Here is a 48,207-nt window from a genome sequence, read left to right as displayed (position 1 = left end):
ATTCCCATCCTATGTCGAGGACATTCTGGGGCCCTTCCTGTTTGACTATGGCTATGGGCCCTTCCGCTGGTGTTGCCTGAGCCGCAATCCCGAGGATCTGGATAAGACCGACGCGGCCGCCGCGGATTATATTCAGGCCCACAATCGCCGCTATCAGGATCACGACAACTACATTTGGCTGCGGGATGCCAAGAAGAACAAAATGGTAGTTGGAACCCAGTGCCGCATCCTGTACTCGGACGCTATGGGCCGCATGAACATCGCGCTGAAGTTCAACGAGATGGTTCGCAACGGTGAGATCGGCCCTGTGATGCTGGGCCGTGACCACCACGACACCGGCGGAACGGATTCCCCCTTCCGCGAGACTTCCAACATCAAGGACGGCTCCAACATCATGGCCGATATGGCCACCCAGTGTTACGCGGGCAACGCCGCCCGCGGAATGAGCCTTGTCGCGCTGCACAACGGCGGCGGCGTGGGCGTTAGCAAATCAATCAACGGCGGCTTCGGTATGGTGCTGGATGGCAGCGAGAATGTGGACGCGATCCTGCGTATGTCCATGCCTTGGGACGTGATGGTGGGCGTAGCCCGTCGGTCTTGGGCGCGGAATGAGCATGCGGTCTCCACCGCAGCCGAATACAATAAGATGTATGAGGGGCAAGACCATATCACCCTGCCCTACATGGCGGAAAACGACGAACAGCTGATTGACAAGGCGCTGAAAAGCGCGGAGAGCAAGTAACCATCACGAACAAATCCACCCAAAAGGGGCCCTGCATCAGGGTCCCTTTTTCTTTTAATCGCGATGAAAATAAAAAGAACGGTAAGTTAAACAAAAATCTAATTTAAATTGAAACAAGACTGCATTAATTGTATAATAATACAAATTCCAGTGGAGGGGACGGGACCTCCGTCCCGATTCAAAGAGCATGGCTTTGAGAGGAGACCGGAATGAGTAAAATTGTATACAAACTGTTTGGGGCCCCTCAGATCACCGTAGATGGACGAAGCGTTTTTTTTCCCTATGCAAAAATCAACGCGCTGCTTTATTATTTGGCGGTCAACAAAATGGCCAGTCGCGATGAGCTGGGGGGACTGCTGTGGCCCGAAGAGGATGGCGCGGTGGCGCGGAAAAACATCCGAAATGCGATCTACCAAGCAAAAAAATCGCTGGGGGAGGATATCATCATTTCTCCCCAAAAATCAATTCTGCTCATGAACGAGGCGCTGGACATCGAATCTGACACGGACCTGTTTTCCCGGGCACCGCAGGAGAATCTGGAGTGTTATCAGGGCGATTTTCTGCAGGGCTTTTTCCTGAAGGAGGCGGATGCCTTCGAGTTTTGGGTCACGAAAGTGCGCAACGGGTTTCAGGAGAAGTTCGCTGCGGAATGCTGCCTGAAAATTGAGAGGCGCCTTCAGGAGTGCAACTATGACGGCGTGGAAAATCTGATCCGCCGCCTCATTGAACTGGACGAGTTCGATGAGCGGAACTTTCGCCTGCTGATGCGCCTTTATCAGGACACGGGGCGAAGCGGAAAGGCGGTGGAGACCTATTACGATCTGTCTAAGCTGTTGCACCGGGAGCTTGGCATCGATCCCGATAAAAAGACCAAGGAAATTTACGAGCGTGCGTTGGAGCAGATTGACTTCGGCGGGGAAAAGAGACGCGCCCGGGATACGGCCTCGATTTATGGCCGTTATCAGGAACTGGCCGCAATGGAAAAGACGCTGAAGGAGTTTCATCAAAAGCGCGGGGGAACCACTCTTTTAATCACCGGCGAGACGGGCATAGGAAAATCCACCCTGAAGCGCAGGCTTCTGGAAAAGGCCGCGTCGGATTTTGTGATTCTGGAGGTGAGTTGCTTTCAGGTGGAGAAAGACTGGCCTCTGCGGATTTGGAGCGCGGTGGTGCGGACCATTTCCCGGTTGATTCAGCAAAACAGACTGATCCCTCCAAATCTGTGGAAAGAACTGATGTCAGGCGTTTTTCCGGATTTCAACCAAAATCTGCCTGGCAGTGATTATGTGCGAACGCCGGAGAGGTGGTCCATGGCGTCCATGGTGCAGATTCTGCGGGAGGGACTGGAGAAAATCTCTTCGGAAAAGCAGGTTCTATTAGCCATCGAAGACATCCAGTGGATGGACGATGAGAGCTTGGCCCTGCTGACTGCGCTTTTGCTGGAAACAGACCCCCTGCGGGTGATGCTGGTGGCAACCTGCGGTCGGGAGCGCAACCGGGCGCTGGAGGATGCGCTGACCGCACTGCGCCAGAGCGGCCACCTGACCACTGTTTCACTGGAGCGGCTGGATATTGAGCAATGCCACTGTTTTATTGAAGAGGCACTGCCAAAAAAGGAACTGAAAGGCGAGATGCTGGAGCAAGTCTACAATGAGACGGAGGGAAACCCATTTTTCCTCAACGAGTGCGTAGGATTGCTGCAAAAGGGCCATGAACTGAGTACCATGACGCCGACCGCGCTGGAGACGGTACGGAGTCGTCTGCTCTATCTTCAGCCGGATGAGCGCACGCTGGTGGAGCTGCTATCCTTTTTCTACGACGCCACTCCGCTCCGGTTTCTCGCGCGGCTGATGGAGCGGGAGGATGAGCGGATGCTCACCCTGCTGGAAACACTGGAGGACCGGGACATCCTGCGGGAGAAAGAACAGGAAGGGGAAACCGCGGTGCTGTTTTCTCACGTCAAGCTGCGGCAATACATCTATCTGTCTCAGCCCAGCTCCCGGAAAAAGTTAATTCACCGAAAAATCGGTCAGTTGCTGGAAGCGTGTGTAAATGTAAAAAAGCGGGACACCAGACTCAACGCAAAGCTGGTCTATCACTTTTCCGCCGCCGGCGGCCGGCTCAAGGCACTGCAATATCAGATGGATACGCTAAAAGGCTGCCTGAATTTCAACCACGAGATGTTCCCCATCCTGAACAATCTGGAAATGGGGCAGGAGCCTCACGTCTACATGTCCCGGGACCAGATCGGGGAGTTATTCGGTAATTTGGAGACGGGGTTGATAGAGGCGCTGAATCCTCCTAGCGACTCCGACGAGCTGAACCTGCTGGAGACGGAATTTTACTATTTGAAGGGACGCTACCTTATCCGCGAGGGCGAATACGCGGGTGGCGTTGATAGCATTACGCATGTCATTGAAAAGGCCCGGCAGATTGGAAATTTAGACTATGAGCTGGAGGGCTGCAAGCAGCTGATCATCTACCATCTGCAGGTCTACAATCTGGAAGAAATGGCCGAATATATTAAGCTGTCGCTGGATTTGGCGGTGAGGTGCAACTATCATAAAGAAATCGGGATTATTCTCCGACTGAAGGGCTTGTACAACCTGATGGTGGGAAATTACTATCTGGCGGAAAAGCTGTTGACCGAGTCCATCAGTGCCCTCACCATCACGGAAACGGTGGCCAAGCGCTACGCCACCAATGTTGCCGCCGCGTATTGTTACATCGGAGAGATTCGCCAGGCGGAGGAGGACTATACCGGAGCGCTGGCGCTGTTTCAAAAGGCGATCTCCCTGTGTACGGGGCAGAACGTATCCTCCAGTCTTTCTTATTTTTATATCAACGCGGGGAAAACCGCGTACTTTATGGAGTCTTTTTCTGCGGCAAAGTCGTATTTTGAGCAGGCTTACGCCCTGTATGGGCAATTCGATTCCTTCTGGCGCCGCCCGGTTTTGGACGCCTATATGGCGCTTGTGCTGATGCAGGAAGGACAGTATGAGAATGCAAAATGGTGTCTGCGTTCCGCCCAGAACAGCGCCGGAAAGATCAAAGACCCCAGCGAGCTTGGGACCGTTTTGTTTGTCGAGGCGCTCATCCGCCGGATGGCGGACCGGAACGAGGAAATCGGCGTGGTTTTTGCGCAGGATCTGAAAGAGAGCGCTGTGCAGTATTACGCGCTGGCGCTGAAAAATCTAAGCAAATACTGCAACCGCTATGAGCGCAAAACTCTGCTCCGACAGTTTGCCTCGGAGGGGAAACTTGAACGGAATGCCTGATCCGTTGACCGCCAAAACACGGAAAAAATCAAAGCACGGTTCGTTGCTTAGAAAAGACGTTTTGGAAACGCAGAGGCGGCTGTCCGCGGACAGCCGCCTCTGCGTGTTCTGGCCTCATCGAGATGTGTTTTAACACGGAGAAACCCTGCCGCCACAATGACCGCAATCGAACATCACCCCAGGCAGCATCGAAGCTGATGGAGCAAATCTTTTGCTGCCCCCTGTCCACGCAATAGATGGGAAGTTGGCGCTCCGCAGCGTGGGCCTCTGTGGGGTAGGAGACCGCGTAGCCGCCAAGGGACACCGCCAGTGCCGCTGCCAACAGAGCGGCGGCTTTTTTTTTCCAAATAATAATTTTCATAAAATCCCTCCTCAGATAAAAAAAGTATATGAGTGTAAGCCCTGGAAATTGCGCCCAGCCACTGGAAAAGCGGAAAAAGCGTTTTAAGGACAAGGATTATAGGCTTTTAGCAAATAAAGGGACAGGATAAAATTTCCTGAAAAAATGGGTTTGTTTAGAATTGACAAAGCGGAAAAATTCTGTTACAATTTGGTTACAAAATAATTTCAAAGGAGCATATTGATGGCTGAAAGTATGGAGAAGACCTCGGGCCTGACCTATAAGGGGCACCCGCTCCGCCGAGTGGATAATCTGATTTACTACGGCACGATGGCTGAGAAATATATCATTATGATGCAGGTAATGGACAGCAAAAAGGTTCAGGACATGAATGTGGCCACCAAGGTTTCCGTCCAATTACAGTTAACGGACCCGGACCTGAAATCCCGGGATCGCGTGGTGAAGAAAAGTGAAAGAGAGAGCCTGTACGAGGCAATGGACATCTCCGCCGTCTGGCTGGAGCGCGCGTTGGCCGGCAAGCTGTAAGGCAGACCGCTCTCCCACTTCCCGACAAACGAAAATTCGAAAGGAAGCGTACACTTATGAAACACCGTGCAGGCAAAGCGGCAGGGATGTTTGCTCTTTCCGCCGCAATGACGATGCTCCTGGCCGCCACGGCCTCCGTTTCCGCCGCCGATCAAATTGCAATCGGCGTCGGCTGTACCACCGGCTCCAGCCTGCGGCTTCGGGCCGAGGCATCCACATCCTCTTCCGTTGTCACCCAATTGGACAAAAGTGTTGCCGTCTCCATTCTGGGCAAGCAGGACGGGTGGTACTATGTGGGCATTGACGGTAAATCCGGCTATGTTTCCGCCGAATATGTCGTTGAGGATCAAGACGGCGTTTTCACCGCGCCCGGCTGTGTAAACGGCGATGGGGTGAATGTCCGCGCCTCCGCCAATCCTGATGCAGAGGCCGTTGCCACGGTAAATAAGGATACTGCCGTCACGGTGGACGGTTTTGCCGATGGCTGGTACGCCGTGACCTGCCAGTATGGGACCACCGGCTATATCCGCAGTGATTTTGTGGATTTGACCTCAGACGATGGCACTTCCGCCAGTGGTGCGGCCGATATTGCAAAGCAGTATCTGGGCACTCGATATGTCTATGGCGGCTCGTCTCCGAAGGGGTTTGACTGTTCGGGTTTCACCATGTATGTGTTTAAGCAGATGGGCGTGAGTCTGCCCCACAGTGCCACCAGCCAGTGGCAAAGTGGGAAGGGCCAGAAGCTCTACTCCGCATCGGAGTTGCAGTCCGGCGATCTGGTGTTTTTCTGTGATCCCAGTCGCTCCAAGGGCAAGGCGTGTTCCCACGCAGGCATTTATACGGGCGGCGGACAGTTTATTCACGCCTCCTCCGCCAACAGCGGCGGCGTGGTTGTCAGTACGCTGACCAGCGGGTATTACAATACCTACTTTGTGGGCGGTATGCGCGTCTGAGCGTGGTTTACATAAGAGAATGAAATTTACGGCGGACGGCTTTGCTGTTTATAGGGCGTCGTTGCAGCCGCTTGGGCAATATTTTTCGGTAAATTGCGCAATGTTGCGCAATTTGGTGTTTTCTTTTTGCGAGAACTATGATATACTGTTCACAGAAGGATGCTTTACAGAAGAATTCCGCGTTCGTGGGGGCAAGCGTGCGGTGCGGAAAGGGTTCCGTCATCATGGATCATATGTGGGGAGGTATTTAAATATGAGCTATCCGCAGACCGGCAAAGAAGTGTTTATCAGCTTTTCCATTTCCAACACCATGTTTTCCGGCATTGGAAAAGGGACCATCACCAGAGAGGAAGTCTCCGTTGATTACTTAAAAGAACTGTTTGAGAAATACGGCGTGATTGTCTCGGCCAAACCAGAGCAGCGCAGGCTGCTGGAAGAGGTTAACGAGAGCTACGATCTCCAGCTGGAAATTCCGGAAAATTTGCGCATCATCCACCTTTCGGAGAAAAACCGTCGTCTTGTGGTGATCTCCGTTCAGGGGCTGAAGCGGGAAAACGGCTCTCTCTTGCCCGAATATACCGAGAAAGAATTTCAGGAGGCCACCTTCAGCTTTGTGAAGTATTACGTGCAGAGCCGCCACTATGACGAGCTTCTGGCGGAGAACGCGAAGCTGAAACGGGATCTGGAGATGGAAGTTGCATGGCGCACCAGAGAGAGCGACATCTAAACCCTTAAAAAAATCCCTATGGCTGAATTTTAAAAAGAATGCGCCCCGCTATAAGCGGGCGGCGGGGCGCGCACAGCGTGGGATAGATTTTCGCAAGCGTATGCGGCGAGCCTTTTATAAGCTGAAAAGAGCAGGCCGCATAAGCGGCCCGCTCTTTTGCGAATCCGGTGATTTACCGTGGCTCCCTTGGTCCCGGGCGAAATTCTTCGCCCTGTTTTGTCATGACCAGCGCCCCAGCAGACAGCTCCGTCAGTCGAAGAGCAAACTCTTCCGCGCCGTTTTGAGGAAATGCGGCATGTAACGTGACGGTTTCGCCGTAGTCCGCGTGTTCAATCGCGGCGCCTGCGGTCCCCAACTCGAGCTTGACTCGCTCCAGCAGAGGATAGGGACAGGGGATATCCCACAGCGTCCAAAGGCTTACACGGCTGACACCGCCGTCGTCCAGCGCGTCCTTGGCGCCCTTGGAGTAGGCGCGGGTCAATCCTCCGGCTCCAAGCAGCACACCGCCGAAATACCGCGTCACCACGCAGCAAAAATCGGTAATGCCCTCCCGCTGAAACACGTTCAGCATTGGCTGCCCCGCTGTGCCCTGCGGTTCGCCATCGTCAGAGTAGCGCACAATCCCGCCTCCACGGATGGAATAGCACCAGCAGTTGTGGCGGGCGTCGTAATGCTGCTTTTTCGTTTCCTCAATGCGGGCGCGGGCTTCGTCCTCGCTTTCTGTTCGCCAGAGGTGGCTGATAAACCGGGATCGCTTTTCCGTAAATTCGCTTAACCCGTCCGCAAAGGGGACCAGATACTCGTCCATACCGTTCCTCCTGTTTGGGCGCCACCACAATTTTTCGAGATGCCATTTCGGCGTTTTGTTCCGGCGTTATTCGCCGTCCGTGTCCGCCGCCTCCTGCACATAGGGGGCCAACTGCCCTAAAACCCGTGGGGCGCACACGGCGGTCACGTCGATGGTGTCGTTATATTCTACCAGCTCCACCTTCGCCTCCCGATACAGCATGTCAAGCATTCCACCCTTGTCGTAGGGCAGGTGAATGACCACCCGTCGGGCACCTTTGTCCAGTCTCAGGTCGATAAGGTGCAATAGCTCTTCAACGCCCGCCCCGGTTTTGGCGGAAATGGTGACCATGTCCTCTCCCCGGGGCAGAATTTCCCCTCCGGAGAGATCGCTTTTGTTAAATACTTCAATTTGGGGCAAATCGCTGGCGCCTAGCTCCCCGACCAGCTCCTCCACAACCTGGGCCTGCTGCTGCCATTCTGGATTGGACACATCGATGACGTGAAGCAGAAGGTCCGCATATTCCAGCTCCTCCAGCGTGGCTTTAAACGCCTCCACAAGCTGATGTGGCAGCTTCCGGATGAAGCCCACGGTGTCGCTGAGAATTACGTCCTGGGTGTCGCTGATGGTCAAAAGGCGGCTGGTGGTGTCCAGCGTGTCAAACAGGCGGTTGTTGGCGGGAATCGCCGCACCGGTAAGCCGGTTTAAAAGTGTGGACTTGCCCGCGTTGGTATAGCCCACGATGGCCACCACGGGGATCTCGTTTTTCCTACGCTGCTGGCGCTGGGTGCTCCGCACCCGGCGTACGTCTTCTAGATCCGCACGAAGCTTGTCGATTTTCTTGTGAATCAAGCGCCGATCTGTTTCAAGCTGGGTTTCGCCGGGGCCCTTGGAGCCGATGGCTCCCTTTCCGCTGGTGCCGCCCTGACGCTCTAAGTGGGTCCACATGCCCGTCAGACGGGGCAGAAGGTACTGATATTCCGCCAACTCCACCTGAAGGCGGCCCTCCTTGGTTTTGGCCCGCTGGGCAAAAATATCCAGAATCAATCCGCAACGGTCCAGCACCTGAATGCCCAATAGTTCGGTCAGCACTCGCTGCTGGGAAGGGGAGAGGTCATTATCAAAAATGACCATGGTAGCCCCCACGTTTTCACAATAGAGCTGCACCTCCGCCACTTTCCCTTCGCCGATAAAGGTCCGAGGGTCGGGCTTTTCACGGTTTTGGAGGATAATTCCCTCCGTTACGCCGCCGGCGGTATCCACCAGAGCGGACAGCTCCTCCATGGTGGTTTCATCGGCGGTTTCCTCTTTGCGCAGTACCGGGGAGTTTAGCCCCACCAGCACCACTTTATCTCTAATTTCGTTTGTTTGTTGCATAAATCTCCTTTTTCCGCCTGTGGCGGTTATGCCTGATAGGCCTCCACGACCTCGCCGACATACGCACGGTGCCAGTCGCCCTCCGGATAGAGGGGCATAATCGCATCGGCGTCGATGACAAACTCGGGCAATATGTCCTGAGCGTACAGCTTATGGCACACGAAAACCAGTTCCGCCTCGTCGAAAAACGGGGCGTCGCCCGCACCGTAGCAGAGCGTGAGGCCGCAGGCCGCAATTTTGTCTGTATCACGACCGCTTTTGGTGCCGCAAAGAGTCAGCGCGTCCTTGCGGTCCTCGGGCAAGACGGACACGGTGAAATAGTCGTGGTTCTCCATAAATTGAAAGGTATGACGGGAAGGACGCACGTACACCGTGCAGACGGGCTTTCTCCAAAGGGTGCCCAAGCCGCCCCAGCCGATGGTCATGGTGTTGCAGGCGGTTTTGTCTCCCGCTGTCAGAAGAGGGGTTCGCCCGGGGAACAGGCGCATGGCCTCCATGGAAAGTTCCCTGGGACTCACAGATTTTAAGCGCATGACAATCTTCTCCTTTATCGTATTAATTGTGATTATATTATATCCGCTTTGTCTGAACCTGTAAAGCGGATAAAGGCGCAAAAGCCCCGTATCCTCACGGATACGGGACTTTGTGAACGTGTCGTCGGTCTTAGTTGTGCAGGCCGAACTTCTTGTTGAACTTGGCCACGCGTCCACCGGTATCAACCAGCTTCTGCTTGCCCGTAAAGAAGGGGTGACACTTAGAGCAGACTTCCACCTTGATATTCTTCTTGGTAGAACCTGTCTCAATCACATTACCGCAGGCGCAAGAAATAGTAGTCTGCTGATAATCGGGATGGATTCCTTCCTTCATTGCTCTCGTTCACCTCTTTCGATCCAATCGCTAATGCCCCTTACAAAGGCACAAGTAAGTCTAACACAGTTTTTGGAGGATTGCAAGGTTTTTTTGAAGAAGATTTCGGAATAATCGACATATCCGACGGAAATTGCTCTGGGATAAAAATCAGATGGTTTAAAAAGTGAGAGAAGAGAGGGAAAGCACGGAGGGACGCGAGAAGACACAAAAGAACCCCGGCAAAGCTTTGAGGACAGCCGCCGACCAGACCGCGGAACTTCACGAGAAATTAGCAGGAGCAGACAGGGCCTTTGCAGTCATTGAACGCCGATTGAATCTATAATAAAGCAGACAAACACGTCAGGCGGTGCGAGGAAGAAAGGCGCGTCTGCTTAACAAAAGGGAATGGGAGGAAAGCGAGATGAACAAGGAACTGAAAGAATATCTATGGGACGGCGAGATGATCCGCTGGAGTGGACGGTCCGCGCCGGTTCCTCTGCTGAGTCAGCAGGAAAGAGGAAAGATTCTTGTCAGGTGGGCAATCACACTGGTGTGTATTTCCGTAATTTTGGGAATTTACAGCACGGGAAGTGGCGCGCTCAGCGGGAAATTTGCCGCGCTGGTGACGCTGGCGGCCACGCTGGTGATTGCTGCGCCGTGGTTGGAACGGTGGAGCGTGATGGGGATGAAGTATTATGTCACGGACCGCAGAGCCATTCTGCTTACCCGGGACAAGAGTGTATATTATATGAAACTAGACGAGGTGGACGACGTGAAGCGAGTTCGCATTCAGCCGGAGGCAGACGCACTGGTGATGGGTAGCGCCATTTTTGAGGACGCGGACCGCCGGCCCCGTTTCAGGGCGTGCAATCCCAAGACGGACTTCCAGAGCGCGGAGGGACAGGACCGAGCCGAAGGTTTGGTTTTTTATGGGCTGAGGGACGCTGAATTTGTGGAGACGCTGCTTCGCCAGCCCGCTTTGGACCAGAGGTCCGCAGTGATTTAAGGGCATCTGAGAAAGGGCGCGGGACGAATTTTTTCGTCCCACGCTCTTTTTTGCAATTTACGGGAAACAATTGTGGATAACGCGCAAAAATAATCCGGTGCTCCGTTATTTTAAAATCGCCTGAATCGCCGCAAGACACAGGGTCACCTCATCGGCGGTGTTTTCGGGCCCGAAAGAAAAACGGACCGTGCCCTGTGGAAAGGTACCGAGAGTCTGGTGGGCGCGCGGTGCGCAGTGCAGTCCCACCCGGGTCATAATTCCGGCCTCCTGCTCAAGCGCGTAGGCCACGGCCGCGTTGTCGACCGGGGAGAAATCCACGCTGACCACGCCAAGCCGCCGGAAAAACCAAGCCGGATCGGAAATTCCCGCCACCTTTGCGCCGGGAATTTTGGAAAGTCCCTCTAAAAACTGGGCTGTCAGTTTCATTTCTTTTTCAAGGACTGCTTCCGGACCATTTTCAAGGGCCAGCAGCGCCTGCCGCAGCCCGAGGATGGCGGGAATGGGAAGGGTGCCGCTTTCAAACTTGTCGGGAAGAAATTCCGGCTGTTCCTCGGAGTCCGAACGGGAGCCGGTGCCGCCCTCAATTACCGGACGCATGACTTTTGCAAGAAGCGGCAGAACGAGAAAGCCGCCCACGCCCTGCGGGCCTCGCAGCCCTTTGTGTCCCGGAAAAGCCAGAAAGTCGATGCACATGTCTTTCATATGGATGGGGAGAACGCCTGCGGTTTGGGCTGCGTCCACCGCGAACCACACGCCCCGCTCTCTGCACATCGCGCCAAGTTCGCCTATGGGTAAGACGGTGCCGCAGACGTTGGAGGCATGGGTGCACAGCACCGCCCGTGTGTTTTTTTGAAAGAGTGCGCGGACCGACTCTGGCTCCAGCGTCCCGTCCGGGGCGCATGGGGCGGCGCTGACCTCTACGCCCGTCTGGGCCAGCGTGTGTAGCGGGCGCATCACCGCGTTGTGCTCCACGGAGGAGACAATCACATGGTCGCCGGGAACCAGCAGGCCCTTTAAAAACTGATTTACTGAGGCGGTCACTCCGCCGGTAAAGCAGACGCAGGCATCCTTGGGGGCGGAGAACAGGCGCTTCAACCGCTCCCGTGTGTCCAGCACCTGCCCCAGCAGTTCATAGGAACGCTCATAACCGCCCCGACTGATGTTAAAGGCTCCGCTGTCAATTAGTTCTGCCATTGCCCGGCCCACGCCTGGGGCCTTGGGAAACGAGGTGGCCGCATTGTCAAAATAAATTGTGTCCATAGCGTTCCTCCGTACGTGTTTTTATAATCATCTTAATATGAATTTCAAAACCGTTCAATCGGTGGATAAAATCATAGATAAACACATATCCAAAATAACGATTGGAGATTGAAGCAGCCGCAGGTTACTTCTGAAATTCAATCATCTAAATTGGTCATCCGGCCACCAAAAAAATAATGCTGCCGATATAGCCTTTCTTCAGGATGACGTTAACCTCGCAAGCGGTTTCGTTTTAACTGCGCAGACTTTTGAAATTCCCGCGCGCTGAGTTATCTAATTTTTCAGACGGCGAGAATTTGCAGCGTTTCAAAAATTTACCGCCAAAATTTCGGCATATTCTTATTTTTTCGAGTCAAACTACTCTTGCGATACCCAGAAACCCACAAACACGAATTCAATAAATTCGGAATTGAGAAAAGGAGAAACAATTATGGCTAGCAAGAATACGAACAAGATCAACGTGCCCGAGGCCCGCGCGGCCATGGATAAGTTCAAGATGGAGGCTGCTTCCGAGGTTGGCGTCAACCTGAAGGAAGGCTATAACGGCGATCTCACTTCCCGCGAGGCCGGTTCTGTCGGCGGCCAGATGGTCAAGAAGATGATCGAGTCCTACGAGAAGTCCCTGTAACTTCTCCTAAGACAAACACGCGGCTCCCGGTTTTATCTGCCGGGAGCCGCATTTTATTTATAGAAGTGCCCCGCCGGTCCGAAAAGCCGGATCGGCGGGGCATCTTTAAAGAATCAACCGCGAAACTCAGGCCGTCTTTGCGACGGTGAGCGTAGAGGCGAAGCGATAGATAATTGCTGCGGACTGGCCGCGAGTGGCAGTGGCAAAGGGACGGATCGTGTTGTCGTTAAATCCGTTAATCAGGCTGTTGCCGTTGGCCCAGACCAGCGCCTTGGTGGCATAGGAGGAAACCTGCTGGGCATCGGTGAAGGCACCCAAACTGCCGCCGACGCTGACGCTGTAACCCAGAGCCTCCGCATAGCGGAACATAAACGCCGCAAACTGCTGACGGCTCACGGAATCACCGGAGACAAAGGTCGTCTCCGTCTTGCCGTTGACAATGCTGTTCTCGTTGGCCCAAGCCACGGCCTTGCCCAAATCGGTGGCAAAGTCCACATCGGTGAAGGCAGGGTTCGCCTTGGCGGAAGGTCTTCCAGCAAGGTTCCACAGGGCCAACACCACGTCGCCACGGGTCATAGTGACGTTGGGGCTGAAGGCGGTTTCGGAGGTGCCGGGAATCAGGCCCTTCTCAATGGAGAAGAGAACCGCGTCATAGTAATAGGCATTGGATGCCACGTCGGTAAAGGGCATGACCGCGCCTGTGACAGTGATACGACCCTGCTCCTTGGAATACTCTGCGGGAACAGTGCCCTTCAAAGTGCGGGTGATGTAGTTAATCAGGATTTCATTGTCCAGCATAGCGGGAACGCGGAGTGTCTTGCACTTCTGGAACATATTCAGGCCGTCGCCCGCGCTCTCCAGCATATAGTTGTGTGAGGCCAGCTTATAGGTCTTGGTGGTCACGATGTCTACGCCGCCGACCTTCACGTCCTTGACCCGCCGTGCGCCCGTGACGGAGACAAACATCTTGTTGTCGTCGGTTTTCACGGTGGAGGGAATGCGGGTGTCAATGGTGTAAGTCAGGCCGGAAACCTGAAGGAAGCCGCCATTTTCATCAGGGGCGGTGCGGGAAGCCATTTCCAGAGCATCCAAAATCTGCTGACCGGTGGCCTCCACCATCCGCAGCTCGTTGCCGAAAGGATGCACGGCGATGATCTGCCCATAGGTGATGTCGCCTGCCTTGATGTCGGCGCGGATGCCGCCGCCGTTGACAATGGCCACGTCTGCGCCCGCCGCGTCGCGGTAAGCGTCAGCAACCAGATCGCCCAGATTGGTTTCCTGATTGCGGATGGCGCGCGTCTTGCCGTCGGCCTCCAGCGTGGTCAGGTTCACGGACGTTTTGGCAACTACTTTATTCAGCAGCGCATCGTTTTTGGACTGAATGCCCTTGACAAAGGTGTCAACGGTGGGGTCCTTGGCGGTATAGTCCGTCACCAGCTCGGTGGAAACGGCCCCACTGGACTTAATCACCAGCTTGCCAATGGCGGCAAGCTTCGTGCCGGTGGAGGTCAGCAAAACGGTCTTGCCGTCCTTATCCGAGACCTTCTGAGAGGGGATGGTGCTGTGGGAATGGCCGTCAAGGAAGGCGGTCAGGCCGGAAACGTTGGCAATCACGTCGGCGGAGCGCCAGGGAGCGCTCTGTGCGTCGTCGCCAAGGTGGCCCACGGCGATGACATAGTCGGCGCCTGCGGTCTTGGCAGAGTCAACTGCGGACTGCACAGCGTTGTATAGATCTTTGCCGTTATTGCCGGCGCAGAAGCCGTAAATGTACTTGCCGGCGTTGTTTTGGAAATAGGTAGGGGTGGACTTGGTGATGGACTCGGGCGTGTCGATGCCCACATAGGCCACTTTGGTATCGCCGTAGGTAACCATCTTATACGCATCGAACACAGGCTTATTGGTCCGCAGGTCCATAAAGTTGGCGCAGACATAGCCGCTCTTCATGGCCTTGGCCAGATCCATAAACTGGTCCATACCATAGTCAAACTCGTGGTTGCCGGGGACAGCCACATCGTAGCCAACCTGATTCATGATGTCCACGATGTATTCGCCCTTGGACAGGGTGCCCAGAGCCGCGCCCTGCACCGCGTCGCCCACGTCCACAAGGGTCACATTGTCGGTGGCCTTGCGCATCTCGGCGGCGTAGGCCGCAAAGCCCGCATAACCAATTTTGTCGTCCACACCGCAGTGAACGTCGTTGGTGTACAGCACCACAATGTCGCCCTTGTCCACCGTGGCAGGAGTTTCAGCCGCGAGGCCGAGCGTGGTCAAAGACATGGCTGTAATCACAGCCAGCAACAGGGAAATTGCCTTTCTCATCTTTTACCTCCTTCATTTCAAAAGCGCGGTGTAAACCGTGCTTTATGTTGAGATCAGTATAACCCGCACAGGGGAAAAAAGAAAGAGGGAAAAGCAAAATTGGCGTAAAATTTGCCATATTGGTTAAATAAATGCGCGGAAAAAGAAGTCGAATCCCGCCGTAAAAATATTTTGCGGCAGAGGCTCCGGACATCTGGAAATCCGGAGAAAATTATGCTATGCTGAGGGCGTGTCAAGACAAAACGCAAGGGAGGATTTTGGATGAGAACATTACTTAAAGGCGGCGGCGTGGTGTCCGGACGTGGAGTCCGCCGGGCGGACGTGCTGATCGATGGAGAAAAGATTGTTCAGGTTGGCAGAGGACTATCCGCCACGGGAGAAAATGTGGTGGACGTATCGGGGATGCTTCTGTTTCCGGGATTTATCGACGCGCATACCCATTTTGATCTGGATGTGGCTAATACCACCACCGCTGATGATTTTACCACTGGCAGTCGGGCCGCCATCCGAGGTGGGACTACCACTGTAATCGACTTTGCGTGTCCCAACAAGGGGGAGTCTTTACAATACGGGCTGGATTTGTGGCACAAAAAAGCCGACGGCCGCGCCTTTTGCGACTACGGCTTCCACATGACCATCGACGATTGGAATCCCTCTGTGGAGGCGGAGCTTCCGGCCATGTTTGAGCAGGGAATTTCCTCCTTTAAAATGTATCTCACCTATCCTGCCATGATGATTGGCGACGGCGCGATTTACAGCGCGCTGAAGGCCCTGCGGCGGCTGGGCGGCATCTGCGGCTTCCACTGCGAAAACGCCGGGGTGATTGACGCCATGATTGCCGAGAAAAAAGCAGCCGGAGAACTGTCTCCTGCTTCCCATCCTCAAACCCGCCCCCCGTATCTGGAGGCCGAGGCGGTGAGCCGTCTTTTGCGCATCGCGCAGGCGGCGGACAGCCCCGTGATTATTGTGCATCTCACCAACCGACAGGCGCTAGAGGAGGCGGAAGCCGCCCGGAAGCGGGGGCAGAAGGTCTATGTGGAGACGTGCCCTCAGTATCTGGTGCTGGACGAAAGCGTTTATTTTAATGAGGATTACTCCGCCGCTGCGCGGTATGTCTGCGCGCCCCCCATCCGCGCGAAGGAGGAGCAGACATATTTGTGGCGGGGGCTGAAGCGGGGCCTGATTCAGACCGTCTCCACCGATCACTGTGCGTTCACGTTGGAACAGAAAGATGTGGGCCGGGGGGACTTTACGAAGATTCCCGGCGGTCTTCCAGGTGTGGAGGCCAGAGGAGAACTACTGTATTCCTTTGGCGTGGAGAAGAAGAAAATTGCGCTGCCAACCATGTGTCAGGTGCTCAGCGAGAACCCCGCCAAGCTGTATGGCCTGTATCCCCGCAAGGGCGCCATCCGCGTGGGAAGCGATGCGGACATCGTGGTGTATGACCCCGGCGCAAGCCATGTCATTCGAGGGGAAGACAGTTTGAGCGTCGCGGGCTATTCTCCCTACGATGGGGTTGTCACCTCTGGCGGCATCGCGCAGGTCTATCTGCGAGGCAGACTGATGGCGGAGCTTGGAAGAATTCTAGTGGCGGAGCCTCACGGAAAATATATGGCCCGCGGAAAGAATTCCCTTTAAAGGCCATTTCCGCCCATCGGCGGGTGGCTATAACCCAGAATATCGGACGAAAATGAAAAGATACTCGGCTCTGAATAGAAAGCGCATCTGGAGCCACCCCCGACACCAAAATCATGGATAAAATGAAAATTGGGAGGCGAACGGCGTGAAGGACGAAGTTTTTATGAAGCAGGCAATCGAGCTTTCCCGGCTGGCGGTGGAACACGGAAACGAGCCGTTTGGCGCGGTGCTGGTCAAGGACGGAGAAACTGTTTGCACAAACGAAAACCAGATTTACACGATGCACGACCCGACCTTCCACGGAGAAGCGGGGCTGATCCGGCGGTTTTGTGCAGAAACCGGGATTACGGATTTGACGGACTATACCATGTATTCAAGCTGCGAGCCCTGCTTCATGTGTAGCGGCGCCATGGTGTGGGTGAAGCTTGGACGACTGGTTTTCGGAGCGAGCAACGATGACCTTGAGCATATTTTGGGCAATAACGGCTGCGCGTGCAGCCAGATGGTTTTTGAAAATTCATTTCACGGCCCGCAGGTGACCTCCGGCGTTTTGAGGGAGGAGAGCCTTGCTGTGCTGGAGTCTTATTTTAAAAGCCACGTAAAGGGATAAGTGCCGCTTGTAATTTGACAGGAGCTTGTTGCAATGGCGTCCAATACTCTTTCGGACGATTCCCACAGGGCAACGCGCTCTTTGGGGCAAGTTTACGGGGCAGCAACCTTTACATAAAAAAGAGAGCGGGCGTCCGGTAGATACCGGACGCCCGCCTTTTTGTTTCAAGCTTGATAAACGCATATCCGCAAAGCGGAAAATAACATTCTGTTTACTTGAAGTTTTCGATAATGTCGACCAGCTCCGCGCCGATGCGCTTCTGAGCCTCCTTGGTGCCCGCGCCGATGTGGGGCGCGCACGCCACTGCGGGATGGGACGCAAGCTCCCAATTGGGATTCTTTTCGTCCATCCACACGTCAAGGCCTGCGGCCTTCACCTTGCCGGAGTTCAGCGCATCCAGCAGAGCGGCTTCGTCGATGTTGGAGCCACGGGAAGTGTTGATAATCACCACGCCGTCCTTCATCTTGGCAATGCTCTCCGCGTCCACCAACGGCTTGTCGCCGGCGGGGGCGCTGAGGGCAATCACGTCGGACTGGGAAATCAACTCCTCCATAGAGACAAAGTGCATGGTTTCGCACTCGCAGCCCTCGGGCTTGTTGCGGTGGACGGAGGACAGCACGTTCATGCCCAGAGCCTGAGCCTTTTCGCCGATCATGCGGCCGATGCGGCCATAGCCCACCACGCCCATGGTCTTGCCCTGAAGCTCAAAGCCCTTGGAATAGGCCTTTTTCTCCCACTTCTGCTCCCGCATGGTGTGGCCCGCCACGGAAAGGTTGCGGGCGCAGGCGAACAGCAACGCAATCGCAAGTTCTGCCACGGCGTTGGAGGAGGCGCGGGGCGTGTTCATCACCTTGATGCCCGCCGCCTCGGCGTATTTTACGGCGATGTTGTCCACGCCCACACCGGCGCGGATAATCAGCTTAAGCTGACTGCCCTTGGCAGCGTCAATCTGAGGCTCCTTAATTTTGGTGGCGCTGCGGATCACCACAATGTCAAACTCCCGCAGGGCGGTACCCAACTGATCGGGCTCATAAAACTGCTCCACAACCTCAAAGCCGTCGCCGCGCAGCTGCGCAATGGCGCCTGCGTCCATGCCGTCGGTTACTAAGACTCTCATATTTTCACAGTCCCCTTTTCATCAATTTTCCGGCGCACCCCAGGGGCGCCATTTCGTCGGAAAAGCACATATCCATTGGGGGATGGATATCCGGCTTTGGCAATTAGGCGTTCTCCTGCTCGTACTTCTTCAGGAAGTCCACCAACGCCTCAACGCCTTCCTTGGGCATGGCGTTGTAGATGGAGGCACGCAGACCGCCCACGGACTTGTGGCCCTTCAGGTTGTCAAAGCCTGCGGCCTTGCTGGCGGCAACCACGGCGGCATCCTGCTCCTTGCTGGGGGAGACGAAGGGCACGTTCATGAGAGAACGGTCTGCCTTCTCCACGGGAGCGGTGAACAGCTTGCTCTGGTCCAGATAATCGTACAGCACCTTGGCCTTCTCTTGATTGCGCTGCTCCATGGCCTCCAACCCGCCGTTTTTCAGCAGGTAGTTGAAAACCTTGCCGCAGCAGTAAATTGCCCAGCAGTTGGGGGTGTTGTACAGAGAGTCGTTATCGGCGTGAGTCTTGTAGTTGAGATAGGTGGGAACCTTGGAATCCAGATCGTCGCGGATCAGATCTTCACGAATGATGACCACGGCCATGCCGGCGGGGCCCACGTTCTTCTGCACACCGGCCCAGATCATGCCGTAATCCGCCACATTGCAGGGACGGGAAAGGAACATGGAGGACTGGTCGGACACCAGAACCTTGCCCTTGGTGTTGGGCAGCTTGCTATAAGTCAGGCCGTTGATGGTTTCGTTCTCGCAGATATAAACATAGTCCGCGTTGTCGGGAATGTCCAGATCAGAGCAGTCCGGCACATAGGAGAAATTCTTGTCGGCGGAGGAGGCAACCACCTTCACCTCGCCGAATTTCTTGGCTTCAGAAATCGCCTTTTTGGACCAGGCGCCGGTTTCCACATAGCAGCCCACGCCGCCCTTGAGCAGGTTCATGGCCACCATGGCAAACTGTAGCGTGCCGCCGCCCTGCACAAACAGAATCTTATAGTTGTCGGGAATGCTCATCAGCTTCTTCAGGTCTTCCTTGGCAGCGGCCAGAATCTCTTCAAAAACCTTGGACCGGTGGCTCATCTCCATGACGCACATGCCGCTACCGCGGTAGTTCATCATTTCGGCGGCGATTTCCTCCAGAACCGCTTCCGGCATCATAGCGGGGCCGGCGGAAAAATTATAGGTACGTCCGTACTTCATCATCTGATCCTCCATGTTAATAATAATATCGCGCGTTCAAATCCGGATATGCCGTTTTAAATCTGGCATACATCTGACACACAGTATACGATGTTTCAGAGGAATATTCAACCGTAAAGGGGGAGATTGCGGAAGCTAAAAAACCAAGCTGTTTTTATGGAAAAAGCCCAAAAACGATTACGTATTTGATAGATATGCCCTATGGCCGGCGCGTGAGGCGGGAGACTGCCCGCGGCTCGCCCGGTTCGTCCATAAATCACAAAATAACAGATGCCACGATATTTTTCCACAGGTCCTATTTTCATTCGGCAGATTTTTGATGGAAGCGCCTTGTTAAGATATCTTAACATGTGCTATACTGTAAATAGTTGTTTTTTAATAGAATCGAAACAGGGGATTTTGACAATGAGTGAACATAGAACAAAATTTTATCGGTTTTTATCTGACTTTAATCGACTTAAATGGGGCATCGCGCTCAAGGCGCTGCTCACCGGCGCGGTGGCGGGACTGATTGCGGTGCTGTACCGCCTATTGATTGAGCATGGAACCTCTTTTGCCGTGGCGTGCTATGCCTATTTTCGAGCGCATCCCGTGTTTTTGATTCCGTGGGCGCTGGGGGCCTTGATTGCCGGGCTTTTCGTTGCCTGGCTCGTAAAGCTGGAACCGTCTGCCGCCGGAAGCGGCATTCCCCAGGTGGAGGGGGCGGTGCTGCTGGGGATGGAGCTGAAGTGGCGCTCTATTCTGGCGGTGCGGTTTGTGGCCGGCGGAATTTGCGGACTCTTTGGCCTTTCTCTGGGGCGGGAAGGGCCCTCTATCCAAATCGGTGGGGCGAGCGCCAAGGCGGTGTCCGGCCTTTGGGGCAAGAGCAAGGTGGAGGAGAATTATCTTATTACCGGCGGCGCCGCCGCAGGCCTTGCCGCCGCATTCAACGCGCCCTTGTCCGGCGTGATTTTCGCGCTGGAAGAGGTACATCGCAATTTTTCCCCCACCATTATGCTCACGGCCACTGCCGCGTCATTGGTTGCGGACTTTGTGTCAAAATACTTCTTCGGGCTGACGCCGGAACTCCATTTCGCTCAGATTCCCCAAATGCCGATTTACATGTATTTTTGGATGCTTCCGCTGGGGGCGCTGACAGGGTTTGTGGGCGGCCTTCTCAACCGGGCGCTGCTGGCCGCAGGCCCTCTTTCGGGAAAACTGCTGCCCGCGCGGTGGAGGCCCGCCGCTGTGATGCTGCTGTCCATTCCCTGCGGTCTGTTTCTGCCGCTGACGCTGGGCGGCGGCCGAGATTTGATTGAGTTTGCCCAGACCGCCACCGGGGGCATATCGCTACTGCTTGCTTTGTTGGCGGTGAAGTTTTTATTTACCTGTGCCAGCTTTGGCAGCGGCGTTCCCGGCGGCATTTTCATGCCCATTCTGGCGGTGGGAACCCTGACGGGAAGCATCTTCGGCATCGCCTGCGTGGAGATGGGACTGTTCCCCGCGCAGTACATCCCGGATTTTGCCGTGTGTGCCATGACGGCGGCGCTGGCTGCGGCGGTGAAGGCCCCAATCACAGCCATTTTACTTACGGTGGAGATGACCGGCACGCTGGTGCATATGCTGCCGGTGGCGGCCTGCGCGTTTGCTGCGCTGCTGGTATCCGACCTTATGAAGGTGGAGCCGATTTACGAAGCGCTTTTGAACAGCTCTGTGGAAAAGGAGCGCAAAGCGCCGGAGGCTCCTGAGACTCCTGAGGGAAAGAATTTGATGGAGATTCCCGTGGAGCTGGGAAGCTGCGCAGCGGGGCGGCGGATTGACGAGATCGGCTGGCCTGTGGGTACGCTGATTGTCAGCCTGATAAGAGGCAACGGGGATATTATCCCCCGAGGCGAAACCACCCTGCTTCCGGGAGACTACCTTGTGGTGCTTTATCCGCAGGGGCAGGAAAAGAAGGTCCGTGCCGCGATCACCGATCTTTGCCACGAAAAGTTTTAAAAAGCAGGTCCCGGTGACGACGGGCCCTGACCGTGAGAAAAGCGCCCGCCGTGCAAACCTGCACGGGGGGTGCTTATTTTTCGTCGAAGTCAGGAATCGTCGCACAGCGCCCGCTGCGCGGCAATGGTGTTCAAGGTATCCCCAAGCTGAGTCAACACCGCGGCGCAGAAGGCCAGCTCCTCGTCATTTAGGGACCCGGCCATGTACACCGCCAGAGAGTTGATTGCTGTGGTCAAGGCCAGAGGGTCGGAGCAGTTTTGATTCATAACATCACCCTGATGCAGGGTATGAAAAAAACGCGGCTTCCAGCACCGAAAACACCTTTTTCGGGCCGGAAACCACGCCTTTTACGCATTTGGCTGCTGCTTAAACGTCCATCAGACGTTTTGCCGACTGCACGTTCCGGTGCTCCATCTCCCGCAGCCGGGCCACGGCGGCCTCCTGCTCACCCGGGTGCTCCGCCCGCTCCACGGCCTTGTCGATCATGGCGCATAGCTGTCCGGAGGACGCTTCCTCCAAATCCACAAACAGGTCCTGCCCGATATAGCGCAGGAAGGAGGAAACTTTGGGATCGTACACCACGCCCACAAGGGGAATCCCCTGTCCGGCGGCAAAAATCAGCGCGTGGAGTCGCATGGACACCACCACCTGCATCCGGGAGAGGGCGCCGATGATGGTGTCGGCCCGGCCCGCGTCGTTGAGGAAATAGTGGGGGACCGTAAGGCCCTGCGCGGCCAGCGCGGCGGCCAGAGGGTCCTGATGGGTTTCCACCGCCAAAAACACAGGAGTCAGCCCGTGGCGGTTGTAGGCATATTCGGCGGCGGCGGCAAAAACGTGAGCCTTCTCCTCAAAGCCCTTCCATCGCCGCAGAGCAAAGCAGATATACCGCCCTTCCGTGGGAATCCCCGCCTGCAAAAGCACGCTGTCTGTCCGCTCTGGAGGGGCGCAGCGCAGCGTCAGGGCCGGGTCGGCAGTGAGAAGAATCACAGGATTTGTCACGCCCATGGATGCAAGCTCCGCCTGAGAGTCCGGCTCCCGCAGCGTAATGACGTCTACAGAGGCGTTCAGGACCTTCGCCGCCATTTTCCGGTGGCTGGGGCGGGAGACGGGGCCGATGCCGCAGCCATACATCTGCACCTTGCAGCCCAGATGCTTGGCAGTGGCGATGTTGTGCAGATAAAACCACAGGGACCGGCGGGAAGTCACATCCTGAATCAGGCTGCCTCCGCCGTTGATATAGAGCTTGCCGCGGCGCATGGCGCGGCTCCACGCGGGATAGTTGACCCGCTGCACCGCCGGGACCCGATAGGCGAGGCGGGTTTCTGCAGGGTTTTTGCTCAGTACCAGCACCGGCATGTCCGGGTCGATGGTCCGCATCTCCTGCAAGATGGCCTCCAAAATGGCGTCGTCTCCGGCGTTGCCCCGTCCGTAGGCTCCGCAGATAACCACGCCGTCTCGGCCCGCCTTGGGGCGGTTGTGGCGGCGGATAATCTCTCCGTAAATATGGAGCTGGGTATCCACCGTCTTCTGAATGGAAAACTGGGTGGATGCTTTTTCATACAACCGTTCCCCCATGTCCCGGCGTAAGTCGTCGTTCTCTGCCAGTGAGGCCAGCGCGGCCCCAAGGGCCTCGTCGTCTCCGGGAGTGAATAGATAACCATTTACATCCGTGTCGATGAGGGCAGGAATCCCGCCCACAGCGGTGGCCACGGTGGCAAGGTGAAACCGGGCCCCCTCCGTCAGGGCGTAAGGGAACGTTTCAGACACGGAAGTCAGGGCGTTGACGTCCAAGGCACTGTAAAACCGGTCCATGCCGCCGGAAATCCAACCGGCAAAGCACACTTGCGCCCCAACGCCCAGCTCGTCGGCCAAAGCCTCCAGCTTTTGCCGTTCCTCGCCGTCTCCGGCAATCAGCAGTCGCAGTCGGCCACACTTCGCGTGGGCCTTGGCAAAGCCCCGAACCAGCGTGGAAATGTCCTTCACCGGGTTCAGGCGGGCGGCGATGCCCACCACCACGCTGTCCTCCTCCGCGGCAAGGCCAAGCTCCCGGAGATAGGGCAGCCGATCCCCCTGGGGAGGGGCAGGGGTGAAGTCAATGCCGTTATAGATGGTAAAGAACCGGTCGGGGGGGAAGCCCCGGCGAATCAGCAGGTCCACCATCGCGTCTGACACGCCGATGCGATAGTCCAGCGTCCGCAGCGCCCGGGCGTTGATATTGCCGAAGGTGATACGGCTGAAAGGCCTGCCCATATAGTCAAGCTTATAGTCGCTGTGAACCGTGGAGCAAACAGGAAGGCCGGTGGTTCTGCGGAGCATGGCCCCCATCAGATTGGCTCTGGCTCCATGGCAGTGGATGACCTGATAGCCCCCCTCCCGGATGTACTTCGTCAGACGGTTGCGGATACGCAGAATATGATTTCCCGACATAATCTCCGTGGGAATACCAAGCTCTCGGGCCTCCTCGGCAAAAGGCCCGTCCCGAAAGCAGACAAGCTGGGCCGTGATGGTTTCGTTCAGATGGCGCAGAAGACTCAGCACGTGGGTTTTGGCCCCGCCAGAGTCGCCGCCGCTTATGAGATGGATGACTTTCATAGCGCTCCCTCTTTTGATAAACGCCCGTGGGCGTGAAATCCCTCTTGTACAAACTCGAAAAATATTATACAATAGCCAAAGTCTGAAAGCAAGGAGCAAGAGGCTTACGGAGGCGCATTGATGGAAAATGATTACAAAAACTGTAAAATCAGATTAGCAACCCCAGAGGACGCCGAGGCGCTTTTGCGCATATACGCGCCCTATGTGGAAAAGACGGCCATTACCTTTGAATATGACGTGCCTACCGTCAAGGAGTTTGCCGGGCGCATTGAAGAAATTCGTAAGAGATATCCTTACTTCGTGGCGGAGGAGGACGGCGAGATTTTGGGGTATGCCTACGCCCATGCGCTTCATGAGCGGGCGGCCTTTGGCTGGGCGGTGGAAACCACGGTGTATATCGCAGAGACGGCGAAGCGCCGGGGCCTTGGGAAGCGGCTTTACGACGTACTGGAGCAGGCGCTGGCAACTCAAAATATTTTAAATCTCTACGCCTCCATCGCCTATCCCGCCGGGGAGGACCCGCATTTGACCCGGGACAGCGTGGAATTTCACGAGCGTCTTGGATACAAGCTGGTGGGGCATTTTTCCCAATGCGGCTATAAGTTTGGTCGTTGGTACGACTCGGTGTGGATGGAAAAGCACATTGGCCTCCACACGGCGGGCCAGCCCGCGGTAAAACCCTTTGACCCGGCGGGCGTTTCGTTTCTTTAATTTCCCCACGGCGGGCCATGGATTTTGCAAAATCGGCCCGCCAAAGTCCAGCGATTATTAAAAAATCGGCGCTGAGGCGCGGTCCGGTGCGGACCAGCCCGAGCCAAAAAACTCAATTTACTTGGAGGTTGACAGATGGAACGGTCTAAAAAGAAATTTAACGTAATCGACGTGATTGCGGTCCTTTTGCTTTTGGCGGTGGCAGTGTTTGTGGGAAGCAAGCTGATTCATCGCGGTAGCGGCAGTGCCGGCGGCGAGGCAAAGACAGTCCATGTGACCTACGTGGTCAAGGCCGAGGGAGTGGACAACGCCCTCTATGAAAATTCTCTGGAGCACATCCCCTCCAGACTGATGGCCTCCGGAAAGCTGCTGGACGGGCAGATTGATTCCGTTGAGCAGGAACCATATTATGCACTGGATGAAAACGGGAACTGGGTGGAAGATCCTTATCACAAAAACCTGTACTTCACCGCCAGCATCAACGTACCGGACGCCGCGGTCCAGACCACCAAGGTGGGCGATCAGGAGGTCCGGGTGGGCAAGACGGACTACGTTTTGAAAAGCGAATACATCGAGTTTAGCGAAGTGACCATCGTGGATGTGACGTGGGGAGAGTAAGCTTCGGATACAATCGAGGGCTATGATAGGAGGGCGTTTTTATGCTTCAGGATATCGCGCCCCACAGCTTTCACAATGAATTCAAGGTTCCGCCCCCGCCGCCGGAGAGCGGCGATTTGGCGGTTTTGTTTTACAAGGGATCTGTGCTGATGACGGGGGAGGGGAGCTTTCCCACAGTGGCGGAGGTGCTGGCACTGGGCGCGGGGGAGGAGGAGCTGATCTATCTCTTCTCTGTGGACGAGCAGCGCTTTTACCTACTGGAGGAGCCGCCCGAAAGCGTCTGCTCTAAGCTGAGGACGACGCCTACCGCTGCGTTTCGCCGCATGGAGCCGCCGTTTCTCCGCCTTGTGGGGGCCACGGCGATGCACCTCGCAAACTGGTACCGCTCCAATCGCTTCTGCGGCGGCTGCGGAGCGCCCACGGTCCGGGACGATCAGGAGCGGGCTATGCGCTGCTCTGACTGCGGCGCGCTGGTTTACCCTCGCATCAATCCCGCGGTGGTGGTGGCCGTGCGAAACGGAGAAAAGCTGCTGCTGATCCGGTATGCCGACCGGCCCATGGTGTCGCAATACGCCCTGATTGCCGGGTTTACCGAAATTGGGGAAACCATGGAGCAGACCGCCCGCCGGGAGGTCATGGAAGAGGTGGGCCTGCGAGTAAAAAATGTGCGGTATCATGCCGACCAGCCCTGGGGCTTTGCGGGCAACCAGATGGTAGGCTTCTGGGCGGAGCTGGACGGAGACGAAACTGTCACGCTGGACACCCGGGAGGTGATGGAGGCAGTCTGGCTGGACCGGGAAGAGATTCCCCAAAGCGACGGCCCCATTGATTTGACCCACACTATGACGGAACTGTTCCGTCTGGGAAAGGATCCCCGCTAGAGGAGCTTACATTGCCTTGGAGACGCTTTCGGATATCTTTGCGCAAAGTAACTGCGGGGCGCAAATGCAAAACGCAAAACGGTAAAAGCAAATGCAGAGTGCCCAAAGTTAAGCGCATGGAGAAAGCACCGAAAGCGGACATAAAGCGACAAATGGAAATAAGAAGTGGCAAAACGCTGCTCAGAACAATCTGCGCATAATGGTGCGGGGTGTTTAAAAAGAACAGAAGCGTCTCTCAATATGAGAGACGCTTCTGCTTTTTTACAAATGCCTCCTCAGGCCAGTTCTGCCTGCCCGGTGTAGAGTTGGTAGTAGCGGCCCTTCTGGTCCAACAGGTCATCGTGTCCGCCCCGCTCAATGATTTCGCCCTGCTCCAGCACCAAAATGGCCTGCGAGTTGCGGACGGTGGAAAGGCGGTGGGCAATGACGAATACGGTGCGCCCCGCCATCAGCTGGTCCATGCCCTTTTCGATAAGCTTTTCCGTCCGGGTGTCGATGGAGCTGGTGGCTTCGTCCAGAATCAGCACGGGAGGATTGGACAGTGCCGCCCGGGCAATGTTCAAAAGCTGACGCTCTCCCTGACTGAGACAGCCGCCGTCCCCGGAGAGAACGGTTGCGTAGCCCTGAGGCAGGTGGCGAATAAAGTCGTCGGCGTTGGCAAGCTTTGCCGCGGCCTCCACCTCCTCATCCGTGGCGTCCAGCCTGCCGTACCGAATGTTGTCCGCCACGGTGCCGCTGAACAGATGAGTGTCCTGCAAAACAACGCCGAGCGATTTACGAAGAGAATCCTTTTCAATGTCCCGGATGTCGATGCCGTCGTAGGTGATGATTCCTGCGTCAAGCTCGTAAAACCGATTGATGAGGTTCGTAATGGTGGTTTTGCCTGCCCCGGTGGAGCCCACCAACGCAATTTTCTGCCCCGGCTCGGCATAAAGGGAGATACTGTTCAAGATCGTCTTGCTCCCGTCATAGCTGAACACCACGTGGTCAAACCGCACATCGCCCCGGACAGGAATCAGCGCGCCGTCGGTTTTTTTCCAGGCCCATGCGCCGGTTTCAAGGTTGGTTTCCTCAATACATCCTCCGGAAAGGCATTTTGCCCGGACCAGAGTGACCTTGCCGGAATCTTGCTCCGGCTCCGCTTCCATGACCTCGAAAATGCGCTCCGCGCCCGCCACTGCCCCCAGAAGAACATTCACCTGCTGAGACACTTGACTGACAGGCTGAGATACCTGCCGGGTATACTGCAAAAAGGCCGCAAGGCCGCCCAAATCGCCGCTGCGGATGGCCAGAAGGGCTCCTGCCATGCAGGTGACGGCATAGTTTAAATAGCTGAGGTTGCCCATTACGGGCATCATGGCGCCGGCAAAGGATTGGGCGTTGGTGGCCGCCTGCCGATAAGCTTCGTTTCGCTCCTGGAAGCCCTCAATTGCGGCGGACTCGTAGTTGAAAACCTTAATAACCTTCTGGCCCACGGTCATCTCTTCGATATAGCCGTTTACCGCGCCGATAGCCTTTTGCTGGGCGGTGAAGCTTTTGCGGCTCCTTCCGCCGATGCCCCGCACCGCTGCCAGCATCAACGCCAGCACGGAGAAGGTGATGCACGTGAGCAGGGGACTGATATAAAGCATCATGGCGAGCGTTCCCAAAAAGGTGGCGGTGGAGGAAATCAGGGAAGCGAAGGAGTTGTTGATGGCCTCGCTCACGTTGTCGATGTCGTTGGTAAAGCGGCTCATCAGTTCGCCGTGGGTGTGGGCGTCAAAATACTTCAGGGGTAGGGTTTGCAGCTTTGCAAACAAGTCCCGCCGCAAAGCGGCCACAGTGCTTTGGGAAATCCGTACCATAATTCGGGCGTAAGTGAAGCTCAATCCTGCGCCGAGAAGATAGATTCCGCCCATCAAAACCAGCATTTTTGCAAGGCCGGGAAAGTTACCCGGGAGAATATAGTCGTTAATCAACGGGCGCATCAGATAGGACCCGCCCACACTGCACGCCGCATTGAGAAAAATGCAAACCGCCACCAGCACCAGCCGGAGCTTATAGCGGCCAAGGTAACCCATTAGCCGACCCACGGTACCTCGCAGATTCTTGGGTTTTTGATAGACGCCCTGATTGGGCCCATGCCGGGGGACGGGGGCATGATTCGCGCCGTTTTTTTGTTCAGCCACCGATGCTCACTCCTTCCTGCTGGGACAGGTATACTTCCTGATAAATGTCACAGGTTTTCATCAATTCCTCATGGGAGCCCTGCGCCACAACCCGGCCTTTATCCAGCACCAGAATCAAATCCGCGTCCGCGATGGAGGAAATCCGCTGGGCGATAATCAGCTTTGTGGTGCCCGGCAAGTCCCGGCGAAATGCATCGCGGATTTTTGCATCTGTGGCGGTATCCACCGCGCTGGTGGAGTCGTCCAGAATCAATATCTTAGGCTGCTTCAAAATAGCCCGGGCAATGCACAGCCGCTGCTTTTGCCCGCCGGAAACGTTCACGCCGCCCTGGCCAAGGTCGGTGCCCAGTCCTTCGGGCATCCGGTCCAGAAATTCGTCCGCACAGGCGGAGCGGCAGGCGGCAAGAAGCTGGTCTTCCGTGGCATCGGGATTGCCCCAGAGGAGGTTTTCCCGGATGGTGCCGGAAAAAAGGGTGTTTTTTTGCAGGACAACGGAAACCGCGTCCCGCAGGTGCTCCATAGTGTAGTCCGCCACGGGGCGCCCGCCCACAAGAACCGTACCTTGCTGGGCTTCGTACAGCCGGGGAATGAGGGAAACGAGGGTGGATTTTCCGCTGCCGGTACTCCCTAGAATGCCCACAGTAGACCCGGTGGGAATGTGAAAGCTTACATCCTCCAACACCCATCCGGCGCTTTCGTCGTTGTACCGGAAGCTTACATTCTCAAAATCCACGGAGCCGGACTCCACGGACGCGCCGGTCTGGGCCTGCGCATCGGTGACGGAGGGAACCTCGTCCAGCACCTCGCAGATGCGCTTTGCGCAGGCGATGGAGCGGGACATCATCATAAAAATCATGGAAACCATCATCAGAGAAATCAATATTTCCGTGATGTAGGAAAAAAAGGCGGTGAGGCCCCCCACCTCCATGGTCCCGGCGAAAACCATTTTTCCGCCAAACCACATGACGGCGATAATGGTGCCATAGATAATCAACATCATCAAGGGCATGTTCACCACCACCGCGCCAAATGCCTTTTCGGAGGTTTCTCGGAGGCTGTTGTTTCGTTTGGAGAACTTCTCCTTTTCATAAGCCTCCCGGACAAAGGACTTCACCACGCGGATTCCGGTGAGATTTTCCTGTACTACCAAATTCACATCGTCGGTCTTCTCCTGAAGTTGGCGGAACAGCGGGCCAACCCTTTTTATCACCAGCACCACAAAAATCATCAGCAACGGAATCGCCACCAAAAACACGCGGGAGAGCTGGCTGCTCAGCCGCACGGCCAGCACCAGCGCCGCCACCAGCATCACCGGGGCCCGCACCAACAACCGCATGCTCATCATCAGCGTCATCTCCAAAACGCGCACGTCGCTGGTCAGGCGGGTCACAAGAGACGCGGTGGAAAACTTTTCGATGTTGGAAAACGAGAAGTCCTGCACACGGGCATATTCAGCCGTCCGAAGGTTTGCGCCAAAGCCCATGCCCGCCCGGGCGGAGGACGCGGCGCTGCCAAGGCCGAAGACCATGGCTACCGCCGCCATGATCACCATGAGAAAGCCCTTGCGCACAATGAAGCTTGCGTCCGCGTTAGCAACGCCGATGTCCACGATGTCAGCCATCACCAGCGGGATGAGAAGCTGGAAAATGGCGTCCATGGCAGAGCAGGCGATGCCCAGCGCAATCCATGGACGATAGCCCTTGGTATATGGCAGGAGTTTTTTCACCATCTTTTCCGATCCTCCTCTAAATAATGAATCATGCGATTGACAAAATCGTGAAACTGGGACAATTCCTCGGCCGTGAAGGCGGACTCCAGAAGGCGCTCTGTTTCCCGCATTTCCTGATGCATATGCTCCAGCCGCGCCTTCCCTGATTCCGTCAGGGCCACAAGCCGGCGGCGTGCGTCCGTCTGGTCGGCGCTGCGCACAATTAGCTCCCGCTCCACCATGCGGTCCACAATGCCGTTGACAGTGGAGGGCTTTACACGCAGATGCTCGCCCAGCGCCTGCTGTGTGGATTTACTTCCCTGATGAGCAAGATATACCATGACATGGGCCTGAAGAGGGGTTACATCGTATTTTGCCATGCGGGCGTCCGCCCGCTCCCGAAACAAATGGGCCGCGCAGCCGATGGACCGCCCCAGTGATTTCATTTCTTCCATATTGCTGGCTCCTTTCTCTAAATGTTAAGCAGGCTAATTATTAGCGTGCTAAACAATAACACGCTTTCGAAAAGTTGTCAATATGCAATTTTGGATGTTATTTGAACGTATTGTGAACAAATTTTGAATAAAGGCTATGTTTGTAAACAAACTATGAAAGGTGCCTTGGGTCCGTTGACATTTCTAAGGCCGGACGCTATTATGAACACATCAAGCGAAACACTTGATACATTTCTCCAATTTCTCCCTCTCCTTTCTCTATACCATACAGGCAAAGCGGACGGCTGGCAGGCCGTCCGCTTTGTCGTATTCCGCCCAAAAGGCCCGGCGTAAGCCGGGCCTTTTTTGGTGGGTCGCTGTTCAGATTATATAGTTGCCGCCGGAATCGGAGGCTGTCAAATCCGCCACGGTGATATTGTCAAGATAGTCTCGGATGACCTTGTCCAACCCGCGCCACATGGGAAGCGTGCGACATTCCGCCATTCTGGAACAGGAGACCGACTCCCCCTCCAGACAAGCGACGGGGGCCAGAGATTCCTCCGTCAGGCGCAAAATAGCCCCCACGGAATACTCCTCCGGAGACCTTGTCAGGCGATAACCACCGCCCTTGCCCCGCAGCCCGGCCAAAAGCTTTCCCTTGACCAGAAGCTTGATAATGCTCTCCAGATATTTCTCTGAGATATCCTGCCGCTCTGCAACCTCCTTCAAAGGGACATAGCCCTCCGTCCGGTGTTCGGCCAAATCAATCATCACCCGCAGGGCATAGCGGCCCTTTGTTGAAATCAGCATATTAAAATTCCTCCACATGTGATAAACCTATTATATAATACGGTTAGTGGGGAATCAACTGAAAGCTTTGGAAATTTTTTCCCCTTGCCTATTGACAAATCCAAAAAGAATGCGTATAATCCATATTAACCTACTTGAAAGGTTGGTAATGATATATGAATTTCAGACTGTCTCTGCCCGCCGGATTTCGATGTCCTCCCGTTTTTCACACCCGGAGGGGAGCGTCCCGCTAAACCGGATGAACAACATCGAATGAATTATAGGAGGAACAGACAATGAGCAATATTTATACTTCCGCCGATCAGTTGATCGGAAAAACTCCGTTGCTGGAACTGAGCCACATTGAGAAGGAAGAAGGTCTGGAGGCCCGGATCCTGGGCAAGCTGGAATACTTCAATCCCGCAGGCAGTGTGAAGGATCGCATTGCAAAAGCCATGATCGACGACGCGGAAGCCAGCGGCAAGCTGAAGCCCGGCTCCGTCATCATCGAGCCCACCTCCGGGAACACAGGCATCGGCCTTGCCTCCGTGGCGGCCGCCCGGGGTTATCGCATTATCATCGTCATGCCGGAAACCATGAGTGTGGAGCGCCGCCAGCTGATGAAGGCCTATGGCGCTGAGATGGTGCTTACCGAAGGGGCAAAGGGCATGAAGGGCGCCATTGCCAAGGCGGAGGAGCTTGCGGCGGAAACACCGGACAGCTTCATTCCCGGTCAGTTTGTCAACCCCGCCAACCCGGCGGTGCATAAGGCGACCACCGGCCCGGAAATCTGGGAGGACACAGACGGGAAAGTGGATATCTTCGTGGCGGGTGTCGGCACCGGTGGCACCGTCACAGGCGTGGGCGAATATCTCCGCAAGAAGAACCCCAATGTGAAAATCGTGGCGGTGGAACCTGCGGCCTCTGCCGTGCTGGGCGGTGGCGCGCCGGGAAGCCATAAGATTCAGGGCATCGGCGCGGGCTTTGTCCCCGACGTGCTGAATACCTCGGTCTATGACGAGGTGATTGCTGTGGAGAACGATGATGCCTTTGCCGAGGGCAGAAGAATCGGCAGAGCCGAGGGCGTTCTGGTGGGCATTTCCTCCGGCGCCGCGGTGTGGGCCGCTGTGCAGCTTGCCAAGCGGCCGGAGAACAAGGGCAAGACCATCGTGGCCCTGTTGCCGGATACCGGCGACCGCTATCTCTCCACTCCGCTGTTTGCAGATTAAACGACTTTGCCCGGGACCGCCGCGTATGCGTGGCGGTCCCGGACTTTTGCGCGTATACCGGTCTTTCTTTAAAAACCTCAAACGGAACATTTTATTGGTAATAAGCGGAGGTAAATTCGCAAAAACTTAACAGGTGCGTACTTGCAAAATTTTTCGTTTATGATAAGATAGACAGAACAAACTGCCGGTTGCGGAGATGGGCCGGCATAAATCTGTCATCAGGAGGTGGGACCATGGAGATTCATGAATCGGCGGAGGACTATTTGGAGTCCATTTTGGTCGTGCAGGAGAGATTGGGATCCGTGCGCTCCATTGACATTGTGAACGATTTGGGCTATTCCAAGCCCAGCGTCAGTATTGCCATGAAAAAACTGCGGGAAAACGGATATATCTCCATGGCCGAGGATGGAACGATTACGTTGAGCGACACCGGCATGGAGGTTGCCTCCCGGGTTTACCGGCGGCACAGAACGCTGACGGAGCTGTTTACGTTTTTGGGCGTGCCCCCGGAGATTGCTGCGGAGGATGCCTGCAGAGTGGAACACGATCTTCACGAGGAGACGTTTGCCCTCGTGAAGGACTTTTTGGAGAAAGCCAAATCGGGCAGAGACTCCCTTTAAGGTACAGGGACCAGAGAAGGAGAAGGCAATGGATTACGCGAAAGAATCCCTTCGGCTCCACGGGGAGTGGAAGGGAAAAATTGAGGTGGTGGCCGCCGTTCCGGTGGCCACGCGGGAGGATTTGTCGCTGGCCTATACCCCCGGCGTGGCCCAGCCCTGTCTGGAGATTCAAAAGAATCCGGACAAGAGCTACGAGCTGACCCGGCGGCACAACCTGTGCCTGGTGGTCACAGACGGTAGCGCCGTGTTGGGCCTGGGGGACATCGGCCCGGAGGCGGGCATGCCCGTGATGGAGGGCAAGTGTGTGCTGTTCAAGGCTTTCGGCGGGGTGGATGCGTTCCCCTTGTGCGTGAAAAGCCATGATGTGGACGAGTTTGTCAACACGGTGTATCATATTTCCGGCAGCTTTGGCGGCGTGAATCTGGAGGATATCGCCGCGCCCCGCTGCTTTGAAATTGAGCGGAAGCTGAAGGAAAAGTGCGACATTCCCATCTTCCACGACGATCAGCACGGCACTGCCATCATCACGCTGGCGGGGCTTCAAAACGCGCTGAAGGTGGTTGGAAAGCATCTGGCGGACGTGAAAATCGCGGTGAACGGGGCCGGCGCTGCTGCCGTGGCCGTAACCAAACTGTTGCTTGCCGCGGGAGCCAAGGACATTGTCCTGTGCGACCGCACGGGAATCATCTACCAGGGCCGGGAAACCGGCATGAACTGGATTAAAATGGAGCTGGCGCAAGTCACAAACCCCCGGAATCTCCGTGGCGGGCTGAAGGAGGCCATGGTGGGTGTGGACGTTTGCATCGGTGTGTCTGCTCCCGGCTCCGTGACGGCGGACATGGTGCGCTCCATGGCTGCGGACCCCATTATTTTTGCCTGCGCCAACCCCACGCCGGAGATTTTCCCCGACGAAGCGAAGGCGGCGGGTGCGCGGGTGGTGGCAACTGGGCGCAGCGACTATCCCAACCAGATCAATAATGTTTTGGCTTTTCCGGGTATTTTCCGGGGTGTCTTTGACGTGCGCGCCAGCGACATCAACGAGGAAATGAAAATGGCTGCTGCGCAGGCACTGGCGGAGTTGATTTCCGGAGATGAGCTGAACGAGAACTATATCATCCCCGCCGCCTTTGATCCCCGGGTAGGCCCGGCGGTTGCAAAGGCCGTGGCGGAAGCGGCTCGGCGCACGGGCGTTGCCCGCATCTGAGGTGTGTTCCCAATAGTCTCTTTTGGCAAGATGGCCGTGGGAGAGACCGTAATTCCCTCACAGGCAGGCATTGCCGCACCTCAACTGGCGGTCGCGATAAAGAGGGTGTATCTTTAAAGAACGAAGCGTTAACCGAAATACAAACAAAAGCAGGACAGAGGCTTTAGCCCCTGTCCTGCTTTTGTTGCGTGGACTTCGTATATGGCCTTCCCAAGACGGTGGCACAGGCGCCTTTCAACAGGCGAACTAAAGAACAATCCGCCTGGCTCTGCCCTTACTTTCTTGCCTTGAAGCCTCGGACATACTGCTCCGGCCAAGGGTATTCTATGTTCAGGTCCCGCGCCGTATGAAGGACCCAATAGGGGTCCCGCAAAAGCTCGCGGCCCAAAGCAATCAGGTCCGCCCGGCCCTCACCCAGAATCTGCTCCGCCTGATGGGCTTCGGTAATCAGGCCCACGGTAATCACGGGCAGACCGGAGGACTGCTTTAAAATCTCCGCGGCTCTTACCTGATAGCCGGGATAGATTGCCGTCGGTGGCGTGGGCATCACGCCGCCGGAACTTACGTCCAGCACATCGATATACGGCTTCACCAGTTCCACGATTTTGACCATTTCCTCCGGATGGATGCCCTCCGGCTCATAATCCTCGGCGGAGACGCGCAGAAGTACGGGCTTTTCCGCTGGCCAGACCTCATGCACCGCCCGCAGCACCTCCAGCAGGAAGCGGCAGCGGTTTTCCGTGGAGCCGCCGTAGCCGTCCGTACGGCGATTGGTGAGGGGGGAAAGAAATTCATTCATCAGATACCCATGGGCACCGTGGATTTCCAAAGCGTCAAAGCCGATGGCTGCCGCCCGGGCGGCAGCGCTGCGAAACGCCTGAACCACGTCCCGAATCTCCTCCTCCGTCATCTCTTTGGGTACGGGGGATGTTTCTTCAAAGGGGATGGCACTGGGGGCGAAAATCGTCTTCTCCTTGGCCTCGCACTTACGCCCCGCGTGGTTGAGCTGAATGGCCACCTTGGCCCCATATTTCTGGCATGTGGCAACAAGCGGCTTCATCGCCTCGGCCTGCCGGTCGTTCCAAAGGCCAAGGCATCGGTCAGAAATGCGCCCCGGGGGCAGAACGCCGGTGGCCTCCACGATGATCAGCCCCGCGCCGCCCACGGCCCGGGAGGTATAATGGGTGAAGTGAAAGTCTGTGGGTACGCCATCGCCTTCGGTGCTGTACATACACATGGGAGGCATGACGATTCGGTTGCGCAGTGTCATGTTTTTTACGCTGAGCGTGTGAAACAGGTTCATAAGTTGTTCTCCCTTCTGCCGCAAGGCCACAAAAATTTCCTGAAATGATATGGCTATCATAGCACGGGCAGGCGATCGATGCAATGAGAAGGCGAGGAATGACCTGCTATTTCACAGAAAAAGCGAGCTGAATCGTACCCGACGGGCCTGCAAATTCTGAGTTTGCGTATCGTTCGCATTATTAACCGCTCCGCCCTTGGCGTATTCACCAATTGACAAATTATGAAAACTATTGTATAAGTTAAACCTATGGTTAGTCATATCTAACCGCAACCTAGGAGACAATGGGTCCAAAGAGAATAAGGAGGATATTTCATGGGACAGAAGTTGCGCAGGCGAGGAATAAGCTTGATGATGGCACTGGTGATGCTGCTTTTGCTGGCAGCACTCCCGGTGTCTGCGGCTCAAACGGTGGTTACCATCAAGGATACGGAGATCACAACAGAGACAAGAACATTAACCGTAAATTTAACCCAAATCCCGGCTTCTGGAATTTTACGTGTTTTTCAGTTTAACAGTGGTACGGAATATAATTCCGACCTGTTTAACAATGGCACATATCTATTCGCGCAGGGGTTTATCACCAATCTCAAGGCCGGAGACAATGAGCTGACGCTATCCGCATCGCCTATTGCGGGTAAAACAATTGTTGCCGTTTTGCGGGATGGGACTGGCGACAGTCCTGTGGATTACGTTTCTGAGCCGCTCGTTGTTGCGGGAAGTCCTGTTGTCACAGACCCCAGCGCCATTTTGGCAAATTGCCGGGTCAGCCTGCAAATGGAGGGGATCGAACGGACGGAACCTTTTCGTGAGAATGAGACTTCCGTGGACGTGAACGTCTCTCTGGACAAGTCTATTGAGGCGTGTGCGTTGACGATTTACGCCTATGCCGGCAACACGATTTTTAATCCGGACGCGGCGTATAACAAGCGCCTTTGGTCGGGCTCGGTGAAGGATGGCGATGCAGTCACCTGCGACTTTAACGCAAGGAATCTGCCGCTGAACGTGGGATATAAAATCATTGCCTGCTTGAACGTGCCGGTGGGGGAGGATTACTATCGTCCCATTAACTCTCAGGCGCTGCAGGTTGTTGATCATTCCGGAAATAGCTTTGAAGATTATACATATCCCGATGTGGCAATTGACGAGACGATCCTTTACGCGGGGGCGACCTCGTTACACATTAGCCTGACTGGTGATGAGCGGTTGTTTCAGGCAGTGAGGGACGGAAAAACCAGCATCACGTGCGCGGTGGCCCAGTATCCCGATGGAGACACCTTTGACTTTGAAAGCGGAAAGCAAATTCCCCTGAAAAATAATTTACAGTCGACCGATGCTTTCCATGGAAAAGAACTTCAGCTCAACGAGCCGCTGCGTGAGGGCTATCGCGTGCGCGCTGTGGTTTATTGGATGCAAAATCAGGACCTGTTTTTGCCGAAGGGCAACGACTATGAAGCGGTTTTTAACCGCCCCGACGACTCGGTTTTGGTTTCTGCCGCGCCCAGTCAGGATACGCTGACGGTTGCAGTTAACGGGCCGGTTGCGAGTGATGCGGAAAGTGTTTCCGTCACTGTTGGCGGCGCTGTGCCAGACGGCTCGATATTACTTTTGAAAACCTATCCGGCGAGCGCAACGGAATTTGCGCAGGACGCGGGAAAGCCCTATGGGATAAACACAGCCCCGGTGACAGGCGCAAATACCGTCCTTCCCAATACCGGAGTTTCCCTGATTCCGGGCAACCAATTGGTGGCATTTGTTATAAATGGCGGGGCGGCTGCTGCGCGGTCTCAGCCGGTGACGGTGGAGGCCACGCCGGATTTGACGCTTGCTTTGGTTAACAAGCTGACGGCGGAGAGTACGCAGGCTGTGTTTCAGGTGACCGCGCGCAATAGCGGCATCACAAACCTGAATGTAGTGAAGCTCTGCAAACTGGTTAACGGCGTGGCCAATACGGACGAACCACTGGAAACAAAGACAGGACAAAGCCCGGGGCAAATTGCCTTTGACATCAACCCCGGCGCGCTGGCGGCAGGGGATCAGGTGTGCCTGGTCATTACATATGTAAGCGGTGAGGTAATTACTTTTACCAGCGGCGCGTATACCGTTGCAGCCGCGGCCCAGCCAGGGGTTCCTGGTGTGGCCTTGCAAGATTCTGAAATTACAGCGGAGACAGTGCGTATTGAAGTATTGCTGGAAAACATTCCGTCTTCGGGAATCTTGCGGATCATTCAAATGGATGCCAATGAACCATACGTGAGCGGTAAGCTCAACGATTATACAAGCCTGTGTTTCTCTGTGCTGGGCAGTTTGACCGAGGGGGTGAATACGCTTGCACTTTCTTCTGCGCCCGCGCCCGGAAAAAAAATCTGCGCCGTGGTGAGAGACAGTGGCGCCAACCCAATGGCAGATTACATCTCTGATCCGGTGATTGTTTCCGGAGAGGTCGTGGTTCCGGCCCCCACCGCGAAAATTCTTGATGCCAAAGTAACCGCCGGAATGACACATGTGAGCGCCAAGATGATGTTTGATGCTTCGGTGGGCGCAGCTTCCTATACGCTCTATCAGTTTACCGAAAGCGCACTGGACCTCAAGACTGCCACGGCGCTGGTCAGCGGAACGCTCCCCATCAGCGCCGCCAACCGCACGCTCTATGTTAGAGCCGGAAGCTTAACTGCCGGAGCTAATTTGCAGCTTATGGTCTCAGCGGGCGGCCAGCAGACTCTGTCGAATATTGTGACGGTGCAACCCTCTCCAAACTGGGGAAGGCCCTATGCGGCGTTTGAGGCTGCCGCAATCCTCACCGATGCAAAGACCGTTCCTGTTACGATTGATTATTCCGATCATTATTTGGAGATGGGCGATGACTTTTATTGCACAGCCACAGTCTATCAGTTCCCTGCAAACTACACGGACAGGGAATTTGAAGAGGAGGAACTGTGGGAAGGCCCGAAAGCGACGGTGGTTGGACAAATCAGCAGCCGCTCTGGCGACATTGCCAAGGGAAAGGTGGAAATTCCGGTGCGGGAGGGGTCGACGCTCATTCCCGGAAATCGTCTGATCGTCAAGCTTCGTCTGCCGCATACCGAATGGGCGGAAGAGGAAGTTGACTATTTTTCCGTTTCCGCGCCGATTGTCAGCGCGGGTACCTCGATGGCAGGTCCAAAGGTTGCGCTATATAATCTGGGCGAGGATACTTCCCGTGGAGTGCGGCTGAGAAGCATTTTGTCCGGCTTGGGCATTGAAGTGCTGGATGTTTCGGATACCGAGCTGAACCAGACAGTGGGATACCTTGCGGGCCTGGATGGATACGAACCGGCTGAGAAGCCGTATTCCGGCAGTGGCGCGGACACAGAGTTTATGCTGATTTGCAATTTGTCGGATGCGCTGCTGGATCGCTTTTTGGCAGGGATGCAGGCGGACGGACTGCGCATCGACCACAAAGCTGTGGTGACCGAATACAACCGTGATACGCAGTATCACGAGCTGATTGACGACATTGCCGAGGAGCATGAGGTGTTTCAGGCGTTGCTGGCGCTGGATGCCATGGTTGCCCAGGCGCAGGCGTTGCGCGAAGCCGAGTATGGTGTAAAAGAGAACTGGGCGGCACTGCAGGAAGCCATCACCGCCGGTATTGAGGTTCTCAAACGTTATGAACCGACGCTGGAAGCTCTGACAAACGCCAACTGCGCGCTGCAAGAGCAGTATCTCCTGATTACGGAGAAGACGGTTCTCACCGGCACAGCAGCCATTTCCATTGAGAAATCCGAAGATGATACCTATGTGATGACGGCACAGGTGATAGGAGGAGAAAAGGACACGCAATATCGCTATGCTTGGAGCACTGGAGCAGACACGCAGTCGATTTCCGGCATTGCCCCGGATAAGCTGATTGGTACCACGGTGAAGATTACCGCCGATCAAAAATTTGGCTCCCTCAAGGCCCAACTGGAAGTGCCCAAGGCGCCTCAGGCAACGGTTCAGCCCCGGCCCACCAGCTTGGAAGTTCGATGGGCAACACCCGAAAACAAGAATAACCGGCCGATGCCCAATTGCTACGTCATTTCGCTCTATCAAGGCAAGTCGCTGCTGAAAACGCTGACGACGGAAGCGTCAGTCACCTCCGCAACCTTTGACGCGCTCTCCGCGCAAACGGAATACACCATTACGAGCAATGCAATTAGTCCCGTGGGTCAAAGTGACAGACTTACGCTTTCCGCAGCCACCACAAACTCTTCAAGCGGCGGCAGTTCTGGCGGCGGTTCCTCTGGCAGTTCTTCAGGCAGCGGAGTCCCGGTCGTGAAGACGGCCACCAGCGGAAATACGACCACCGTCACTGCAAGTGTGACGCCCACCGTCTCCGGTACAACGGCTAACGTCGTGGTAAGCAGTGCAACAGCCACCGACGCGGTGAGCAGTGCTTTGGCGGCGGCCCGAAAAAATTCCACCGCGCCTGTGGTGAAAGTGGCGGTAAACACTCCGCCCAAAGCCGACGGCCTGTCGGTTACAATTCCGGCAGACCCACTGGAAACACTAGCCAACCACAAGGATGCGGCACTGACGATTACGTCCAGTGTTGCACATATGACTCTAGACAGCGATGCGCTAAAAGCAATTGCGCGTCAGGCCGGGACGAACGTGACCGTCTCCGTGAAGCCCGTCACAAGTTCCAATTTGAACACGGATCAGCAAAGAGTGGCGGGTGGCAACCGGGTGTTTGAGATATCCATTGCCAGCGGCAGTGCTGCCGCAATCCATGATTTGAGCGGTGGGACTGCGTCCGTAAGCATCCCATATACTCTGGCGGAAGGCGAGACGGCAGCGGCGCTGACGGTCTACTATCTGGCTGACAATGGCAGCTTGACAGCATGTAAGACCTCCTACGACAGAACGTCCGGCATGGTGACATTTGTCACACCGCATTTTTCCAAATTCATGGTGGGCTATCGTTCGGGAGCTTCGTTTACCGATGTTTTCAGCGGAGCATATTATTATGATGCAGTGCAGTGGGCGGTGGAGCAGGGGATTACCTCCGGGAACTCTGCAAACACATTTGCTCCCGGCCAGAGCTGCACCCGTGCGCAGATCGTCACACTTCTCTGGAGGGCCAATGGCTCTCCCATCCCTGACACCATGGAAAACCCGTTTGCGGATGTTCAAAAAGACGCCTATTACTATCATGCAGTCCTCTGGTCGGTGGAAAAGGGGATTACCAGCGGCTTCAGTACAACCACATTTGCTCCAAATGCAGTAAGCAATCGGGCGCAGGTGATAACGTTTCTCTGGCGTGCACAGGGAAATATGGCGGTTTCTGGGGCCGGATTCCCCGATGTGAGCGCGGATGCATACTACGCGCAGGCGGTAACTTGGGCGATGAATCAGGGCATTGCCGCTGGCCGCAGCAACGGCAAGTTTGTGCCTGCCGATTTCTGCACCAGGGCCCAAGCCATCACATTTCTTTATAGAACGATGAACAACTGATGCAAACATAAAGACTACTGCGTGGCATCCATGTCATGGCCACGGCGGAAGATCATTAAACATCGCTTTGGTAAGCAAGCGCCCTTGGGGAAATCATTCCCAAGGGCGCTTTTGGTTGAAATTGGTAAAAAATTGGTGTATACTGGAAAGGGTGAAAGTATTTCAGAATCCTACGTAATGCAGTTCATTTGTATATTAATATACCTAGTAATCTGCCTTTAATGAGAAGCACATCAAAATTTTAACAACGTTTTACATAATTACATTATCACAGATGGATTCTCCGCGCTTCCCATCTCCAAGACTTATCCAGTAGTCCATTCTTTATGCATTTAAGTCGCCACTTTTTGCTTTGGACTTGCAGATAAGCTGCGTTGTCGTCCCCATAGGACAATAGACACACCAAGACCGAGGCTTGTAAAGCACCATTGTAATGATTCCAAGCAAGGTAGAGGTCAGCATTAAACTGTAAAAGCCAAAGGCAAACTGGGAAATCCAGCGCGGTAGCATCGTCCCATGGTGAGCCCAGTGCCACGGCAACCGGAAGGTCCATAACAGTTTAACAAACTGCCCCAGCTCCTGCACCCCGGAAAACACCAGCCAGGTCGTCCACAGCATTTGAAAGAACATGACAAAAAAGAAAGCCGTGAAAGAGTAGCGGAACCAACGGCTGCGCAGGAAGGCGGGCGGATTCTTGCCACGGGAGAGCCCAAATCGGCCGCCCAGCAAAGTGAGCAGTTGCCCGCGTCCGCAGTAGCGGTTGCAGTAGGCCTTTCCGCCGCCGGCGAGAGAAATGGCAAGCGGGATCAGGAAGCACAAAAGCCCCACCCAAGCAAAGAGAATGTTGAAAAAACCCAGCCCCAGATAGAGCAGCGTAAAGATCCACAGATAATCATACCAGCGCTTTTTCACGGCTGCACCTCCCAAATGTCGATCACGCCTGCGGGACAGGCTTTGACGCATTTTCCACAGCCCACACAGCTTTGTTCGTCTACACGGGCGCGCACACCCCGGTCGATTCGGATTGCTTGCTTCGGGCACACCGCAACGCAGCAACCACAGGCTACACAGGCATCTCCAACGATGGCGTTTCGCAGTTTCCTTTTCTCTTGCAATTTTGCTACCTCCAAGTTTGATAATTTATTATACAAATTGTTGCGCGACAAGATTTTTGAGAAATAGGGACAAAATAGTTGAGAAAAAATTAGCCATTTCTTAGAAGTAAATCTAACACTTGGTAACGGGAGAGTAGCGGCTGCTGCTCTCCCGTTTTTGCCTTATGCTTTCAAGTAAGAAGAGTTAACCCAACGGTCGGTTCCAACTCTTACCCAAGCTCCCCGAACCTCCAGAACTGTGACTACGGTATTGCGCTTCAGGCTGTCCACAATCGCGCCGCCCGGAGCAGAACGGACATTCAGAGCGCTGGCTGTCACGGTGCGCTGATAGTATGGATTTCGATAGTACGCCAAGAGCAGCGTGTACACAATTATGCGCTGAAGAGGCTGCACAGCACGATCTGCTAGATATCCTTGTGTGCTCCAGCTTCCATCATAACGAAGGATATCCACACAGCCGAGGTCAGTAAGCGCCTTGACAGCTTCCGTCGATGTTGCTCCGAAGACTTTCTGACAGAGCAGCCATACCGGGGTTCCATCCTTTTTGAATCCAACCATCGTTGTGCCATTCCGTGCGAAAGACTGTGCGGCTGCGGCTTTGGCTCCATTTTTCAGCATAGGGGGAACTGCCGGACAATAATTCAGCTTCCCGGCTGCACTGGCGGGCACATCTCGGCCCAAATTCCCATCTGCATCAATGGTCACGCCCCAGTCCTGATATCTGGGTACCAGCAATGTCCGACCATCCACAATCAGTCCCTCATTCGGGATAAATTTTTTGAGGTCGAAATAGCCAAGGTTTATGATCCGTGCACAATTTTTTGAAGCCTTAATTTGCTGCCAAGTCAGCTTCTCTGTATTGACAAAGATTTCAAAACGGTAGTCGTGATTTGAGAGGGCCTCCGTAACAAATTTACTCATAAGTACACCTTCAGATTAAAATATAGTGTGGCTTGCGTTCTTCCCCCGGCCACAGAATCCACCGGAGCCAGTCAAATACGACAATCCCAGCCCCGGCTACGATACACCAGATCAGCGTCCACTTAGGGCATATTTGCCCCCATAGGTTGCCCCAGCAGTGGGAGTAGTCCCAGATACCCAGCTCAAGCCAGCAGTTCAGAATAATGCCCGCACCCAACTCCGCCGCCGTAATGCACAGGCCCCCGGTGATGGCTTGCCGCCATAGCGGTGTATCCCAACTCATCATCTCATTGGCTCGGTCAAGCGGAATGCAGATGATTGCTGCCAGAATCAGCATCGTCCAGTTGATGGACTGTGCATGGCCGGTAACGGTCTTGAAGACCACCTCCACAAGAAAGTATACCGCCCCGCCAAACAGCCAGAGAACCACGGATTTGAGCGCGTTATGCAGTCTCATCATCAGCACTTCTCCCCAGCATGGCAACAATCTGCTCGTCACACTGCGTCTGGTAGTCCTCGGGCAATGCCGTACTCCAATCCACCGCAGCGGCCTCGGTGAGCTTGTCCGCATCGGCCAGATCGTGGGCCAGCTGTTCCAACCAGTCAGATCGGATTTTGCAGGAGATGATGTAGGCATAGCCAAGCTGAAACAGCTCCATGAATTGCGTTGCCGTGTAGACCTCGTGCGTCACCCGGCTACCGTCATGCCAAAGGGCCTCCGTGGCTCCGGCCTGCACTGCTGCATACTGGGTCTGCAAGTCTCGCTGCTGTATCTCCGTCAGCGTGTAGTGCAGAGGCCCTCGCCCCAGCACGTCCGCGTCGAAGCCCCCAGTGATGGCCTCGGCACAGGCGACTTTAATAGCCGCGCTGCGCTCTGCCTTAATTTCCGCCGCCGTGGGAGATGCCGGAATCGGCTCCGGCGTGTTGGAAAGAATCACGGTGTTGCCCCGGATACGCGGGTGCAGGTAGTCTGCCACCGTATCCGTCCGTAGGCACATACCGCCGTCTGCCGTATAGAGTGATACCGTTGCTCCCAGCTCCTCCGGGGCCTCATCCAAGGTGTAGCGCACCTCGCCGGGGCTGATGCTCTGGTCGAGCACGGTGTGGTGATTGTTGGTTTTGGTTGTGATGTACATAGTTGCTCTCCCGAAATTTTTTAATAAATTCAGTTATGCAAGAAATCCATAGCAAGCCCGTACCTCAGACGTTGGAGTGGGGCCAATATAGGAACTTGTGAAATAAAAAGTAACAGTATCACCATTCACAGTGCCACTACTACTTACTGGATATTTTGTATTTCCTGGTGAGGTAATAAATCCGTCAGCATGATAGCTACTGTTGCTTTCAACCTGATAAACGTCGGCGCAAACCCAATTCCCGTATGAGGGAATCGTAATTACCCTAAATCTAAGGTCAGAGGACTGTGGGGGAATATTACTTATAGGAACAGAAAATCTAACACCAAATTGACCACCTGTATTCGCCGAGGCTTTCAATTCTATAATATTTGAACTTCCTCCGCCCCGTCTGGCAATAATGCACTCACCCATTGCAAGCACCTCTGCGGAGATGTTCGCAACAGGCAGACAAAACTAATTGTGTGTGTGTGTGTGTGTGTGTGTGTGTGTGTGTGTGTACACGTACGCGGACTTATGTTTTCTTGTCATGGACTGTTCCTCCTTACATTCCAGTTGCCCAAAACCAATAAACCTTAATAGGGCTGACAGTTCCATTGGTTTGTTTGACCTGCAACAAAATATCGTTTCCACTTTTTACTAACCGGCCAAGCATGATTCCTTGAACTCCATTGCTTGTAGAGAGAGCCATTGAGATTTCTTCCCCCGCATGTGTAAGGATAATGTCGTAATTATTTGGAAGTCCGTTGTACGCTTCATTCAGAATAGCTACGATTCTTTTGATGCCGATTGCAGAAATAGTTGCTAACGTGTACCAATCACTATTGATTGGTAAAGTCGCAGGACCCGAAAATCTAGTGTAGTCGCTTGAATTATTAGCTGTAAATCCTTTGGAACTTTCCCCGCTTCTGCGGGATACCAATGCCTCTCCCATCACCGCACCACCTTAAACTGCACAGGAAACGCCACCGTGGGCGCTTCCGTGCACCAGATTTGCACGCCGCCGTCATAGGTCGTCGCCCGCAGCACCTTGCCCCATGCCTCGGCGTAGAGCTTGTTAGCGGCATTATCGCTCCCCATCAGGATATCCGCAACCGGGTTATCGCTGGCCAGCATCCCCGGCACGGACACGTTTTGGTAAAAGAAATCCCCGGATGCCGTCCACGCCACCGGCACGGTGGCCGTCAGGGTAGTAGTCGCCGCCGCGCCGATCTGCCCGCGCGTTACCCCGTGGGGGTTGTCCGTGCGCCCCGCGTGGGCCGCGAGGTTAGCCTGTACCGCCGCCGCGCTGCCGGAGGGGTCCGCCCCGATCTGCGCCGGTGTCAACGGGTCGCTGCCTCCAGGGGCGTGGCTCGAAGCATGGAGCCTCGCAGCATAAGAGGAGCTTTCCGTAAATGCCGCGCTGCCGAGACTTGCAAACCATTTCTTTGCTTTGCCAAACAACACCGCCAGCGTTTCCCCGGACTGAATATTCGTGCGTTCCGCAGCTTGGGTAAAGGTAACGGTATTGTTACTTACCGGATCATCAACGCCGATATAGAGGGGATTGCCGGACGGGTCAAACGTGATGCTGGCGGCGTCCTGCGTTTTAATCAGCAGCTTTAGCCGCTCATAGATCACAACGCCGTTTGCCCGCGTATCCAGAAACTCGCATTCTTCTCCGGCATTATCATAGAGATAAAGCCCCTCCTGGCTGGTGTCCGGGTCCACACCCATCAAGCCCAGCTCTCTGTACGGAAAACCCTCCGTAAAGTCGCTGTTGTCCAGCGTGGAAACAATGGCCGCTACCGCGCCTGCTTCTGTCAATTGTTTTGCATCCACGAGCATTGAATACCGCTCACTGACCAGGGCGGTACGGTTCACCATGGAGCCGTTCCCCAGCAGGCCGTCACCGATGACCACCCGTGAGAGGTGGAGGCCCTTCCCCAGCTTGCACTTCGCGTCCAGATTCTGTCCGAACGTCGTGAGTTTTAAGTTTGTAAATGCCATATTGTCACACCTGCCTGATTGTCATTTGCCGCCCGATCACCCGGACCGCGCCCTGATAGACCGCTGCGGAATATCGCTGCTCCTTTGAAACCGTAAGCAGAGCACCGGCGGGCTTAATCTTGTTGAGCTCCTTCAGGAGCAGTGTCTGATCGTCAAGCACGATCTTTCCACCGATGAACTGCACTGTGGCCTCTGCCCACTTTTCCGGGTTCGGGTTCCGCTCAATTGAAACATTGTCATATCCAAACGCCTTTGCAACATAGAGAATTGCCTTATTGGTCCCCGCCTCAGAGGCAATAATAGATTTCATGGCCAACCGTATGCGGTAGTTATTGACCATCTCGCCCTTCAGGCGAACCATGCCCCGGTCAAGACCATGCATCTCTAACACGGGTTCCCTGGCGCTGGCAATCATCGACTCAGACCGGACGCGGAAAACATCCTGCTTGGTAGCGTCAAAGAGCTTCCCGATCACGCTGAAAAAGATGGCCCACTGGTTGATGCTCTTTTGGACCTTCCTCAGCGGAGCAAACAACAGGGCGTGCATATAGTCGCCGAAATTGCTGGCCATCCTATACCTCCTGTATCGTGACGGTGATGGTTCCGGGAACGATCACAATGTCGGTGGCAAGAATCAGATCGTCCGCCGGGGCCGTCACCTTGACATTCACAATAGATGTGATGTCCCGCCGAATCGCATAGATCAAATCGGACTGCAGCAGCTCGTTCAAATTCCGGTCCTTGGAAATTTTCATAATGGACTGGATCGTCGCTGTAACCCGATCAACCAGCCCGTCCGTGTTGGTTCCCGCTGTCACAGATACTGTCACGCTGATATCGGCGGAGGAAATGGTGGAGCTCTTCACCAGCACATCATCATAAGGCGCTCGGATTTCCTCCGCAGCCGCCGAAACCAGCGACAGCAGCTCCTCAGTAGCAGCGCCCACCGTGGAGGTTACGATGATGTCAATGGTACCTTGGCCTCGGGGATGCTGGTCATTCACCCGGACAAAGAGCACGCCGGAGACAGCCTCGCAGACGTTCTTGTATTTCTGTGCAATCGGCATCGTGGCCACGTCCGCCCAGGCATTGAGTAGCCGCTCCCGCAGAGACTCATCATCCTCAATGTCACTGCCTTCCCGCGTGATCCAGCCTGTACCATTGGTAATGGCGTCAATGCCGCTGAGATGGGTCAGGCTCTTTGTAATCTTGCCTGCGGCAACATTGTAGAGAACGCCCTCTTTCTCGGCTTCTACCGGAACATCCACACTGAGGGAGCCTTGCTGCAGGACCGTGTTCGCAGTGACGAAGAAGCGCAGCTCCGTGCCGTTGATATCCTTCTCCGTTTTAAAAACGCTCCCTGCCGGAATCGTAATGGCCGCACCGTCTGCGGCACGGCTCAGGGACACACGCCCCTGCGTTTTGACCGCTGCCTTCCGCTTCTTGGAGAAGTCCGCCGCCTTCAGCTCCAGCCATACGCCCGCAGCGCTGGAAACAAACATATTGCTGAGGACGCTCCGAAGAAGCTGCACAAGCTCAATCCGAATCCGGAAGGCGATCATCAGGAGTGTGTAGAACACGCCGCCCGAGTTGAAGTTCGTGATCGCAAAGCCTTTTGCCTGAAGCTCCGTCTTGGCTTCTTCCATCAGATCGTCAATCTCCGGTACCGGAAGAATCTGATCCAGAATGCTGGAATCAATTGCCACTGCTAACCACCTCCACGCTGATAGAATCAATTATGATGGTGAGGTCCCTGGTCTCCGTCTCGTCCGTAAACCGGAAGGAGCAGTGAAGCAGGAACGCATCGTTACTGTAGTCGACGCTGACTTCAATCGAATCCGGGGCGATGGCGGCACGGCTCTGCAGGCCGGTCCGTGCCCGCTGCGCAATCTCCAGCCGGGTCAGGCCATCATCCTCCGACCGGATAAAGTCGTAGAGGCTCCAGCCCCAGTCGAGATCATAAAA

41 protein-coding genes and 2 pseudogenes are annotated in these 48,207 nt (G+C 55.2%); 17 read left to right on the top strand and 26 right to left on the bottom strand.

Annotated features, from left to right (window positions below):
- Positions 1-742 (top strand): annotated as a pseudogene (locus RT018_RS02300) (urocanate hydratase); the annotation flags it as partial.
- A 209-nt stretch (positions 743-951) separates the two neighbouring features.
- The gene (locus tag RT018_RS02295; RefSeq protein WP_312938928.1) at positions 952-4,020 is read left to right on the top strand and encodes an AAA family ATPase; all 3,069 of its coding nucleotides are present in this window, start codon (positions 952-954) and stop codon (positions 4,018-4,020) included.
- Positions 4,021-4,048: 28 nt separating this feature from the next.
- On the opposite strand, the gene RT018_RS02290 is transcribed toward RT018_RS02295, so the two are convergent.
- Positions 4,049-4,381, bottom strand: coding sequence for a hypothetical protein (locus RT018_RS02290; protein WP_312938927.1), 333 nt, complete (start codon positions 4,379-4,381; stop codon positions 4,049-4,051).
- A 222-nt stretch (positions 4,382-4,603) separates the two neighbouring features.
- On the opposite strand from RT018_RS02290, the gene RT018_RS02285 reads away from it, so the two are divergent.
- The 3 genes from RT018_RS02285 to RT018_RS02275 all read left to right on the top strand — a co-directional run bounded on the left by RT018_RS02285 (position 4,604) and on the right by RT018_RS02275 (position 6,586).
- Positions 4,604-4,906: a hypothetical protein gene (locus RT018_RS02285; RefSeq protein ID WP_312938926.1), complete on the top strand. Its 303-nt coding sequence runs from the start codon at positions 4,604-4,606 to the stop codon at positions 4,904-4,906.
- Between the two features lie 56 nt (positions 4,907-4,962).
- Positions 4,963-5,859 carry an SH3 domain-containing C40 family peptidase gene (locus RT018_RS02280; RefSeq protein ID WP_312938925.1) on the top strand — a complete coding sequence of 299 codons (897 nt, stop codon included), beginning with the start codon at positions 4,963-4,965 and terminating at the stop codon, positions 5,857-5,859.
- Between the two features lie 253 nt (positions 5,860-6,112).
- Positions 6,113-6,586 carry a hypothetical protein gene (locus tag RT018_RS02275; RefSeq protein WP_312938924.1) on the top strand — a complete coding sequence of 158 codons (474 nt, stop codon included), beginning with the start codon at positions 6,113-6,115 and terminating at the stop codon, positions 6,584-6,586.
- A 172-nt stretch (positions 6,587-6,758) separates the two neighbouring features.
- On the opposite strand, the gene RT018_RS02270 is transcribed toward RT018_RS02275, so the two are convergent.
- The 4 genes from RT018_RS02270 to rpmE all read right to left on the bottom strand — a co-directional run bounded on the left by RT018_RS02270 (position 6,759) and on the right by rpmE (position 9,617).
- A complete protein-coding gene (locus RT018_RS02270) occupies positions 6,759-7,394 on the bottom strand; it encodes a YigZ family protein (protein WP_312938923.1) in 636 nt (211 codons plus the stop codon).
- 66 nt (positions 7,395-7,460) lie between these two features.
- Positions 7,461-8,750 carry a GTPase HflX gene (hflX, locus tag RT018_RS02265; RefSeq protein WP_312938922.1) on the bottom strand — a complete coding sequence of 430 codons (1,290 nt, stop codon included), beginning with the start codon at positions 8,748-8,750 and terminating at the stop codon, positions 7,461-7,463.
- A gap of 26 nt (positions 8,751-8,776) precedes the next feature.
- Positions 8,777-9,283: a flavin reductase family protein gene (locus tag RT018_RS02260; protein WP_312938921.1), complete on the bottom strand. Its 507-nt coding sequence runs from the start codon at positions 9,281-9,283 to the stop codon at positions 8,777-8,779.
- Positions 9,284-9,413: 130 nt separating this feature from the next.
- On the bottom strand, positions 9,414-9,617 hold the full coding sequence (gene rpmE / locus RT018_RS02255; RefSeq protein ID WP_312938920.1) for a 50S ribosomal protein L31: 204 nt from the start codon (positions 9,615-9,617) through the stop codon (positions 9,414-9,416).
- 403 nt (positions 9,618-10,020) lie between these two features.
- Here rpmE and RT018_RS02250 point away from each other — a divergent pair, with 403 nt between their 5' ends.
- Entirely contained in the window at positions 10,021-10,605 is a 585-nt protein-coding gene (locus RT018_RS02250) for a hypothetical protein (RefSeq protein ID WP_312938919.1), read from the top strand.
- Between the two features lie 105 nt (positions 10,606-10,710).
- Here the strand turns inward: RT018_RS02250 and RT018_RS02245 are convergent, their stop codons facing one another.
- Positions 10,711-11,865, bottom strand: coding sequence for an aminotransferase class V-fold PLP-dependent enzyme (locus tag RT018_RS02245; protein WP_312938918.1), 1,155 nt, complete (start codon positions 11,863-11,865; stop codon positions 10,711-10,713).
- A gap of 430 nt (positions 11,866-12,295) precedes the next feature.
- Between RT018_RS02245 and RT018_RS02240 the strand changes: the two genes are divergently transcribed.
- The gene (locus RT018_RS02240; RefSeq protein ID WP_293007622.1) at positions 12,296-12,493 is read left to right on the top strand and encodes an alpha/beta-type small acid-soluble spore protein; all 198 of its coding nucleotides are present in this window, start codon (positions 12,296-12,298) and stop codon (positions 12,491-12,493) included.
- Positions 12,494-12,619: 126 nt separating this feature from the next.
- Here RT018_RS02240 and RT018_RS02235 read toward each other — a convergent pair whose 3' ends face one another.
- Complete coding sequence (locus RT018_RS02235; protein WP_312938917.1) at positions 12,620-14,812, bottom strand: 5'-nucleotidase C-terminal domain-containing protein; 2,193 nt, start codon at positions 14,810-14,812, stop codon at positions 12,620-12,622.
- Positions 14,813-15,073: 261 nt separating this feature from the next.
- Between RT018_RS02235 and hydA the strand changes: the two genes are divergently transcribed.
- Positions 15,074-16,450: a dihydropyrimidinase gene (gene hydA / locus RT018_RS02230; RefSeq protein WP_312938916.1), complete on the top strand. Its 1,377-nt coding sequence runs from the start codon at positions 15,074-15,076 to the stop codon at positions 16,448-16,450.
- A gap of 145 nt (positions 16,451-16,595) precedes the next feature.
- Positions 16,596-17,060, top strand: a complete 465-nt coding sequence (locus RT018_RS02225; protein WP_312938915.1) for a nucleoside deaminase — start codon at positions 16,596-16,598, stop codon at positions 17,058-17,060.
- A gap of 211 nt (positions 17,061-17,271) precedes the next feature.
- On the opposite strand, the gene RT018_RS02220 is transcribed toward RT018_RS02225, so the two are convergent.
- Both RT018_RS02220 and serC read right to left on the bottom strand, forming a co-directional pair.
- Positions 17,272-18,177, bottom strand: a complete 906-nt coding sequence (locus RT018_RS02220; protein ID WP_312938914.1) for an NAD(P)-dependent oxidoreductase — start codon at positions 18,175-18,177, stop codon at positions 17,272-17,274.
- A gap of 103 nt (positions 18,178-18,280) precedes the next feature.
- A complete protein-coding gene (serC, locus tag RT018_RS02215) occupies positions 18,281-19,372 on the bottom strand; it encodes a 3-phosphoserine/phosphohydroxythreonine transaminase (protein ID WP_312938913.1) in 1,092 nt (363 codons plus the stop codon).
- Between the two features lie 402 nt (positions 19,373-19,774).
- On the opposite strand from serC, the gene RT018_RS02210 reads away from it, so the two are divergent.
- Positions 19,775-21,346: a ClC family H(+)/Cl(-) exchange transporter gene (locus tag RT018_RS02210; protein WP_312938912.1), complete on the top strand. Its 1,572-nt coding sequence runs from the start codon at positions 19,775-19,777 to the stop codon at positions 21,344-21,346.
- A gap of 89 nt (positions 21,347-21,435) precedes the next feature.
- On the opposite strand, the gene RT018_RS02205 is transcribed toward RT018_RS02210, so the two are convergent.
- A complete protein-coding gene (locus RT018_RS02205) occupies positions 21,436-21,612 on the bottom strand; it encodes a DUF6774 domain-containing protein (protein ID WP_312938911.1) in 177 nt (58 codons plus the stop codon).
- A 100-nt stretch (positions 21,613-21,712) separates the two neighbouring features.
- Positions 21,713-23,938 (bottom strand): polysaccharide pyruvyl transferase CsaB, encoded by a 2,226-nt coding sequence (csaB, locus tag RT018_RS02200; protein ID WP_312938910.1) that lies wholly within the window; start codon positions 23,936-23,938, stop codon positions 21,713-21,715.
- A 120-nt stretch (positions 23,939-24,058) separates the two neighbouring features.
- Between csaB and RT018_RS02195 the strand changes: the two genes are divergently transcribed.
- From RT018_RS02195 to nudC, 3 genes are all read left to right on the top strand, one after another.
- Complete coding sequence (locus tag RT018_RS02195; protein ID WP_312938909.1) at positions 24,059-24,649, top strand: N-acetyltransferase family protein; 591 nt, start codon at positions 24,059-24,061, stop codon at positions 24,647-24,649.
- 135 nt (positions 24,650-24,784) lie between these two features.
- Entirely contained in the window at positions 24,785-25,267 is a 483-nt protein-coding gene (locus RT018_RS02190) for a DUF4330 family protein (protein WP_312938908.1), read from the top strand.
- A 41-nt stretch (positions 25,268-25,308) separates the two neighbouring features.
- Positions 25,309-26,148, top strand: a complete 840-nt coding sequence (gene nudC / locus RT018_RS02185) for an NAD(+) diphosphatase (RefSeq protein ID WP_312938907.1) — start codon at positions 25,309-25,311, stop codon at positions 26,146-26,148.
- 275 nt (positions 26,149-26,423) lie between these two features.
- Here the strand turns inward: nudC and RT018_RS02180 are convergent, their stop codons facing one another.
- From RT018_RS02180 to RT018_RS02165, 4 genes are all read right to left on the bottom strand, one after another.
- A complete protein-coding gene (locus tag RT018_RS02180; protein ID WP_397359540.1) occupies positions 26,424-28,316 on the bottom strand; it encodes an ABC transporter ATP-binding protein in 1,893 nt (630 codons plus the stop codon).
- The gene (locus RT018_RS02175) at positions 28,309-30,045 is read right to left on the bottom strand and encodes an ABC transporter ATP-binding protein (RefSeq protein ID WP_312938906.1); all 1,737 of its coding nucleotides are present in this window, start codon (positions 30,043-30,045) and stop codon (positions 28,309-28,311) included. The genes RT018_RS02180 and RT018_RS02175 overlap by 8 nt, the downstream gene beginning before the upstream one ends.
- The gene (locus RT018_RS02170) at positions 30,039-30,479 is read right to left on the bottom strand and encodes a MarR family transcriptional regulator (RefSeq protein ID WP_312938905.1); all 441 of its coding nucleotides are present in this window, start codon (positions 30,477-30,479) and stop codon (positions 30,039-30,041) included. The genes RT018_RS02175 and RT018_RS02170 overlap by 7 nt, the downstream gene beginning before the upstream one ends.
- 360 nt (positions 30,480-30,839) lie before the next feature.
- A complete protein-coding gene (locus RT018_RS02165) occupies positions 30,840-31,268 on the bottom strand; it encodes an RrF2 family transcriptional regulator (protein WP_312938904.1) in 429 nt (142 codons plus the stop codon).
- A 275-nt stretch (positions 31,269-31,543) separates the two neighbouring features.
- Here RT018_RS02165 and cysK point away from each other — a divergent pair, with 275 nt between their 5' ends.
- The 3 genes from cysK to RT018_RS02150 all read left to right on the top strand — a co-directional run bounded on the left by cysK (position 31,544) and on the right by RT018_RS02150 (position 34,300).
- The gene (cysK, locus tag RT018_RS02160) at positions 31,544-32,476 is read left to right on the top strand and encodes a cysteine synthase A (RefSeq protein WP_312938903.1); all 933 of its coding nucleotides are present in this window, start codon (positions 31,544-31,546) and stop codon (positions 32,474-32,476) included.
- 233 nt (positions 32,477-32,709) lie between these two features.
- Entirely contained in the window at positions 32,710-33,096 is a 387-nt protein-coding gene (locus tag RT018_RS02155; RefSeq protein WP_312938902.1) for a metal-dependent transcriptional regulator, read from the top strand.
- 28 nt (positions 33,097-33,124) lie between these two features.
- Entirely contained in the window at positions 33,125-34,300 is a 1,176-nt protein-coding gene (locus RT018_RS02150; RefSeq protein ID WP_312938901.1) for a malic enzyme-like NAD(P)-binding protein, read from the top strand.
- Between the two features lie 274 nt (positions 34,301-34,574).
- Here RT018_RS02150 and namA read toward each other — a convergent pair whose 3' ends face one another.
- On the bottom strand, positions 34,575-35,603 hold the full coding sequence (gene namA, locus RT018_RS02145) for an NADPH dehydrogenase NamA (RefSeq protein ID WP_312938900.1): 1,029 nt from the start codon (positions 35,601-35,603) through the stop codon (positions 34,575-34,577).
- Between the two features lie 315 nt (positions 35,604-35,918).
- Here namA and RT018_RS02140 point away from each other — a divergent pair, with 315 nt between their 5' ends.
- A complete protein-coding gene (locus RT018_RS02140; RefSeq protein WP_312938899.1) occupies positions 35,919-41,081 on the top strand; it encodes a DUF3783 domain-containing protein in 5,163 nt (1,720 codons plus the stop codon).
- A 324-nt stretch (positions 41,082-41,405) separates the two neighbouring features.
- Here the strand turns inward: RT018_RS02140 and RT018_RS02135 are convergent, their stop codons facing one another.
- The 10 genes and pseudogenes from RT018_RS02135 to RT018_RS02090 form a co-directional block, all read right to left on the bottom strand.
- Positions 41,406-41,993 carry a 4Fe-4S binding protein gene (locus RT018_RS02135; protein ID WP_312938898.1) on the bottom strand — a complete coding sequence of 196 codons (588 nt, stop codon included), beginning with the start codon at positions 41,991-41,993 and terminating at the stop codon, positions 41,406-41,408.
- On the bottom strand, positions 41,990-42,196 hold the full coding sequence (locus RT018_RS02130) for a 4Fe-4S dicluster domain-containing protein (RefSeq protein WP_312938897.1): 207 nt from the start codon (positions 42,194-42,196) through the stop codon (positions 41,990-41,992). Before RT018_RS02130 ends, RT018_RS02135 begins: the two co-directional genes overlap by 4 nt.
- A gap of 162 nt (positions 42,197-42,358) precedes the next feature.
- On the bottom strand, positions 42,359-43,117 hold the full coding sequence (locus RT018_RS02125) for an SH3 domain-containing protein (protein WP_312938896.1): 759 nt from the start codon (positions 43,115-43,117) through the stop codon (positions 42,359-42,361).
- Positions 43,118-43,127: 10 nt separating this feature from the next.
- Entirely contained in the window at positions 43,128-43,577 is a 450-nt protein-coding gene (locus RT018_RS02120; RefSeq protein ID WP_312938895.1) for a hypothetical protein, read from the bottom strand.
- Entirely contained in the window at positions 43,561-44,253 is a 693-nt protein-coding gene (locus tag RT018_RS02115; protein WP_312938894.1) for a hypothetical protein, read from the bottom strand. The genes RT018_RS02120 and RT018_RS02115 overlap by 17 nt, the downstream gene beginning before the upstream one ends.
- Positions 44,254-44,797: 544 nt before the next feature.
- Positions 44,798-45,187 (bottom strand): hypothetical protein, encoded by a 390-nt coding sequence (locus RT018_RS02110; protein ID WP_312938893.1) that lies wholly within the window; start codon positions 45,185-45,187, stop codon positions 44,798-44,800.
- Positions 45,187-46,242, bottom strand: coding sequence for a hypothetical protein (locus tag RT018_RS02105; protein ID WP_312938892.1), 1,056 nt, complete (start codon positions 46,240-46,242; stop codon positions 45,187-45,189). Before RT018_RS02105 ends, RT018_RS02110 begins: the two co-directional genes overlap by 1 nt.
- A gap of 4 nt (positions 46,243-46,246) precedes the next feature.
- A complete protein-coding gene (locus RT018_RS02100) occupies positions 46,247-46,813 on the bottom strand; it encodes a hypothetical protein (RefSeq protein WP_312938891.1) in 567 nt (188 codons plus the stop codon).
- Position 46,814: 1 nt separating this feature from the next.
- A complete protein-coding gene (locus RT018_RS02095) occupies positions 46,815-47,948 on the bottom strand; it encodes a baseplate J/gp47 family protein (protein ID WP_312938890.1) in 1,134 nt (377 codons plus the stop codon).
- Positions 47,938-48,207 (bottom strand): annotated as a pseudogene (locus tag RT018_RS02090) (DUF2634 domain-containing protein); the annotation flags it as partial. The pseudogene RT018_RS02090 and the gene RT018_RS02095, both read right to left, overlap by 11 nt.

It is taken from the genome of Oscillibacter sp., from assembly GCF_032060045.1.
Taxonomy (GTDB): domain Bacteria; phylum Bacillota; class Clostridia; order Oscillospirales; family Oscillospiraceae; genus Oscillibacter.
This window is presented reverse-complemented; position numbering and strand designations above follow the sequence as displayed.

What these genes read in the sequence shown, in the direction of transcription:
- RT018_RS02150 (WP_312938901.1), top strand. Translation starts at nt 33,125, where the DNA reads ATGGATTACGCGAAAGAATCCCTTCGGCTCCACGGGGAGTGGAAGGGA.
- RT018_RS02125 (WP_312938896.1), bottom strand. Translation starts at nt 43,117, where the DNA reads ATGAGTAAATTTGTTACGGAGGCCCTCTCAAATCACGACTACCGTTTT.
- RT018_RS02290 (WP_312938927.1), bottom strand. Translation starts at nt 4,381, where the DNA reads ATGAAAATTATTATTTGGAAAAAAAAAGCCGCCGCTCTGTTGGCAGCG.
- RT018_RS02210 (WP_312938912.1), top strand. Translation starts at nt 19,775, where the DNA reads ATGAGTGAACATAGAACAAAATTTTATCGGTTTTTATCTGACTTTAAT.
- RT018_RS02295 (WP_312938928.1), top strand. Translation starts at nt 952, where the DNA reads ATGAGTAAAATTGTATACAAACTGTTTGGGGCCCCTCAGATCACCGTA.
- RT018_RS02235 (WP_312938917.1), bottom strand. Translation starts at nt 14,812, where the DNA reads ATGAGAAAGGCAATTTCCCTGTTGCTGGCTGTGATTACAGCCATGTCT.
- RT018_RS02240 (WP_293007622.1), top strand. Translation starts at nt 12,296, where the DNA reads ATGGCTAGCAAGAATACGAACAAGATCAACGTGCCCGAGGCCCGCGCG.
- RT018_RS02195 (WP_312938909.1), top strand. Translation starts at nt 24,059, where the DNA reads ATGGAAAATGATTACAAAAACTGTAAAATCAGATTAGCAACCCCAGAG.
- RT018_RS02100 (WP_312938891.1), bottom strand. Translation starts at nt 46,813, where the DNA reads ATGGCCAGCAATTTCGGCGACTATATGCACGCCCTGTTGTTTGCTCCG.
- hflX (WP_312938922.1), bottom strand. Translation starts at nt 8,750, where the DNA reads ATGCAACAAACAAACGAAATTAGAGATAAAGTGGTGCTGGTGGGGCTA.
- RT018_RS02220 (WP_312938914.1), bottom strand. Translation starts at nt 18,177, where the DNA reads ATGAGAGTCTTAGTAACCGACGGCATGGACGCAGGCGCCATTGCGCAG.
- serC (WP_312938913.1), bottom strand. Translation starts at nt 19,372, where the DNA reads ATGATGAAGTACGGACGTACCTATAATTTTTCCGCCGGCCCCGCTATG.
- RT018_RS02115 (WP_312938894.1), bottom strand. Translation starts at nt 44,253, where the DNA reads ATGTACATCACAACCAAAACCAACAATCACCACACCGTGCTCGACCAG.
- RT018_RS02165 (WP_312938904.1), bottom strand. Translation starts at nt 31,268, where the DNA reads ATGCTGATTTCAACAAAGGGCCGCTATGCCCTGCGGGTGATGATTGAT.
- RT018_RS02275 (WP_312938924.1), top strand. Translation starts at nt 6,113, where the DNA reads ATGAGCTATCCGCAGACCGGCAAAGAAGTGTTTATCAGCTTTTCCATT.
- hydA (WP_312938916.1), top strand. Translation starts at nt 15,074, where the DNA reads ATGAGAACATTACTTAAAGGCGGCGGCGTGGTGTCCGGACGTGGAGTC.
- RT018_RS02110 (WP_312938893.1), bottom strand. Translation starts at nt 45,187, where the DNA reads ATGGGAGAGGCATTGGTATCCCGCAGAAGCGGGGAAAGTTCCAAAGGA.
- RT018_RS02205 (WP_312938911.1), bottom strand. Translation starts at nt 21,612, where the DNA reads ATGAATCAAAACTGCTCCGACCCTCTGGCCTTGACCACAGCAATCAAC.
- RT018_RS02175 (WP_312938906.1), bottom strand. Translation starts at nt 30,045, where the DNA reads ATGGTGAAAAAACTCCTGCCATATACCAAGGGCTATCGTCCATGGATT.
- RT018_RS02245 (WP_312938918.1), bottom strand. Translation starts at nt 11,865, where the DNA reads ATGGACACAATTTATTTTGACAATGCGGCCACCTCGTTTCCCAAGGCC.
- RT018_RS02120 (WP_312938895.1), bottom strand. Translation starts at nt 43,577, where the DNA reads ATGATGAGACTGCATAACGCGCTCAAATCCGTGGTTCTCTGGCTGTTT.
- RT018_RS02105 (WP_312938892.1), bottom strand. Translation starts at nt 46,242, where the DNA reads ATGGCATTTACAAACTTAAAACTCACGACGTTCGGACAGAATCTGGAC.
- namA (WP_312938900.1), bottom strand. Translation starts at nt 35,603, where the DNA reads ATGAACCTGTTTCACACGCTCAGCGTAAAAAACATGACACTGCGCAAC.
- RT018_RS02140 (WP_312938899.1), top strand. Translation starts at nt 35,919, where the DNA reads ATGGGACAGAAGTTGCGCAGGCGAGGAATAAGCTTGATGATGGCACTG.
- RT018_RS02260 (WP_312938921.1), bottom strand. Translation starts at nt 9,283, where the DNA reads ATGCGCTTAAAATCTGTGAGTCCCAGGGAACTTTCCATGGAGGCCATG.
- RT018_RS02270 (WP_312938923.1), bottom strand. Translation starts at nt 7,394, where the DNA reads ATGGACGAGTATCTGGTCCCCTTTGCGGACGGGTTAAGCGAATTTACG.
- rpmE (WP_312938920.1), bottom strand. Translation starts at nt 9,617, where the DNA reads ATGAAGGAAGGAATCCATCCCGATTATCAGCAGACTACTATTTCTTGC.
- RT018_RS02190 (WP_312938908.1), top strand. Translation starts at nt 24,785, where the DNA reads ATGGAACGGTCTAAAAAGAAATTTAACGTAATCGACGTGATTGCGGTC.
- cysK (WP_312938903.1), top strand. Translation starts at nt 31,544, where the DNA reads ATGAGCAATATTTATACTTCCGCCGATCAGTTGATCGGAAAAACTCCG.
- RT018_RS02170 (WP_312938905.1), bottom strand. Translation starts at nt 30,479, where the DNA reads ATGGAAGAAATGAAATCACTGGGGCGGTCCATCGGCTGCGCGGCCCAT.
- nudC (WP_312938907.1), top strand. Translation starts at nt 25,309, where the DNA reads ATGCTTCAGGATATCGCGCCCCACAGCTTTCACAATGAATTCAAGGTT.
- RT018_RS02155 (WP_312938902.1), top strand. Translation starts at nt 32,710, where the DNA reads ATGGAGATTCATGAATCGGCGGAGGACTATTTGGAGTCCATTTTGGTC.
- csaB (WP_312938910.1), bottom strand. Translation starts at nt 23,938, where the DNA reads ATGAAAGTCATCCATCTCATAAGCGGCGGCGACTCTGGCGGGGCCAAA.
- RT018_RS02250 (WP_312938919.1), top strand. Translation starts at nt 10,021, where the DNA reads ATGAACAAGGAACTGAAAGAATATCTATGGGACGGCGAGATGATCCGC.
- RT018_RS02285 (WP_312938926.1), top strand. Translation starts at nt 4,604, where the DNA reads ATGGCTGAAAGTATGGAGAAGACCTCGGGCCTGACCTATAAGGGGCAC.
- RT018_RS02280 (WP_312938925.1), top strand. Translation starts at nt 4,963, where the DNA reads ATGAAACACCGTGCAGGCAAAGCGGCAGGGATGTTTGCTCTTTCCGCC.